Origin of the sequence: Inquilinus ginsengisoli (assembly GCF_031453975.1) — a bacterium.
Lineage (GTDB): Bacteria > Pseudomonadota > Alphaproteobacteria > DSM-16000 > Inquilinaceae > Inquilinus > Inquilinus ginsengisoli_A.
In genome coordinates, this window is sequence record NZ_JAVDPW010000007.1 from 1 (window position 1) to 56,806 (window position 56,806).

At 64.5% G+C, this 56,806-nt stretch carries 51 protein-coding genes and 1 pseudogene (1 of these 52 cut by a window edge); 19 read left to right on the forward strand and 33 right to left on the reverse strand.

Annotation, left to right across the window (positions count from 1 at the left end; translation table 11 throughout):
* Positions 1-591 precede the first annotated feature (591 nt).
* The 6 genes from E9232_RS19615 to E9232_RS19640 form a co-directional block, all read right to left on the reverse strand.
* On the reverse strand, positions 592-1,611 hold the full coding sequence (locus tag E9232_RS19615) for a nitrilase-related carbon-nitrogen hydrolase (protein ID WP_309796618.1): 1,020 nt from the start codon (positions 1,609-1,611) through the stop codon (positions 592-594).
* A 127-nt stretch (positions 1,612-1,738) separates the two neighbouring features.
* A complete protein-coding gene (locus E9232_RS19620; protein WP_309796619.1) occupies positions 1,739-2,077 on the reverse strand; it encodes a carboxymuconolactone decarboxylase family protein in 339 nt (112 codons plus the stop codon).
* 118 nt (positions 2,078-2,195) lie between these two features.
* Positions 2,196-2,807, reverse strand: a complete 612-nt coding sequence (gene gstA, locus E9232_RS19625) for a glutathione transferase GstA (RefSeq protein WP_309796621.1) — start codon at positions 2,805-2,807, stop codon at positions 2,196-2,198.
* Between the two features lie 82 nt (positions 2,808-2,889).
* Positions 2,890-3,768 (reverse strand): glutathione-dependent disulfide-bond oxidoreductase, encoded by an 879-nt coding sequence (gene yghU / locus E9232_RS19630; RefSeq protein WP_309796623.1) that lies wholly within the window; start codon positions 3,766-3,768, stop codon positions 2,890-2,892.
* 115 nt (positions 3,769-3,883) lie between these two features.
* Complete coding sequence (locus E9232_RS19635) at positions 3,884-4,975, reverse strand: alkene reductase (RefSeq protein WP_309796625.1); 1,092 nt, start codon at positions 4,973-4,975, stop codon at positions 3,884-3,886.
* 134 nt (positions 4,976-5,109) lie between these two features.
* Complete coding sequence (locus tag E9232_RS19640; RefSeq protein ID WP_309796627.1) at positions 5,110-6,198, reverse strand: NADH:flavin oxidoreductase; 1,089 nt, start codon at positions 6,196-6,198, stop codon at positions 5,110-5,112.
* A gap of 185 nt (positions 6,199-6,383) precedes the next feature.
* Here E9232_RS19640 and E9232_RS19645 point away from each other — a divergent pair, with 185 nt between their 5' ends.
* Entirely contained in the window at positions 6,384-7,262 is an 879-nt protein-coding gene (locus E9232_RS19645) for a LysR family transcriptional regulator (protein WP_309797443.1), read from the forward strand.
* A 368-nt stretch (positions 7,263-7,630) separates the two neighbouring features.
* Here E9232_RS19645 and E9232_RS19650 read toward each other — a convergent pair whose 3' ends face one another.
* Positions 7,631-8,725, reverse strand: a complete 1,095-nt coding sequence (locus tag E9232_RS19650; RefSeq protein WP_309796629.1) for an alkene reductase — start codon at positions 8,723-8,725, stop codon at positions 7,631-7,633.
* 644 nt (positions 8,726-9,369) lie between these two features.
* On the opposite strand from E9232_RS19650, the gene E9232_RS19655 reads away from it, so the two are divergent.
* Positions 9,370-9,633, forward strand: coding sequence for a hypothetical protein (locus E9232_RS19655; RefSeq protein ID WP_309796631.1), 264 nt, complete (start codon positions 9,370-9,372; stop codon positions 9,631-9,633).
* Between the two features lie 118 nt (positions 9,634-9,751).
* Here the strand turns inward: E9232_RS19655 and E9232_RS19660 are convergent, their stop codons facing one another.
* The 3 genes from E9232_RS19660 to E9232_RS19670 all read right to left on the reverse strand — a co-directional run bounded on the left by E9232_RS19660 (position 9,752) and on the right by E9232_RS19670 (position 11,159).
* A complete protein-coding gene (locus E9232_RS19660; protein WP_309796633.1) occupies positions 9,752-10,117 on the reverse strand; it encodes a hypothetical protein in 366 nt (121 codons plus the stop codon).
* 133 nt (positions 10,118-10,250) lie between these two features.
* Positions 10,251-10,745, reverse strand: coding sequence for a ribonuclease E inhibitor RraB (locus E9232_RS19665; protein ID WP_309796634.1), 495 nt, complete (start codon positions 10,743-10,745; stop codon positions 10,251-10,253).
* 66 nt (positions 10,746-10,811) lie between these two features.
* Positions 10,812-11,159 (reverse strand): hypothetical protein, encoded by a 348-nt coding sequence (locus E9232_RS19670; protein ID WP_309796636.1) that lies wholly within the window; start codon positions 11,157-11,159, stop codon positions 10,812-10,814.
* 388 nt (positions 11,160-11,547) lie between these two features.
* Between E9232_RS19670 and E9232_RS19675 the strand changes: the two genes are divergently transcribed.
* Positions 11,548-12,930, forward strand: a complete 1,383-nt coding sequence (locus E9232_RS19675; RefSeq protein ID WP_309796637.1) for an IS1182 family transposase — start codon at positions 11,548-11,550, stop codon at positions 12,928-12,930.
* 1,294 nt (positions 12,931-14,224) lie between these two features.
* Here E9232_RS19675 and E9232_RS19680 read toward each other — a convergent pair.
* The 3 genes from E9232_RS19680 to E9232_RS19690 form a co-directional block, all read right to left on the reverse strand.
* Positions 14,225-14,716: a hypothetical protein gene (locus E9232_RS19680; RefSeq protein WP_309796639.1), complete on the reverse strand. Its 492-nt coding sequence runs from the start codon at positions 14,714-14,716 to the stop codon at positions 14,225-14,227.
* Between the two features lie 394 nt (positions 14,717-15,110).
* A complete protein-coding gene (locus E9232_RS19685) occupies positions 15,111-16,100 on the reverse strand; it encodes an alpha/beta fold hydrolase (RefSeq protein WP_309796640.1) in 990 nt (329 codons plus the stop codon).
* Between the two features lie 50 nt (positions 16,101-16,150).
* Positions 16,151-16,873, reverse strand: a complete 723-nt coding sequence (locus E9232_RS19690; RefSeq protein ID WP_309796642.1) for an SDR family NAD(P)-dependent oxidoreductase — start codon at positions 16,871-16,873, stop codon at positions 16,151-16,153.
* 121 nt (positions 16,874-16,994) lie between these two features.
* Between E9232_RS19690 and E9232_RS19695 the strand changes: the two genes are divergently transcribed.
* Complete coding sequence (locus tag E9232_RS19695) at positions 16,995-17,621, forward strand: TetR/AcrR family transcriptional regulator (RefSeq protein ID WP_309796644.1); 627 nt, start codon at positions 16,995-16,997, stop codon at positions 17,619-17,621.
* A 383-nt stretch (positions 17,622-18,004) separates the two neighbouring features.
* Here the strand turns inward: E9232_RS19695 and E9232_RS19700 are convergent, their stop codons facing one another.
* Positions 18,005-18,205, reverse strand: coding sequence for a hypothetical protein (locus E9232_RS19700; RefSeq protein ID WP_309796645.1), 201 nt, complete (start codon positions 18,203-18,205; stop codon positions 18,005-18,007).
* 507 nt (positions 18,206-18,712) lie between these two features.
* On the opposite strand from E9232_RS19700, the gene E9232_RS19705 reads away from it, so the two are divergent.
* Entirely contained in the window at positions 18,713-25,363 is a 6,651-nt protein-coding gene (locus E9232_RS19705) for an autotransporter outer membrane beta-barrel domain-containing protein (RefSeq protein ID WP_309796648.1), read from the forward strand.
* 353 nt (positions 25,364-25,716) lie between these two features.
* On the opposite strand, the gene E9232_RS19710 is transcribed toward E9232_RS19705, so the two are convergent.
* From E9232_RS19710 to E9232_RS19740, 7 genes are all read right to left on the reverse strand, one after another.
* A complete protein-coding gene (locus tag E9232_RS19710) occupies positions 25,717-25,980 on the reverse strand; it encodes a hypothetical protein (RefSeq protein WP_309796650.1) in 264 nt (87 codons plus the stop codon).
* A gap of 185 nt (positions 25,981-26,165) precedes the next feature.
* Positions 26,166-26,624 carry a TolC family protein gene (locus E9232_RS19715; protein WP_309796652.1) on the reverse strand — a complete coding sequence of 153 codons (459 nt, stop codon included), beginning with the start codon at positions 26,622-26,624 and terminating at the stop codon, positions 26,166-26,168.
* A gap of 177 nt (positions 26,625-26,801) precedes the next feature.
* Positions 26,802-29,942, reverse strand: coding sequence for an efflux RND transporter permease subunit (locus E9232_RS19720; RefSeq protein WP_309796655.1), 3,141 nt, complete (start codon positions 29,940-29,942; stop codon positions 26,802-26,804).
* Between the two features lie 20 nt (positions 29,943-29,962).
* Entirely contained in the window at positions 29,963-31,189 is a 1,227-nt protein-coding gene (locus E9232_RS19725) for an efflux RND transporter periplasmic adaptor subunit (protein ID WP_309796657.1), read from the reverse strand.
* A gap of 393 nt (positions 31,190-31,582) precedes the next feature.
* Positions 31,583-31,981 carry a heme-binding protein gene (locus E9232_RS19730; protein WP_309796658.1) on the reverse strand — a complete coding sequence of 133 codons (399 nt, stop codon included), beginning with the start codon at positions 31,979-31,981 and terminating at the stop codon, positions 31,583-31,585.
* 115 nt (positions 31,982-32,096) lie between these two features.
* Positions 32,097-33,008, reverse strand: coding sequence for a LysR family transcriptional regulator (locus E9232_RS19735; RefSeq protein WP_309796659.1), 912 nt, complete (start codon positions 33,006-33,008; stop codon positions 32,097-32,099).
* A 758-nt stretch (positions 33,009-33,766) separates the two neighbouring features.
* Entirely contained in the window at positions 33,767-34,705 is a 939-nt protein-coding gene (locus E9232_RS19740; protein WP_309796661.1) for a pyridoxamine 5'-phosphate oxidase family protein, read from the reverse strand.
* A 221-nt stretch (positions 34,706-34,926) separates the two neighbouring features.
* Here E9232_RS19740 and E9232_RS19745 point away from each other — a divergent pair, with 221 nt between their 5' ends.
* The 7 genes from E9232_RS19745 (at position 34,927) to E9232_RS19775 (ending at position 40,881) form a co-directional block, all read left to right on the forward strand.
* Positions 34,927-35,820 (forward strand): LysR family transcriptional regulator, encoded by an 894-nt coding sequence (locus E9232_RS19745; RefSeq protein WP_309796662.1) that lies wholly within the window; start codon positions 34,927-34,929, stop codon positions 35,818-35,820.
* Positions 35,821-36,032: 212 nt separating this feature from the next.
* On the forward strand, positions 36,033-36,482 hold the full coding sequence (locus tag E9232_RS19750; protein WP_445351991.1) for an alpha/beta fold hydrolase: 450 nt from the start codon (positions 36,033-36,035) through the stop codon (positions 36,480-36,482).
* A 238-nt stretch (positions 36,483-36,720) separates the two neighbouring features.
* On the forward strand, positions 36,721-37,410 hold the full coding sequence (locus E9232_RS19755; RefSeq protein ID WP_309796668.1) for a cysteine hydrolase family protein: 690 nt from the start codon (positions 36,721-36,723) through the stop codon (positions 37,408-37,410).
* A 148-nt stretch (positions 37,411-37,558) separates the two neighbouring features.
* A complete protein-coding gene (locus E9232_RS19760) occupies positions 37,559-38,350 on the forward strand; it encodes a type 1 glutamine amidotransferase domain-containing protein (protein WP_309796670.1) in 792 nt (263 codons plus the stop codon).
* A 46-nt stretch (positions 38,351-38,396) separates the two neighbouring features.
* Entirely contained in the window at positions 38,397-38,876 is a 480-nt protein-coding gene (locus E9232_RS19765) for a DUF4437 domain-containing protein (protein ID WP_309796672.1), read from the forward strand.
* A gap of 208 nt (positions 38,877-39,084) precedes the next feature.
* On the forward strand, positions 39,085-39,477 hold the full coding sequence (locus tag E9232_RS19770) for a nuclear transport factor 2 family protein (RefSeq protein WP_309796673.1): 393 nt from the start codon (positions 39,085-39,087) through the stop codon (positions 39,475-39,477).
* Between the two features lie 63 nt (positions 39,478-39,540).
* Positions 39,541-40,881: an MFS transporter gene (locus tag E9232_RS19775; RefSeq protein ID WP_309796674.1), complete on the forward strand. Its 1,341-nt coding sequence runs from the start codon at positions 39,541-39,543 to the stop codon at positions 40,879-40,881.
* A gap of 287 nt (positions 40,882-41,168) precedes the next feature.
* Here the strand turns inward: E9232_RS19775 and E9232_RS19780 are convergent, their stop codons facing one another.
* Together E9232_RS19780 and E9232_RS19785 are read right to left on the reverse strand one after the other, a co-directional pair.
* On the reverse strand, positions 41,169-41,420 hold the full coding sequence (locus E9232_RS19780; RefSeq protein WP_309796676.1) for a DUF1272 domain-containing protein: 252 nt from the start codon (positions 41,418-41,420) through the stop codon (positions 41,169-41,171).
* Positions 41,421-41,445: 25 nt separating this feature from the next.
* Positions 41,446-42,132, reverse strand: coding sequence for an antibiotic biosynthesis monooxygenase family protein (locus E9232_RS19785; protein ID WP_309796678.1), 687 nt, complete (start codon positions 42,130-42,132; stop codon positions 41,446-41,448).
* A 164-nt stretch (positions 42,133-42,296) separates the two neighbouring features.
* Here E9232_RS19785 and E9232_RS19790 point away from each other — a divergent pair, with 164 nt between their 5' ends.
* Positions 42,297-42,824 (forward strand): TetR/AcrR family transcriptional regulator, encoded by a 528-nt coding sequence (locus E9232_RS19790; RefSeq protein WP_309796680.1) that lies wholly within the window; start codon positions 42,297-42,299, stop codon positions 42,822-42,824.
* Here E9232_RS19790 and E9232_RS19795 read toward each other — a convergent pair.
* The 5 genes from E9232_RS19795 to E9232_RS19815 all read right to left on the reverse strand — a co-directional run bounded on the left by E9232_RS19795 (position 42,800) and on the right by E9232_RS19815 (position 46,473).
* Complete coding sequence (locus tag E9232_RS19795) at positions 42,800-43,174, reverse strand: methylated-DNA--[protein]-cysteine S-methyltransferase (protein WP_309796683.1); 375 nt, start codon at positions 43,172-43,174, stop codon at positions 42,800-42,802. The two genes, E9232_RS19790 and E9232_RS19795, sit on opposite strands and share 25 nt — an antisense overlap.
* A 245-nt stretch (positions 43,175-43,419) precedes the next feature.
* Positions 43,420-43,608, reverse strand: coding sequence for a hypothetical protein (locus E9232_RS19800; RefSeq protein ID WP_309796684.1), 189 nt, complete (start codon positions 43,606-43,608; stop codon positions 43,420-43,422).
* 252 nt (positions 43,609-43,860) lie between these two features.
* The gene (locus tag E9232_RS19805; protein ID WP_309796687.1) at positions 43,861-44,370 is read right to left on the reverse strand and encodes a DUF1993 domain-containing protein; all 510 of its coding nucleotides are present in this window, start codon (positions 44,368-44,370) and stop codon (positions 43,861-43,863) included.
* 97 nt (positions 44,371-44,467) lie between these two features.
* Positions 44,468-45,604 (reverse strand): alkene reductase, encoded by a 1,137-nt coding sequence (locus E9232_RS19810; protein ID WP_309796689.1) that lies wholly within the window; start codon positions 45,602-45,604, stop codon positions 44,468-44,470.
* Positions 45,605-45,699: 95 nt separating this feature from the next.
* Positions 45,700-46,473 carry an SDR family NAD(P)-dependent oxidoreductase gene (locus tag E9232_RS19815; RefSeq protein WP_309796691.1) on the reverse strand — a complete coding sequence of 258 codons (774 nt, stop codon included), beginning with the start codon at positions 46,471-46,473 and terminating at the stop codon, positions 45,700-45,702.
* Between the two features lie 155 nt (positions 46,474-46,628).
* On the opposite strand from E9232_RS19815, the gene E9232_RS19820 reads away from it, so the two are divergent.
* The 3 genes from E9232_RS19820 (at position 46,629) to E9232_RS19830 (ending at position 48,687) form a co-directional block, all read left to right on the forward strand.
* A complete protein-coding gene (locus tag E9232_RS19820; protein WP_309796692.1) occupies positions 46,629-47,120 on the forward strand; it encodes a TetR/AcrR family transcriptional regulator in 492 nt (163 codons plus the stop codon).
* Between the two features lie 82 nt (positions 47,121-47,202).
* Entirely contained in the window at positions 47,203-47,478 is a 276-nt protein-coding gene (locus E9232_RS19825; RefSeq protein WP_309796694.1) for a hypothetical protein, read from the forward strand.
* Positions 47,479-47,580: 102 nt separating this feature from the next.
* Positions 47,581-48,687 carry a PA0069 family radical SAM protein gene (locus E9232_RS19830; protein WP_309796695.1) on the forward strand — a complete coding sequence of 369 codons (1,107 nt, stop codon included), beginning with the start codon at positions 47,581-47,583 and terminating at the stop codon, positions 48,685-48,687.
* Between the two features lie 813 nt (positions 48,688-49,500).
* Here the strand turns inward: E9232_RS19830 and E9232_RS19835 are convergent.
* Positions 49,501-50,463: a phosphotransferase family protein gene (locus E9232_RS19835; RefSeq protein WP_309796697.1), complete on the reverse strand. Its 963-nt coding sequence runs from the start codon at positions 50,461-50,463 to the stop codon at positions 49,501-49,503.
* Positions 50,464-51,037: 574 nt separating this feature from the next.
* A complete protein-coding gene (locus tag E9232_RS19840) occupies positions 51,038-52,009 on the reverse strand; it encodes an MBL fold metallo-hydrolase (RefSeq protein WP_309796699.1) in 972 nt (323 codons plus the stop codon).
* Between the two features lie 407 nt (positions 52,010-52,416).
* On the opposite strand from E9232_RS19840, the gene E9232_RS19845 reads away from it, so the two are divergent.
* The 3 genes and pseudogenes from E9232_RS19845 to E9232_RS19855 form a co-directional block, all read left to right on the forward strand.
* Positions 52,417-52,800 carry a DUF302 domain-containing protein gene (locus tag E9232_RS19845; RefSeq protein WP_309796701.1) on the forward strand — a complete coding sequence of 128 codons (384 nt, stop codon included), beginning with the start codon at positions 52,417-52,419 and terminating at the stop codon, positions 52,798-52,800.
* Positions 52,801-52,842: 42 nt separating this feature from the next.
* Positions 52,843-54,111: a sulfite dehydrogenase gene (soxC, locus tag E9232_RS19850; protein ID WP_309796702.1), complete on the forward strand. Its 1,269-nt coding sequence runs from the start codon at positions 52,843-52,845 to the stop codon at positions 54,109-54,111.
* 142 nt (positions 54,112-54,253) lie between these two features.
* Positions 54,254-54,637: pseudogene (locus tag E9232_RS19855) on the forward strand (c-type cytochrome); the annotation flags it as partial.
* Here the strand turns inward: E9232_RS19855 and E9232_RS19860 are convergent.
* The 3 genes from E9232_RS19860 to E9232_RS19870 all read right to left on the reverse strand — a co-directional run.
* The gene (locus tag E9232_RS19860; RefSeq protein WP_309796705.1) at positions 54,629-55,642 is read right to left on the reverse strand and encodes an AraC family transcriptional regulator; all 1,014 of its coding nucleotides are present in this window, start codon (positions 55,640-55,642) and stop codon (positions 54,629-54,631) included. The pseudogene E9232_RS19855 and the gene E9232_RS19860 sit on opposite strands and share 9 nt — an antisense overlap.
* A gap of 2 nt (positions 55,643-55,644) precedes the next feature.
* Positions 55,645-56,496, reverse strand: a complete 852-nt coding sequence (gene tetH / locus E9232_RS19865) for a thiosulfate dehydrogenase (RefSeq protein ID WP_309796707.1) — start codon at positions 56,494-56,496, stop codon at positions 55,645-55,647.
* A gap of 98 nt (positions 56,497-56,594) precedes the next feature.
* Positions 56,595-56,806 carry the 3' end of a serine hydrolase gene (locus E9232_RS19870; protein WP_309796709.1) on the reverse strand. Its footprint extends 1,408 nt past the window's final position, so the window shows 212 of its 1,620 coding nt (coding positions 1,409-1,620); its start codon lies off the right edge, out of view — the gene reads right to left on this strand; it ends in the stop codon at positions 56,595-56,597.

Here is a 56,806-nt window from a genome sequence, read left to right on the forward strand (position 1 = left end):
ATTGTCCTCGCCGACGTAGTCGTCCACGCAGTCCGGCAGTAGCGTGATCTGACGACGGTCCTGACCCTCGACGAAACGCTTCACGCCTACCCCCCCCCGCTCAGCCCTTGGGCAGCGTATCAGACCGCAGTCTTTTCACACGGCCTGTCCCCATTGCTGACGTTCAGAGGCCTTCCGAGCTTCTCCGAACCGGACATCCCTCAATCCCACGCCCAGCCGGAAGCGAACCGCCCTTACCGACGAGATAGCCAAGAGGCGTAGGCCTGCGCATGCGAGTAGCCAGCGTTGACCAGGCTGATCACGTCGGACTCGGACACGCTGTTGCAGCGGTGCCACATGCAGCCGCGGATCACGCAGGTTCTGTCGACGCGGACGTCGTCACAGTTGCCGACCCGAGCACCGTGGGCGGCCGCACGCCTCGATCCTGTGGCGCCGCCGGATCCGGCACCGATGTTGAAGAGGTCGAAGCCGAATTGGTGGGCCATTGCGGGGTCGATTGCGTGAGGGGTGGCAATCGCCCGTCCGTGGTGGCGATTGGGGAGTGATCGCACCACGCCCGACGCTGGGCGTGGTGCTCATGTCCTCCTCGGATCAGGCCTCGATTTGCAGCTGCACCACGTTGTCCGTCTCGCCGGTCTCGAGCGAGCGCGCCATGCCGGAGCGTCCCTGGACCGGGTCCTGCGGGGTGACCGCCGGCGAGGTGGCCGGGTTGGTCATCAGCAGCCGCAACAGTTCGGGGCGCGAGAAGTGGCCGACTGAGTCCATCAGGCGCTTGCGCCGCAGGTTCATCTCCAGATCGAGATCCGCGACGAGGATGCCCTCACCGGAGGTGAGCGGGGCAACGACGTGCTCGCCCTCGGGGTCGATGATCGCGGTGATGCTGCCGCCCCGGATCGCACCGGCGGCGCCGGTTTCCCCGGCGATCTGCGCGATCTGCTCGTCGCTGAGCCAGCCCGTCGCGTTGATGACGAAGCAGGCGCTTTCGAGCGCGTGGTTGCGGATCTGGACCTCAGTCTGATCGGCGAAAGTCTGGCCGAAGAGCGCCCCAGGGAACATCGAGACGTGGATGTCCTCGTGCTGCGCCATCAGCGCGTAGCGGGCGAGGGGATTGTAGTGCTCCCAGCAGATCAGGCCGCCGACACGTCCCACTGCGGTATCGACCACTTTCAGTGTGGAGCCGTCGCCCGTGCCCCAGATCATGCGCTCGTGATAGGCCGGCGAAAGCTTGCGGTGTTTGAGCTGGAGGGTGCCGTCCGCGTCGAAGATCAGCAGGCTGTTGTAGAGCGTCCCGTGATCCCGCTCGTTGATGCCGATCGATATGACGGCGTGGTGCCGGCGGGCGGCGGCGGAAAGCGCCTCTGTCACTGGACCCGGCGCGACGACCGCGTTCTTGTAGAGGCGGATATGCTCCTCGCCGATCAGCGCCGGGCCGTGGCAAATCGAGAAGTAGGGATACCAGGGCAGGAAGGTCTCGGGGAAGACGATGATCTCCGCGCCCTTCGAAGCTGCGTCTGCGACCGCGGCGAGCACGCGATCGAGGGTGCCGGCCAGCGCGTCGAGATCGGGAGCGATCTGGACCGCGGCGGCGCGGATCGTGCGGAACTCTGTCATTGTTGGGCTTCCTTGCGAAGCGGAGAAGGTCGTTCGACGACGATGGGTGCCGGAGGGCGGGATCGCCCGCCCTCCGGTCGTCATCTCGACGGACCGCGTGAACGGTCGTGCGGTGTCGTCAGCGCGCTTACGCGCCCGGGGCGGCGTCGAAGGCCTCGAGGGCTCGCGACGAGTAGACGAGGGCGGCGCCGGCATTCATGGCGACCGCGACGCCGAGTGCCTCGGCCAGCTCTTCGCGGGTCGCGCCAGCTTTCACGGCCTCGTTGCTGTGGATCGAGATGCAGCCGTCGCAACGGGTGGTGACGGCGACGGCGAGCGAGATCAGCTGGCGCGTCTTCTCGTCGAGGCGTCCGGTCTTGCTGCCGGCGCCCGAGGCGGTCATGTAGCCCTTGACGGTGTCGGGCGTCAGCGCCGACAGCTTGCCGACATTGCCCAGCAGATGGGTGCGATTTTCATTCCAGTCCATTTCGAACTCCTTGGATTTTTCGCCGGCTCGGCGGTGGGGACGGGGTGGATTTGCGACCGGGGTGATTGCCGCCGCCGGCGCGGTTTTCGAGGCGGTGATGCGCGGCCTGTCCGCGGATTCAGCGCGGCGGTAGGCCCTCGGCTTCTCGGGCCGCCTGGACGCTGGGCCGCTGGTCCATGCGCTGCATGAACTTCTCGATCGCGACGTATCCGGACATATCGATACCGACGCGAACGGGCCAGCACAGCACGTTGTAGAGATAGGCGTCGGGGGCCGAGAACTCGCTTCCGAGCAGGTAGTCGTTGCGCGAGAGGTGGTCCTCGATGATCGCGAAGCGGCGGGCAAGGAACCCGTCGGCGAAGCGCGATTTCGACGCGTCGTCGACGAACGGAGAGAACATCGTCGCCATGCCCTTGTGCAGATCCGTCGCGACGACGTTGATCCACTCGAGCGCCCGGTACCGCTCCATGGTGCCGAAGGCCGGGAGCAAGCCGTGAGCGGGGTTCTGATCCGCAATCCACTGCAGGATCACCGCGCCTTCGGTGACGACCTCGCCGTTGTCCAGCTGCAGCGCCGGCACGAAGCCCTTCGGCGTCACCTTGAGGTAGTCGCCCTCGGCGGTGGTCTTGGTGGCGAAGTCGACCTTCACCAGGTCGAAGGTCATCCCGGCCTCCCGCAGCACGATCTGCGGGGAGAGCCCGCAGGAACCGAAGGCGTAGTAGAGTTTCATCGTGTTCTCCGTGACTTCAGGCGCGCAGGCGGGTCCGCCGCGGTCGGTTGGCTGGCGTTGGTTCAGGATCGACGGCGAGGATTCAGCTTCCGGCCGACTGCAGAGCTGCATCGATGTCGGTGGCGTCGTGGCGCTCGAGCAGGAACTCGCCCGGATGGCCGGACGTCCGGTTGACGATGCGGCCGCGCTTCACGGCCGGCCGCGCGGCGATCGCCCGGAACCAGCGCATCAGGTGCGTATATTCCTCGACGTTCAGGAACTCGTGGGTGTTGTAGACGCCGAACAGGCTGCCGGGCTGCCACGGCCACACCGCTATGTCGGCGATTGTGTATTCGTCACCGGCGAGGAACTCGTTCTTGGCCAGATGCGTGTCGAGGACGTGCAACTGGCGCTTCGTCTCCATCGCGTAGCGGTCGATCGCGTATTCGATCTTGAGCGGCGCGTAGGCGTAGAAGTGGCCGAGGCCGCCGCCGACGAACGGCGCGGTCCCCATCTGCCACATCAACCAGTTGAACGTCCTGGTCCGCGCGCGCGGCTCGGTCGGCAGGAACGCGCCGAACTTCTCGGCGAGGTAGACGAGGATCGAGCCGCTCTCGAACACGGGCGTGACGGGATCCGTGGAATGGTCCACCAGCGCCGGGATTTTCGAGTTGGGATTGATCTCGGTGAAGCCGCTGCCGAACTGGTCGCCCTTGAAGATGTCGATCAGCCAGGCGTCATACTCGGCACCCGCGTGTCCCACTGCCAGCAACTCCTCTAGCAGGATCGTGACCTTCTGCCCGTTGGGCGTCCCCTGGGAGTAGAGCTGCATCGGGTGGCTGCCGACCGGCAGCTCCTTCTCGAAGGTGGCGCCGGACACCGGCCGGTTGCTGCTGCCGAACGTGCCGCCATAGGCCGTCTTCTGGCTCCAGACCTTGGGTGGCACGTATCCGGCCGGCTGGTTCTCAAGGGTGTCGGTCATGGGTCGCTCCTTGCATCCTGGGTATCGGGGATGCCCGTATTGGGTATTGGCGAAAGGGTTGGTTTGAAGGATGGAGGACGCCGTGGCGGCGAGGGGCAGCCAGGGCGTCCAGCCGTCAGGCGACGGCTATCTCGTCATCCAGCGCCGGATAGTCGGTGTAGCCCTCGGCGCCCTGGGTATAGAGGGTCTCCTCGCGCGTCGGATTCAGCGGCGCACGGTCCTGCAGACGCCGGACCAGGTCCGGGTTCGCCAGGAACGGCCTTCCGAAGCTGATCGCATCGGCGAGCCCGCTGTCGAGGTCTGCCTGGGCGCGAGCGAGGTCATAGTCGCTGTTCAGCACCAGCGCGCCCCTGAAGTAGGGCCGCATCATCGGCGACTGGCGCGGCACGTCGGTAGAGACGAAGGTGCCCTTGGGGCTCGCCTCCTTCAGTTCGAGAAACGCGATCCCGATGGAGTCCAGGGCTGCCGCAACCGCCTCGAAGAGCGGCGTCGGATCGCTGTCGTCGACGCCATAGGTTTCGCCGTTCGGAGACAGGCGGACGGAGGTGCGGTCCGCCCCGATCGCGTCGGCCGTGGCCTGCGTCACTTCCACGAGCAGGCGCAGCCGGTTTGCGATGCTGCCGCCATACGCGTCCGTACGGAAGTTGCTGTTGTCACGCAGGAACTGGTCGATCAGCTGGCCGTTCGCGGCGTGGATCTGGACCCCGTCGAAGCCGACGGAGATCGCCTGATGTGATGCGTGGACGTAGTCCGCGATGATGCCGGGGATCTCCTCGAGTTCCAACGGGCGAGCGATCTCGTAGGGCTTCTTGCCATGATAGGTGTAGGCGTCACCCGGGGTGGCGGTCGCGCTGGACGACACCGGCTGCTCGCCGGTCAGCGCCGAATGGGTCATGCGGCCCATGTGCCAGAGCTGCGCGACGATCCGTCCGCCCTTGTCGTGGACGGCCTTGGTCACCGGCTTCCACGCCTCGACCTGTTCGTCGCTCCAGATCCCCGGCGCGTAGGGCCATCCGAGGCCCTGGCGCGAGAGGCCTATTGCCTCGCTGATGAGCAGGCCGGCCGAGGCGCGCTGCGCATAGTACTCGGCCATCATGGCGGTCGGGACGTGCTCGCGGGTCGCGCGGCCCCGGGTCATCGGCGCCATCATGATGCGGTTGGGGATCGTCAGCGCGCCGAGCGCGAGGGTGTCGAAGAGCGTCGGCATGTGAACTCCTTCACGGCTGGCCCGGATGCCGGGCGTCACCCAAGCAAATAATCGGTGGCCGACGGCGGATAAACGGGCCGTGTTTCCGAATATTGCGGAATGAAATGATTTCATCGAGGTTTGCGGAGCGGCACTTACGGGCTCGCCGGATCCAGGAAGTACGGCCACCCCCGCAGGTGGGTGACGAAGCGCTCGCTCAGGCCGCCCGCGCGCAGGAAGTCCGCCGACACCGGGAACGTCGGACTCCGGTGATCCGGATTGGCCTTCACCCGCATCGGGAAGTCCCGTTCGAGGATACCCGCGCGACCGATCATCACGAGGTCGCAACCCTCGTCGAGCAGTTCCACACAGCGCTGGGCGCTGTAGATCTTGCCGGCGGCTCCGATGCGCACGCCACCTCGCGGGAGTTCGGTGAAGACGCTGAGAATGGACTTGCCCTTGAACGTCCCGTCCTGGACGACTTGGTTGGAGTCCCACAGCGCGAGGTCGAGATAGTCGATCAGCTCGCGGCGAAGGATCTCCCCGGTGATCTCGCGCAGCTCGTCGAGGAGCAGTCCGTAGCGCTCGACTGACAGACGCCAGCCTATCTGGAAGTCCGGTCGACATTCCCGGCGGATCCCCTCGAGGACTTCGATGGTGAGACGGGCGCGGTTCTCGACGCTGCCGCCATACCTGTCGGTCCGGTCGTTCAGCAGGGGCGACATGAACTCGGACAGAATCCATCCGAACGCGCCGTGCGCCGCGACGCCATCGAAACCAGCCACCTCGGCCCGCTTGGCGGCGGCGATGAAGCTGTCGCGTATCCGCTCCACCTCTTCGGTGGTGAGCGCTTGGACTCCGGGCACCGTCCAGCCGGAGGCGGGGGATGGGATGCCACCCAGCGTCGGATTGGCGCGGTGTCCGGCGTGATGCAGCTGCACAGCCGACAGGCCGCCCCCCCGGCGGATCGAGTTGGCCAGTTCGGTCAGCCCCGGCAGGTGGGCATCGTCGTGGATGCCCACCTGCCGGGCGAACGCGATGCCGTCGGCCTCCACGGTTGAGGCGCCAGTGGTGATCAGGGCGTATCCGCCGTGCGCGAGCTGGCGGATCCACTCCCTGTCGAACTCGGAGACGGTGCCGTCGTCCATGCTCTGCTGGTTCGTGAGCGGTGCAAGCATGAAACGGTTGCGCATCGGCGGGCCGTGCAGAAGCGTGAGTGGCTTGAACAGGTCTGAAATGGGCATCGGGAAAGCTCCAGGCGCGGCCAATGGCCATGCTCGGTCGCGGGTTTGATCATTCGCCGCAGCGTCGGTGCGCTCAGCGAGCGTCTCTTGATAACGGAGCTGAATTAGGCGATAAACACGCCGCTTTTCCGAACATTGCGGACTGTTGGTATTTTATGGGTATTCGGATCGAGAGCGTGAGCGCGATGTCTGCCTTCGTACAGGCGGCGGAGCTGCGGAGCTTCAAGCTGGCGGGCCAGCAGTTCGGGCTATCGTCGTCCGCGATAGGGAAGACCATCGCGAAGCTGGAGGATCAGCTCGGGATCAGGCTGTTCCACCGCTCGACCCGGGCGATCCGGCTGACGCCGGAGGGGGAGATGTTCCTCGACCGCTGCCGGCACATCCTGTGCGAGCTGGAGGCCGCGGAGGCCGAACTCGCCCAGGCGACCGCGTTCCCCCGCGGGCGGCTACGCGTCGGCGTGCCGTTCACCGGGGAACTCCTCACGCCGCTGTTCGCGGAGTTCACGGCCAGGTACCCGGAGGTCGAACTCGATCTCGACTACAATGACCGGCTGGTGGACGTGATTGAGGACGGCTTCGACGCGGTCATCCGCTCGGGTGAGGTGAGCGACAGCCGACTGATGCACGTGAAGCTGGGTGACTTCACGTCCCGCATGGTCGCTTCCCCCGGCTATATCGAAAGCGCAGGAGAACCCCGGAAGCCGGCGGATCTGGTGAACCACCGCCTGCTGCATCACCGTTTCTACGAAACGGGAAAGCTCGGTAGCTGGGGCCCGGCCGTCCCCGAGGGCACCATCCTTCCAGTGGTGCTGTCGGCGACCTCGCTCGAGCCGCTGGTCCGGCTGGCAGAGGCGGGGTGTGGAATCGCCTCGCTGCCCTACTTCACGGTCGCGGGTGGTCTTCGGTCAGGCATTCTGCGCGAGGTGCTGCCGGGGTCCGAGAAGATCAGCCGCGCGCTGCGCCTCCTGTGGCCCCGGAGTAAGACCCCGCTGCCGAAGCTCTCGGCATTCGTGAAGTTTATGACGGAGTCGATGAAGAGCGCGCTGGACGAGGGCCGCGATTGAGCTAGCGATCGTCCGGCATCTCTGCATGTTCAGGCGGCCCTGCAGGGGCGGGGCGCCCGGTGTCGGCCAACGGGTTGACCTGCACCCTCTCGAACCATGCGGTCCCGCTGGCCTACATGTCCGTTCAGTGTCGGGTCTGGCGGACCGGATCCTGAGGTAGACGGGTCATCCCGGCGCGGCCGTGGGGTGGGCTTCGATGCATGGGGAGGGTTTGCATCGCGTCGGTCGCGCCGGGATGACGGGCACCCTGGTGCCTCTTTGCTTTGACTTGCCGGGACAGGGACCCGGTCCTCTGCCTCGACGGACGGGTCGGGCCTTGCGGGGGCAGGGCTCAGGCTCGGCTGCATGCCGAGCCGGAATTCGTCGGGTCAGGCGACCGCCTTCATCTCGTCCCGCGTCGGATAGTCGAGGTACCCCTCCTCGCCTTGGGTATAGAAGTGCTCCGTCCGAGGCAGATTCAGCGGCGTGCCGTCGCGCAGCCGCTCGACCAGGTCGGGGTTGGCGATGAACGGCCGCCCGAAGCTGATCGCATCCGCCAGTCCACTGCCGAGGTCGGCCTGGGCCCGCTCCAGGTCATAGTTGTTGTTGAGCACCAGCGGACCTTTGAAGTGCGGACGGATCATGGGCGACTGGCGCGGGACGTCGGTCTCGCCGAATGCGCCGCCGCCGGCACCGGTCTCGCGAAGTTCCAGATAGGCGATGCCGAGTCCGTCGAGCATCTTCGCCGCCGCGACGAACAGCGGCGTCGGGTCGCTGTCGTCCACGCCCCAGGTCTTGCCGTTGGGGGACAGGCGGACGGAAGTCCGATCCGCGCCGGCGACAGCGATCGCGGCACGCGTCACCTCCTTCAGCAGGCGGACGCGATTGTCGATGCTTCCGCCGTAGTCATCCGTCCGAAGGTTGCAGTTGTCGCGCAGGAACTGGTCGAGAAGCATGCCATTGGCGGCGTGGATCTGGACGCCATCGAAGCCCGCCGCAATCGCGTTCCGCGCCGCGCGGCCGAAGTCGGCGACGAGACCCGGGATCTCCTCCGCCTCCAGCGGGCGTGAGCATTCAGAGGGCTTGGGCCCATCGTATGTCCAGGCGTCGACCGGCGCGACGGTCGCGCTGGCCGAGACCGGCTGCTCGCCGATCACTTCGGAATGGCCCGCGCGCCCGTTGTGCGCCAGCTGCGCGATGATCCGTCCGCCGCGGGCATGCACTGCTTTCGTCACGGCCTCCCAGGCTTCCACCTGGTCCACGCGCCAGAGTCCCGGCGTGTAGGTGAAGCCGGCACCTTGCTGCGAGACAGCGGTCGCCTCACTGGTGATGAGCCCCGCCGAGGCACGCTGCGCATAGTACTCGACCATCATGGCCGTCGGCACATGCGCGCGCGTCGAGCGGCTGCGAGTCAGCGCCGCCATGATGGCGCGGTTGGGGATGGTGATCGCGCCAAGCGCGAGGGGTTCGAAAAGCGTCGGCATACAGGCTCCGTCGTCACAGTCGCCACGTTCGGGTCGATGACGTTCCAGATAATGGAGGCTGTCAGTGCGATAAACTGGCCGCTTTTCCGAACATTGCGGACCAATATGACTTCATGGTTATCCCACAGCAGGTGCCGTTGCGAAGGACGAGAGGGTCTGACGTTCAGAGCAAGGTATTTGACCATATGCCCGCCGCACGATTGGCGGCGATGACGCTTTCATCATATGCGATGAGAATGCGGAGATTGCTGCGATCGAATTAGTTCATGTGTCCACCCTCTTTATTGTGCCTCGGACCCAAAATAGAACGGGCATCTCGCGTAGATGCCGCATACTTCGGTAATTCGCTTTGGGGCGCGTCCGGCAATGTCCGCGTCGTAGAGCCTGCTGGGACGGCCGCTTTCAGGTGCGCTCTCCAAGGTCGGGGCCGACCGAGAGGGGCTGGACTCTGTAGTTCGAGCGGTGTCCGGTATCGGGGCGCCAACGCGACTTCCGTTTTTGGCGCGCCTCTGCCTCGCCGCGGCGGCGGCATCGGGCGGAAAGCGGAAATCCGGGATGCTCGAGGACTAGGCGGCCTATCGGCCTCGCATCACGGCAGATCCCGCGCTACTCTCGCGGTAGATTAAGCTCTGAGCGGACGCCCCATGTCAGATCAGGCCGAAAATGCGCGGGCGATACTCTTTGCTCGCATACTCGCACACGAACTGGTCAAGGCTGGCCTCGATCAGCAGCGTCTTAGCGAGAATATCGATCCCCACTACATCGCCGAGCTCGAAAGGATCGTAGCTCAGCTAGACGACGAGATGTCAGCCGCAAGGAACGTCTGGCACCGCCATTCGGGGATTCCGCAGATGATCACAGCTGCGCGGGAGCGGATCGCCAACGACGAGGTCGAACCGACTCCATAGGCCGCGGCTACGCTGAATACAGGTCGAACGCTGGCAACACCTCCGGAGCGGCAGCTACGGGTCTTGGGCGGGTGAAATTGGATGGACACCCGGACCTTCCGACGCATAGGGATCGGAACTATGCCTGTCGAGGGCGCGGGCGGATCGGGCCGAAGTTCAGATGCTCGAAATCTAGTCCACTGGTGCTCTCATCGTAGGAGTAGCCCTCCAGCTGGTGCAACCGGCCGTCCTTGAGCCAGAGAAGGAAGCCCATGCCGTGAGCAAGGCCCTGGACGGCCGCCTCCACGTCTCCGAGCGGCGAGGCTGCTCCTATGATCGGAGGTCCGGATAACACTTCGAAGGTGGCGTAGAAGCCGGCCCCCGTATTCTCTCGCGTCAGGATACGCATGCCATCCTGTTGAAGCGCAATAGCCTCAGCGATCGAGGGCTCCTGCCGGGCAATTGCGCGGAGCACTGCCTGCTCCAGTTCAGATAGCGAGTTCATTTGCGCAAGGCTATCCCGAGCCTCCATGCGCGACAAGGTCCGCTTTAGGGTCGAATCCGGCCCTTCGCGCCTGGGCTGTCGAACGTCCGCGAAGGGCGGCAAGCAAACCTTTTGATCCAACAACTTTCTCCGCCTACTTTGGGATCGCTGTTCCCCAGCCGTCGAACACGCACCCGTTGCCACGCTTGCCGGCAAGGATCATCCAGATTACCCATTGATCAAGGATCTCAAGAGAAATTTTGGTCATCTGAGTCGAACCAAGGACGAGCCAATTCCCGTCCCGGGATGATCCCGCCGGCTGAGATTCGAGGTTATAGTCTGTCTCTTCTTTCAGCAGCGAGATCAACCCGTCGGCTGTTTCCTTATTTGGCGCCACAAAAGTGAAATCTAGTTCGAGATTTATTTGCTCCGTCACTCCTCTCGCAAGCAACAGCTTCCATGTTTGAGCATTCATCGCAAGTTGCTTGGCGGCGATCGCGTCGTAGTCCGGTTTATCCATTTGCGAGTGCACCTCATTCGATTCTCTTGAATATGTTGTTGGTGGATCGGATAGGGAATCGCCCTGGCTGGGGTCCGCGGCGATCAGAATTGCAACGCAAGACCCAAACCAAAATACAACCTTCGTCATGATGACCCCATAACGATGACCACTTAGGGTGGAGAACGGTTATTTCTCACTGCGCCGCGGCGATACCTAAAGAAGATCATGCAACATCTCGCCACGATCATCGTTAAGTATAATATCTTGAGAATCTAGACAGTAGTGAAGCCGGAGAGTGCCTTTCTTTGGACCATTTTCAATTTGTCTAACTCCATCCAGCACACATAAAAAGCCGAAGACTGCCAAATTGGTTGCTAGATCGATGACCTGCTCCAGGTTATTCCGATCTTGAGGAGCGAGCTGATTGAACCAAGCTGATAGGCCAAGCAGATTCTCATCTGGTTTCCGGCCGGGCGGCCGTGCCAGCTGCGAAATAGTGCCTGTCACAGCAGCATCCTTAACTGCCAGCCGGACCGCATCGACAAAACCCTGCCTATCCAAGAATCGTCTCCGAACCTCGTCAGGAAGCTACCCTGGCACGACCAACCTGTCGCATCATAGCCACCGATGTTCGCAGGGTCCGTCCTAAGACCGCTAAGGGTCGAATGCGGTCTTTCGCACCCGGCTTGGCGAATGTCCGCGAAGGGCGGATTCCGTTGAAAAAGTCGGAACGCCTATTCTGCGAGCAACAAAGAGGCCGAGATCGAGCTTCGGATAAACCAAAGGATACCCAGCATCGATCTGATCGGCAGCAATCTTGCTCGAATTTGCACCTCAAGTACTCGTTGGGGACTTTTTCAACGATATCGGCGGATTGCGTTGAAAAAGTCGTCATTGCTGGCGGTGAGAAGTCCTGATTCAGTCCTCCTGGGCAGGGGAGGACGCGGCGATGATGGGCGAGCGGACGGTGATGCAGGAGGCGCTGTTCTACGAGTTCAACCTCGAGCGCCACGTGCCGGCCGATCACCTGCTCCGCTCGATCGACCGGTTCGTCGACCTGTCACGGCTCCGCGCCCATCTGCGACCATTCTGCAGCGAGATCGGGCGGCCTTCGGTCAATCCGGAGCTGATGATCCGGATGCTGCTCATCGGGTACTGCTTGGGCATCCGCTCGGAGCGCCGGCTGTGCGAGGAGGTGCATCTGAACCTCGCCTATCGCTGGTTCTGCCGGCTCGGCCTGGAGGCCGCTGTCCCGGACCATTCGACCTTCTCGAAGAACCGTCACGGCCGCTTCCGCGACAGCGATCTGCTGCGCGAGCTGTTCGAGACGACGGTGCGGCGCTGCATCGAGGCCGGGCTGGTCGGCGGCAACAGCTTCGCCGCCGACGCCAGCCTGATCCGGGCGGACGCCAACAAGCAGCGCTCGGCGGAGGGATCGGAGACGGTCGACTGGGAGGCGATGGCGGCGACCCGCCGCTCGGTCCGGGAATATCTCGACACGCTGGACGAGGCGGCCTGGGGCGCCGCCAGCGAGGTTCAGCCCAAATTCGTCTCGCGGTCGGATCCGGCCGCGCAGTGGACGGGAGCGCTGAAGGGCAACGCCTTCTTCGCCTATGCCACCAACTATCTGATCGACCTCGACCACGCCGTCATCGTCGATGTCGAGGCGAGCCGTGCCATCCGCCAGGCGGAGGTCGGCGCTGCCCGCACCATGATCGACCGCACCCGGGACCGCTTCGGTCTCTACCCCGAGCGACTGGCCGCCGACAGCGCCTATGGTTCGGCTGAGATGCTCAACTGGCTGGTCCATGAGCGCGGGATCGAGCCTCACATCCCGGTCTTCGACAGATCCGAGCGCAGCGACGGCACCTTCGAGAGGGCAGACTTCACCTACGATCACCAGGCCGATGCCTACATCTGTCCGGCCGGGAAGCCACTCAGGCCGCGCCAGGTCGTCTATCGGACGCCGCGCCCGCTCGTCGACGCGAACGGCATGATCCGCTATCGCGCCAGCAAGCTGGACTGCGAAGCCTGCGCGCTGGAGCCGCGCTGCTGTCCGAACACGCCTGCCCGCAAGGTCCCGCGCTCGGTCCACGAAGGCGCTCGCGACATGGCCCGCGACATCGCCGCCACCGACGCCTATGCCACTTCCTGCCGCGAGCGGAAGAAGATCGAGATGCTGTTCGCCCACCTCAAACGCATCCTCAAGCTCGACAGGTTGCGTCTGCGCGGACCGAACGGCGCCCGCGACGAATTCCACCTCGCCGCTGCCGCCCAGAACCTCCGAAAGCTCGCCAAGCTCATCCCGATGCCGACGCCCATGCCGGCCTGAGAGCCCTCAGGCCCCCACGCTTCCTAGTCACCGTCGCACCAACAGCTGTCCGCTGCCGACTTCTTCAACACAATCGGCGGTAAGCGGCCATCCCTCCCAGACCCCGAAGCGGAGAGGGCCGCACGCGACCCAAAGCGGTCAGAGGTGCCACGCCCCCCTGGTCGGTCCAGATTCGGCTCTTCTCGGCCGGCTCGGCCGGCTACCGGGTGCTCGAAACCGACCATCGCGCTTAGCCCCGGTGAGCGGACATGGCCGCATTCGACCCGCAGGCGACAGTCTACAACGTACGCAGACTGATGATGCCATTGGACGGTCTTTAGCTTGGAGAGCATTTTCCGTATTGGGTCCAGGAATTGTTTCCACCAGCAAATGTGCGTACAATAAATGATGACGAAAACACTAAACTGTATGAATTCCATATTTCACCAAATCGCCTGGTGACAAAGCTGAATCTAGGAAAATTATTAACATTAGGATGTTTCGGTCTGTTATCTGCAATCACGATATTTTCTACTGCATGCTCCGGCCACTCCCCGTCAACGTCATATTCTACAGTCATTTTTTTTAGATCTATTATGTATTTGTCAATACTGTTGTTGTGTATGTTCTTATTTATTTTAGTTCCATTGTATTCTGTGTAAAATCCAGCATTCTCCATGCATGTCCAATGACTTTTAGTTCGCCATTCAACGGGAACTGTGCTCCAATTTTCCGCGGTGATCACATTTTGATTTGACGTTGCGCCCGAACAAGCGCCCAGCAGAGAGAAACCTAGAAGCATCCAAAATATTTTTGCCGACATATCAACCTCCTCTATCCAACTTATTGTGCCTGTGCATCGTGGAAACGTCGAGGCAGCACGCGTCAAGCATTCCAACACTTACAAACTTGGCCGCACTTGGCTGACCCTCTCCGCCCATCTCAGTCGGCCTGATCGTACGGAGCGCGCCGGAAGCCGCCGCGGAGCCAGCCTTTCTCTGGCACTCTCGCCCTGGCCGGCGGAACCGGAAGCGATGATGATCCGATTTTTCCGCGGGCCCGTCCGCTTGGGGTCGAATCCGGCCCTTCGCGCTTGGGCGGTCGAACGTCCGCGAAGGGCGGAAAGCGAACAGTCGAACTGTCTTGCAGAAGCGGCAGAATCTCAGGCTAGCCGCTATTCCAATATCGGCATTCACGATTTTGGCTGGATGCGATCCCGCGTTGACCAACGTGGGGCCAGGGGGGCGCCAAAGCTGGATATCACCCCGCGTCGCTCCAACGACCTGCCGATAAACCTCCGCCGCCTCGACCCGCATCAGTTGATTTTGCAGTTTCCCATATCGATAACCTCGTCCAGCCAGGAAACAACCCTCACCGGGATTTCGTATTTTTGCCCATCGACTATCATGGACGTGTAATCAACATTTAGATAAGGCGCTCCAAAATACATTTCGTGAATAATCTTGTTTTTTGAGAAAAAGACGAACCCCCAAAACAGATCTCGATCTTTCGTCGCAAGTTTGTTACGTGACTCCTTTATACGGCCCAGCAGTTGGGAAATCCCAGACGCGGATGCTGATATTTGGCATGACTGATCTGCAATCTCCCGGAGCGCCTCCGGTTCCGCCGGGATAGCTATAGTGGTCCCATAGTCGCGTCTAAATATCGCCAATTGCGCGTCGGATATATTTTTCAGATCTGATTCGATCTTATCTATATTTTGGACAATAACGGCCGTCTCAGTGGGCTTCTGATTTGACATGCAGCCGGCGACCAGGCCAGCCACCAGCCAGATAAAACGCTTCATAGCACCCCCGTTTAATGGTCTCACTATAGCGGAGTTAAACAGGCCGGATAGGGTCGAATCCGGTCATGTCCGCTTTGGAGAATCGCGAGCGATGTCCGGATATGGCGCTATCCAGCCTGGTTGAAAGGCATCGCTCCGCATTACCCGATCCCTGTCGATCGCCCGATTGGCCAAGCGCCTTATGGCCCACACAGGCGTCAGTCTGGAGGAATGTTTGATAGGATTCGGTGATCGCGATTGGATACGACAGGCGCCACAGCCCTGCTATGCCGCCTGGTCGTGATCGTGAGCGGATCCCGTCCGGGAGCGGCTCAGGGGCCGCTGCCCCCTGGAAATGCTGATGTCCACAGGGGGCGACGAGACAGGAATTGGACGGACAGCCACCGCGCCTGGGCTACAGCGCTCGACCGAGGAAATCATGCACCCAGCTGGCGATTTCTTCGCCGTTGTCGGCCAAGGCGCAATGACCGGTGTCGAGCATGTGAATCTCTGCGTTCGGCACCACCTCGCGATACCGCTGCTGATTTTCACCCGCGAATAGAATGTCGTTCTTGCCGCTCACAACCAGCGTCGGCGGCTTACGCGCTTGCAGGTAGTCCTGAGCATTCTCGAGGACTGGACCGTTGGTGCGGATGTCGTAGAGGAGGTCGAGCGAGGCGTCTCCTGCGCCCGGACGTTGCAGCGAGGCGTATTCCGACTGCCATTGTTCCGGGTCGAGCAGCGATGTATCGCGCACACCGGTAACGTACAGGCCGCGGACCACATCGAGGGTGAGATAGTGCTCCCCCGCTTTCCGACGGCTCTCGTCTGTTCCGTCCTTCCAATACGGCACGATCGGCCCGAACCAGGGGCTTTCGGCAAAGAACAGTGGATTGTTTTGCGCGATCAGCGCTTTAAGCCGATTTGGCGACTTCAGCATCACCCGATAACCGACCAGACCGCCGAAATCCGTCGCGTACAAGGCGAATTGTCGGATGCCGACCTTGTCGACGAACCTGCCGATGATCTCGCCCAGGGCGTCGAAAGTATAGGGGGCGTGCGAGCGGTCGGGCGTGTCGCTGTTGCCGAAACCCGGATAGTCCGGGGCAAAGACATGATAGTCCGTCGACAGGTCACGGATGAGATCGCGAAACATCGCCGATGACGACGGCCAGCCGTGGAGCATCAGCACGACCGGGGCGCCGGGTGCCCCGGCTTCGCGGTAGGAGACGGAAAGTCCGTCGATGTCCACGGTCCGGTAGTGGGTCGGAACAGCCGGATGTCCGGAGAGGGACGATTTGCTGTTCGGCAGAGTGGTCTTGGCTTTGGCCGACACTGTGCCGGACGCAATCATGGCGGCAGAGCCGGCGAGGAAACTCGCCGCGAAGGAACGACGGGTGTGCATGGAGGGGTTGTCCTGCAGGTTGGAGTGAGGGAGGCGATGTAGCCAGACCGTCAGCCGCCGAGATGCAGTGCGACGTGTTCCAGCTTCCGGTTGTCGGTCGACCACAGCTGCTCGACCTGCTGCGCCATGGGATCGGGGAAGATGTAGGTCTGCCCCTCGGCAATGGCCCGCACGATGCGGATGGCGGCGTGGTCCGGGGTGACCTTCGGATAGGGCACCGGTTTGGCCAGATCCGTCTCGATCGGCCCGGGATAGATGCCGATGACGGTGATGTTGTCTTTCTCCAGGGTGCCGCGGAGGGATTGCGTGAGGGAATGCACCGCCGCCTTGGAGGCCGAATAGCCGGCCATCAGAGGCACCGCCGACAGGCCGACGACGCTGCTCACATTCGCGATCGTGCCGGATTTGCGGGCGACAAACTGCGGGGTGAAGGCACGCAGGACCCGGAGGGTGCCGAAGTAGTTGGTCCGCATGTCGTCTTCGAAGGTCTCCAGGCGGCTGCTGATGTAATCGCCGAAGGCCAGCGTCCCGGCGTTGTTGACGAGAACATCGATATCCCCCGCCAGCTGGGCTGCCGCAGTCACCGACGCATCGCTGGTGATGTCGAGCTGCAGCGGCACCACCCGCGGGTCCGGCAATGCCTGCAGCGACGTCACATCGCGAGCGGTGGCGTAGATCTTCGCCACGCCGGCCTTCAGCATTTCCCGCACGATGGCTGCGCCGATACCGCGACTGGCGCCCGTCACCAGGACGACTTGGTTTGAAAGGGGCATGGCCTTCTCCCGAAGATCTTGATTCCGGCGCTTTCAGCACAGAGGTAAACGGAGTCGTTTACCTGAGGGGTGTGTAAACGGAGTCGTTTACCTGGTCAATCGGGTTCGCTATGACCAGGGAATGGACAGCGGCGGGGACATGGTGATGGGCCAGGACGGCGAGATCGAAGGCAAGAAGGTCGAAATCGTGAAACACGCCTTCGACCGGTTCTACGCGGGCGGCTTTCAGGCGACGGGAATGGAAGCCGCCTTGGCCGGCAGCGGCATATCCAAACGAACGCTGTATAAGTATTTCCCGTCGAAGGAGGATCTGATCGCGGCCGTGCTGCAGCTCTACAGCAAGGTCGTCGTGGATGAGCTCTTCGGCCCGGTCGCGGACATCGCCGATCCGTGCGATCAGATCGTCGATTTCTTCGACGTCCGAAAGACGACCGGCCGCATGCTGACACGCGGTTGCCTGGGACTGAAGGCGGCGCAGGATTATGTCGGCAAGCATGACGGCATCGTCGAGCTCGGGATCAGCGCGAACTCACGCGGCGAGGCGAAATTCCTCGAACTGTGCCAGCGGGCGGGCTTTGCCGAGCCCGAGCGGCTCGCCAAGCAGCTCAACCTGATTCTTCAGGGGGCCCTGGCGCTTGCGCATGCGTCGGGTGACACGGCGCCGTTCCTGTTGGCGAAGGATGTGGCGTCGACCCTTCTGGAAAAGGCCGTCGGCGCCCGCCGCAAGAAGGCAAGATCAAAGCACTGACCCGCCGGAATTTGCGCCGACAGAAAATATAAAACGTCTGGCGTCTGCATGCTCAGCAAATCATAAACGATTGGCCTGCGGCACCCGCGCCATCAAGGACCCGGCCCGCCGGGCCCAGGCGATCGGCACCATCGGGAAGAGCGGGATTGTTTGCGGGATCTACTGCATCGCCAACCCTCCGGCCCTTCCGGTGCGCCTTGACCCAGGCCCATCCCGCTCCGGCCGTCATTTGTGGGTTCCATCGGCTCTGTGGTCGCCACTCACGCACCGGGGGGACGCGATGAGGATCTAGAGCATACCGTCGTCGCCGGTCTGGCGCTGGTTGCGGCGATCCTAGTCTTCCGACCCGATCTCCGGGGCCGGACTCGGCCGACCCGAACGATTCAGCGGCCATAGTCCAGCCGGTGGATGCAACAGGCACCACCTTCACGGTCGGCCGCTGCGTGCCGGGCGCCGTCGGTTCCCTGAGGAACGCCGACTTCAGAGGAATATTCCGGCAACGCCACCGTCACGGTGCCGACCTGCCCCGGTCGATCGAGCGCCCTTACCATCGGCCTCGCCGCCATCGCCATGGCGGCCGTCAACGCTGATCATCCTCCGCCGCCGCAACAGAAGAGATCGGCGCGAGATCTAGAGCGCCCATCGCCCCGATCTTCTTTGGCACCAAGGAGATCGGCACGTCGGATGGCCATCGACCCGGTCATTGTCCAGAGCCTGATATTTATCATTTGTTAAGTCCTGATTGATTCATTTGATCGGCAGTTCACCGCCGTCGTGGATCTTTATCAGGCAGTTGCACTTCTCTCGGGCGTGTCATCGGATACACATCGTCCGACAAACCGCATCTGGACCCATCGATAAGTCCCATCTGGACCTATGGCATAGCAAAATATGGCGATACGCTTTCTCAAGACGTGCACTAAATCGCAGATTTCCGATGGAGGACATCCGCGCCGGGCCGCGTCGGGAGCATTTGAGTAAAGATTTAGGGGGATGCGATGACACAAGGGTCCGGTTCCCGCGCCAAGGCGGGCTCGCGGTCTGTTTCAAAAGTGAATCTGACCTGGCCCGCCGTAACTGGACGGGGCCTGATGGCCGGGCTGCTGGGCACGACGGCCTGGCTCGCCATGCCGGATACGGCGGCCGCGCAGCCCTGCAACCTGGTCATGATTGGGAACGTTGCCACCTGCACCTATTCCGGCAGTTCTTCCACATCTGGCTTCCAGGGTGGCTCTCCCGATGCGGCGCCGATGTCGGTGACATCGACCGGCAACATCACGATGCCGGTGCAGACCAACGAGGCTGTCGGGCTGAATTTCGGGTCTTCCGGACAGAATGTCACCAGTGGGCGCGGCGGCAATGTCCAGGGGCTGCTGCTGACCAACCAGGGGTCGATCACTCTGAACGGCGCCGCTTCGACGGGCGACTACAGCTTTGGTATCCAGGCGGTCCAGGCCGGCGGAAGTGGCGGGCCTGGTGGGTCGAGCATCGGCGTCAATGGCAGCGGGGTGCCCGCGGGCATCACCATCAACAATTCGGGGGCCATCGCCCTCAATCTGTCCGGCATCGATGTCGGCGGCGGCGCCGGCATCTGGGGCGATGACGCCGGCGGTGACGGCCCCGATGGAAATTCGGGCGGGTCGTCCTCGGGCACGTCGATCACGAGCAGCGGGGCGATCACCGCCAATGTCAACTCCTATGGCGGCTTTCTCGGAATCCTTGCGCAGTCGGCGGGCGGCGGCGGCTCGATCAACGGCAGCAATGTCGGAACCGGCGGCAATGCCGGGCCCGCGTCAATCACGCTGACGCAGGGCGGCGATGTCAGCTTGCAGCTCAATGGCTCGACGTCGGCCGTCCTCGGGTCGGGCGGCGGCGTGGTGGCGTTGGCGTCCGGAGGGACTGGCGGCGGCAACAGCACCGGCGGGCAGAACGCCGGGAACGGCGGCGGCGTCGCCGGAGCCGGCGTCTCGATCACCGACGCGACCGTTTCGACCACGGGCACCAACCTGCCCGGCATCGTGGCCTTCGCCCAGGGCGGTGTCGGAGGCCAGGGCGGGTCCCAGGACAGTGGCGGTTTCAGCAACCATGCCGGCCAAGGCGGGGACGGCGGCGACGTTAATGGAACGGTCACGGTCTCGCTGACCGGCTCGTCCCCCGGTTCCGCTGGGGCGGCGACCAACGGGACCAATTCTCCCGGCATCTATGCGCTGAGCCTGGGCGGCCAGGCCGGCGATGGCGGCTATCTCGACCCGCGCGGCGGCGAAGGCACGACCGGGTATGGCGGCAATGGGGGCGATGCCAATGCGGTCACGGTGAGCCTGGCCTCGGCTTTCATCACCACCACCGGCACGGCCTCTCCCGGCATCATCGCTCAGTCCGAAGGCGGCGGCGGCGGCAACGCCGGCAATCCGACCGGAACCGGCGAGATCTACGGCGGCAATGGTGGCAATGGCGGGACCGCAGGCACCGTGACCGTCACGGTCGACAGCGCCTCGACGATCCAGACCAGTCAGACCGGCTCCATCGGCATCCTGGCGCAGTCCCTGGGCGGCGCCGCCGGTGCAGGTGGCGCGGGGCAGGAGGAACATGGCGGAGCGGGCGGCACCGGCGGCAATTCGGACATCGTGAGCGTGACCAATGGCGGTTCGATCACCACCACCGGCGATACCGCCCATGGCATCGCCGCTCAGTCGCTGGCCGGCGGCGGTGGATCCGGAGGCGGCTCCTGGGCCCTCTTCCACTCCGACGGTGGGGCGGGCGCGACGGGTGGCACGTCGGGCGAAGTCGACGTCGCCAACACCGGCTCGATCACCACGAACGGGCAGAATGCTCATGGCGCCATGCTCCAATCCATCGGTGGGGGCGGCGGCGCCGGCGGCGGTGCCGGGGGGCCGATCTCCAATGTCGGCGGCAGCGGCAGCGCCGGGGCCGCCGGCGGCACTGTGGTTTTCACGTCGAATGGCGGCAGCATCACGACCAACGGCATTTCCTCGATCGGCGTGCTGGGCCAATCGATCGGTGGCGGCGGTGGTGATGGCGGCGGTGGCACTGGCGGCTCCATCACCATCGGCGGCAGCGGCGGAACGGCGTCGGCCGGCGGCCAGGTCAGTGCCTTGCTCAATCAGGGCACGGCCATCCAGACGACGGGCGACAACGGCGTCGGGGTGGTCATGCAATCGATCGGCGGCGGCGGCGGCAATGCCGGCCACGCCTTCAGCGGGTCGATCTTCACATCCTTCGCGGTCGGCGGTACGGGCGGCAAGGGCGGCGGTGGCGGCACCGCCACCATCGACACATCAGGGGCGACGATCGTCACCCAGGGGTCCAAGGCGCCGGGCCTGATCGCGCAATCGATCGGCGGCGGCGGTGGCAACGGCGGCCAGGCCTTCGCGGGGTCCATCGGGGTGGGTCTCGACGTCTCGGTGGGGATCGGCGGCGCGGGCGGCTCCGGCGGCGATGCCGGCACGGCCGCCGTCACGGTGGTGAACAGCGCGATCGCCACGGGGCAGGCCTCGGCGCTTGTCAACGGCGTTGGCAGCGGTGGGTCCTCCAACGCGCTGCCGATCGACAGCATCGGCGTGCTGGTCCAGAGCATCGGCGGCGGCGGCGGGACCGGCGGCACGGCGATCGCAGAGGCCGTCGCAATCGCCCCGCCGACGGGTGACGACAGCGCCGCGATGGCCGTCGCCGTGGGCTTGGGCGGGGCCGGTGGCGTGGCCGGCGCGGGCGGCAACGCGCAATTCTCCCTGTCGAACGGCGGCACCATTACCACCAGCGGCACGGGCTCGACCGGCGTGCAGGTCCAGAGTATCGGCGGCGGCGGCGGCGAGGGAGGCGATTCTTCGGCGATGGCGGCGGTGCTGGGCTATGGGTCGAACGGCGCGCCGAAAGACACGCAGTCGCTCGGCCTGACGCTCAGCTTCACAGTCGGCGGCGCCGGTGGCAATGGCACCGATGGTGGTGACGTGCAGGTCGCGATCGGCGGCACCGTCGCCGGCGGGGCCGACCAGGGCGGCAGTGCCCCGACCTCGATCGTCACCTATGGCGACTATGCCGACGGCATCAAGGCGCAGTCGATCGGCGGCGGCGGCGGCAATGCCGGAGTCGGCAGCGGCAACACCCAGGGCTTCGGCACCTCGGAGACCACGTCGCTCAGCGTCACCCTGGGGTCGAAGGGCGGGACCGGCGGCGATGGCGGGTCGGTGACCGCCGATGTGTATGCCGGCAACGGCATCATGACCTACGGATCGGGCGCCATGGGGGTGCTCGCCCAATCGATCGGCGGCGGCGGCGGCTCCTCCCAGGGCGGGTCGTTCAATGTGGTCCAGAGCTTCTCGGCGGAGGACAAGACCATCAAGCCGGGCGCCAGTTTCAGCCTGGGCGGCAACGGCGTCAGCGGCGGCACCGGCGGCACGGTGAACGTCAACGTCGCAGCACCGATCGTCACCTATGGCGGCGACGCGACCGGCGTGCTGGCGCAGTCGATCGGCGGCGGCGGCGGGGTCGGCGGCTCGGCCGGCTCCGACGGGTCGGCCGACAACCCGATCGTCACGGCCTTGAAGGGCCGTGAGTTCGGCAGTGACATCTCGAGCACCTTCGAAGGCCTGAACAACAGTGGCTCGCAGCCGGCGCTCAACCTGACCATGTCCCTGTCGATCGGCGGCACCGGTGGGTCGGGCGGCACCGGCGGATCCGTCACCACTGGCTTGTCGGCCCCGATCGCCACCTCCGGCGACTGGGCCCAGGGCATCGTCGCCCAATCGATCGGCGGCGGCGGCGGCAAGGGCGGCACCGCGGCCGCGACCGGCACCGGCAACTTCGCCGAGATCTCCGACAATTTCGACCATGCCATCGGCGGCAATGGCGGAAGCGGCGGCGATGCCGGCGCCGTGCAGATCAATTTCGGCCAAGGCTCTACGGTGGCCACGGGCGCACCCAACGCCCAGAACAGCGTCATCGGCGGGTTCGGCGCGTCCGGTGTGGTCGGGCAGAGCATCGGCGGCGGCGGCGGCATCGGCGGTGACGGCACCGATGTCGCCACTGGCACGATCACGGTGGGTGGTGCCTCCAACGGCAATGATGGCGGCGGCGGCGGCAATGGCGGCACCGTGAATTTCACCAGTTCGAACAGCAGCACGGCGAACATCATCACCGCCGGCGCCGCGGCCGATGGCGTGGTGCTGCAGTCGATCGGGGGTGGCGGCGGCATCGGCGGCGCCGGCTCCTCCTTCTGGACCCTGAACGGCGGGCCCCAGATGCCGAACCAGGCCGCGGACGGGTCCCCAAACCAGCCGCTGAATCTCAGTGTCGGCGGCGGCGGCAAGGCCAATGGCGACGGCGACACCGTCACCTTCGATTCCAGCAACGGCCCCGTCGCGATCTCGACATCGGGCTACAACAGCTTCGGCATCCTGGCGCAGAGCATCGGCGGCGGCGGCGGCCTGGTCAGCGCCACGCGCAGCACGACGAGCCAGACCACCAAGCTTGGCGGCCTGGGCACCGGCAACGGCGGCGAGGTCGATGTGACCCTCGGCAATGGCAGCCAGATCGCCACCTCGGGCATCGGCGCCTTCGGCATCGCTGCGCAGTCGATCGGCGGTGGCGGCGGCGCCCTCCGCGTCATCGGGTATCCGGCCGATATCCCCGGGCTGGTGACCGGTTATGACGGCAACACGTACCAGTCCAAGCCCTCTACCGGCAATGGCGGTGCGGTGAACGTCACGATCGATCAGGGCTCTTCCATCTACGTCGCCGGTGCGGGCTCGATTGGGATTTTCGCGCAGAGCGTCGGCGGTGGTGGTGGGCTGATCGCCAATGGCAACGGCATGTATGCCGGCGCCCCCCTCGCCGGTCATGCCAGTGGCTCAGCCACGGGTGGCCCCGTCACGGTGACGGTGAACGACTCGGTCATGGCAGCGCCCACGGCCCAGAGCGCGATCGGGATCTTTGCTCAGGTCGCGGGCTATGGCGCCCCGACCGGGCGGGCGGATGTGGTGATCAACAACTACGACAACCAGGGCACCACCATCTCCGGCGGCACCGGATCGGGCAGTGTGGGTGTCTGGATTGACACGCCGGCGAACGGCCCGGTCGCCTATGTGACGAATGACTGGGCCACGATCACCACGGCCGACGGCACCAACGGCACGGCGATCAAGGTCACCGGCGGCGGACAGGTCGCCGTCGCCAATAATTCCGGCGTCGTCGACAACACCCCGATCAACGGCACCATCACCGGCTCGATCTACACCAATGGCGGCCAGGTCAACGGCAACGGCACCTTCAACGCCGGTCCCATGATCGAAGCCGCAAGTGTCGTGAGCAGTGGCACCTTCAATCTCGGGATACCCGGCGAATTGCGGGCCGTCCGTGTCACCGGGGATTTCACCGAGACCGGCGATGGCCGGCTGGGCGTGACCTTCGACTCCCTCAACAAGGCGGCCGGCCACCTCCAGGTCGGCGGCACGGCCAAGCTCGACGGCAAGATCGTGCCAACGGCGCTGACCCTGCTGCCCGGCGCGCTGCCGGTGGTCAGCGCCGGCCATCTCGTCTCGACGGCGGACGGGCTGGACTCGCTGCTGTTCCATTGGGACACGGCCCAGTCGGGCAACATCCTGACCCTGGCGCCGCGGTCGGACTTCTCGCCCAGCGGCGTGACCTTGAGCAAGAGCGAAGCCTCCCTCGCCCGCTACCATGAGCGGGCCTGGAACAACGGCGACACCGCCTTCGCCACCCGCTTCGCCGAACTGTCGCGGATCAGCGATGCCGGCGACTACAAGGCGGCGCTCGACGCCTATTCGAGCAAGGCCACCCACGCGCAGTCGATCGCGCTGGCCAATTCGGCGGGCACCATCCTGGGTGCGGCGATGAGCTGCCCGGTCTTCGTCGACCAGAACGTGCTGCTGGGCGAGGACAATTGCGTCTGGGCCCGGGTCACCGGCAGCTGGACCGACCAATGGGCCAGCGGCGACACCCAGGGCTACCACGTTTCCGGCACCACCTACCGGATCGGCGCCCAGCACGAGATCCTGCCCGACTGGTATCTCGGCGCCTCCTTCGCTGCGGGGAAGACCTGGGCGACGATGGACCAGGTGTCGTCCGGCGACGGCGATACCTATGACGGGTCGATCACCCTGAAGCACACCATGGGCCCGTGGCAGTTCGCCGGCTCGGTCGCCTTCGCCGGCGGCGAGTTCCACACCGACCGGCAGATCCGCCTGCCGGGGGTGAGCGAGACGGTGAAGAGCGACCCGAGCATGTTCCTTGCGGGCGGTCGGCTGCGCGCCGGCTACGAATTCGCCTTCGACGACTGGTACATCCGGCCGTATGGCGACCTCGACGTGATCTACACCGACCTGCCCGGCTTCGAGGAGAAGGGCAGCGACCTCTACGCGCTGGATGTGCGCGGCAGCAGCAAGACCAGCGTGGCGCTGTCGCCGATGGTGGAGTTCGGCGGGCGGCTGGATGTGGACGAGGCGACGACGCTGCGGGCCTATGCGGCGTTCGGGGTCAGCTACCTCCCGGACAACACGCGGACGATCCATTCCAGCTTCGTCGGCGCGTCCTCAGCCGACGGCACCTTCAGCGACTTCATCGACTCGCCGGAGGTGATGGGCAAGATCGATCTCGGGTTGCAGCTGTTCCGGGCCGGCGGCTTCGAGCTGAAGGGGGAATATACCGCCGATGTCGGCGACACCTTCCTCAGCCAGACCGCCAGTGCCCGGTTCGCCTATCACTTCTGACGGCGGGATATCGGCGACGATCGGGCCGCAGGGTCGATGCCCCCGGCCCGGTTCTCGGCAAGGCGGGATATCAGTAGGTGTGATTTGGGTTGTGGCCGGACCGCTATGCGTCCCTCCCGTCATGTCCGCTTCGCAGAGGCAACTGCGATGACCGCTTTCGGGCAGTCCCTGAGACCCATGTGATCGAGAAAGCGCCGGATTCTTCGGGTCTTGGCGACGTCTGGTCCTGAGGAGCCAACGCAAGGGCCGCTTATAGCGCTCCGCGGCCGAGATACATGGATCGGGAATACGGAGAGCGACAAAGCCGCTTCGCTACGAATTCCGAGCGAGGGGCGATAGCTACCTGGCCGGCGTCACCGACTAAGCCACTTCTGTCGTTGGCTCGACGCCGCGGCACTTGAGATTTTCAGGCGGCGCGCGATCTCCGAGTCCGGCAGACCCTCACGGAACATTTGCCGGATGGCCCGCTGGCCGGCCTCATTGAGGCGGCCCGCAGGCGCCTTCCACCAAGCGCTCTCGTCGACGCCGGCGGCCGCGTGCTGCTCGCGCAGCGCCATCAGAGTCTGGTTCAGGTGCTCCACCTGCCGCACGGCAGCGTCGATCGCCGTGAGCGTCATTGCTCTGGCCATCCGCTAGTGGACCGACTGGGCGGTCGGGTGGCCGAAAGGGGCCCTGCAGTTCGCTCGGTGGTACCTGCATCCGTGATCGATGAAACAGGACGCGAGCCAAGAGCGCCGGGCAGTGACGCGACTTCCAAACTCCCCCATCGAAAGGGAACAGCCCAAATGTCGCGCTCGTGCGGTCAAGCGCAATGCACCAGCTCGACGAGATGTTCGTCGGTGGCGATCTGGTTCTGTGCGACGGCGAGCCGGGCCCGATAGCACCGGATCTGCAGATAGGCGTCGGCCGTGCCGGCAGCGACCGTTATCCGGGTCCCCACCGGTTGGGCTTCCGCCGCTTGGGCTTCGGTATTGGCGGCGGCCGCGTCCCGACGCGATCCGCCGAAGAGGTCAATCTCCCAACTTGCCCAGGGCCCGATGACGTCCTCATGACCGTCGCAGTGGAAGCCGGGCGAACTGTTGGCGACGGAACCGAACGCACCGTTCAGTCTCAGATGCTTATAGGTCCTCGAGGCGTTGAAGTCGACGGTCGGTAGAAGCTGTGCGCCGGCGCTGGCGGCCGTGGCTCTCGCTTGGCGCACCCGTGCATAGGCGGCGTCGAGATCCAGGTTTTCATTCAGCGCCCGTTGAACCCGGTCCACCAGTGATCTAGCGGCAGCGTCGTGGGGCCCAGCGTGGGCGAAGTATCGGTGCCGTCGTGGAACGGCGCGAACTCGACCTTGGGAGGGGTGTAGTCCGGGCCAACTGTGCAGGCTGCCAGGGCGGTGCTGAGCAGCGAGCTGCTCAGCCCCATCTTTCCGGTGGTTCGAAGTTCCGGGTCATGACGCGCGCTTGGAGCCAATCTTGCGGATGAAGGTGTAGAAGGCCGGCGTGAAGAGCAGGCCGAAGATCGTGACCCCGAGCATTCCGAAGAACACGGCGGTCCCCAGCGATTGCCGCATCTCCGCGCCCGCCCCGGTCGCCACGACGAGCGGGAAGACACCGAGGATGAAGGCGAAGGAGGTCATCAGGATCGGGCGGAGGCGGATCCGAGCGGCCGCCGTGGCCGCCTCCTCCGGTGTATCACCGTCCTGGTCCTGTCTTTGCCGGGCGAACTCCACGATAAGGATCGCGTTTTTCGCTGCCAAGCCGACGAGCACCACGAAACCGATCTGCGCCAGGATGTCGATCGGCATGCCCCGGAAGTCGAGGCCGGTCGCCGAGGCCAGGAGGCACATCGGCACGATCAGCACGATCGCCAGAGGGAGCTTCCAACTCTCGTATTGGGCGGCCAGCACGAGAAACACGAAGACGGCGGATGCTGCGAAGATCGCGATGGTCGGGATGCCCTGCTGCTGCTGCTGATGCGAGAGCTCGGTCCATTCAATGGTGAAGCCGGCAGGCAGCACCTGCTTTGCAAGGACCTCCATCCGAGCCATCGCGGTGCCTGACGCGACGCCGGGTGCTGCTGCTCCCAGGACGTCGGCCGCTGGATAGAGGTTGTAGCGTGGGATACGATAGGGAGCGGTTTCGTCGTGGAGGCTGGCGACCGAACCGACCGGCACCATCTCACCGCTAGTGTTACGCACCTTGAGGCGCGCGATCTGCTCCGGAGTCTGCCGGAAAGCTTCATCGCCCTCGACAAGCACCTGGAAAGTGCGGCCCAGATAGTTGAAGTCGTTCACATATTGCGAACCGAGGTAGAGCTGCAGCGTGGAGAAGACGTCGGTTGGCGTCAGCTGGAGCTTCTCGGCCTTCTCGCGGTCGATGTCGGCGTAGATCGACGGCGAACCTGCATTGAAGAGTGTGAACACGCCACCGAAGGCCGGATCCTTGTTGGCCGCCGTGACCAGCGTATTTGTCGCGTCCGCCAGCGCTTGGGGGCCAGAATTGTTGCGGTCCTCGACCATCAGCTTGAACCCGCCCGCGGAACCGAGGCCTTGGACTGGGGGAGGATTGATCACCAGCACGAAGGCATCCTTGACGACAGCCAGGCGCTTGCGCACCTCGGCCAGCATGGTGGAGGCATTCACGCCTGGGATGTGCTTGCCGTAGAGCGAGGGCAAACCGAGGAAGATCGTGGCCGAGTTGGGTGCAACGGTGCTTGTCGTCACATCGAAACCGACGTTCGCGGACGTGTGCTCGATGCCGGGGGTCTTCAGGATGATGTCGTTGACCTCCCGAACCACGGCGTCGGTCCGAGCGAGGCTCGAGCCGGCCGGCAGCTGGATGACCGTGACGAGATATCCGATGTCCTGCTCCGGGATGAAGCCTTCAGGCATCCGTGCGAACTGGAAACCCGTGAGCGAGATCAGCCCGACATAGACGACGAGGATGAGGGCTGTCGCCCGAACGAAGCGCGCAGTTATCCGAGCGTACTTCGACGACATCCACTCGAAGCCGGCATTGAAGCGGCCAAAGGCGCCCTGCAGAATCCGGTTCAGGCCTCTGCGCTCAGCATGGCCGTGGTGCGGCTTCAGCAGCACCGCAGCGAGCGCCGGGCTCAAGGTCAGCGAAACGAAGCAGGAGATCACCGTCGAGGCCGCGATGGTGGTGGCGAACTGCTTGAAGAAGAGGCCCGAGATGCCGGAGATGAACGCAGAAGGGACGAAAACCGCACAAAGAGTCAGCGCAATGGCGATGAGCGCGGTCGAGACTTCGCTCATCGTCTGGTGGGCGGCTTCCCGAGGCGATAAGCCTTGGGCCATGTTGCGTTCGACATTCTCGACCACGACGATCGCGTCGTCGACCACGATGCCCACCGCCAGTACTAAGCCAAACAGCGACAGGTTGTTAATCGAGACACCGAGTAGGGAGAGGAGCGAGAAAGCACCAACGAGCGATACCGGTATGGCGATGACCGGAATGAGGGTCGCCCGCCAGCTTTGCAAGAACAGGTAGACCACGCCGACCACCAGGAGGATCGCGATGGCGATGGTGACCAGAACTTCGTGGATGGACTGGCTGACGAACGTGGTCGGATCATAGATGTTGACGTAATCCATACCCGGCGGGAAGCTCTTCTTGAGCTCGGCCATCTTGTCCCAGACTGCGTGCTCTACCTGGACCACGTCCGCGCCTGGGGTGGCGATGACCCAGAAGGGAGCAGAGTCGGCGCGATCCGCATAGGCTTTGGAGCCATAGTCCGCTGAGCCCAGTTCGACGCGACCAATGTCGCGGATGCGGGTGACGCGACCCTGGGGGTCCGTCTTCACGATGATCGAACCGAATTCCTCGGGCGTGGTAAGGCGACCGAGTGCGCGGACGTTGATTTGGTAGGCCCCACCGGTGTTGCTGAACACGGGCGGCTGGTTAAGAGCGCCAGCCGAAACCTGGGTGTTCTGAGCCCGCAGGACGGTCAGGATGTCGCTGGCGCTGACGTCGCTCGCGGCCGCCTTGTCCGGATCGATCCAGATGCGCATCGCGTACTGCCGTTCGCCCAAGACCCAGAAGTCGGCCACGCCTGGCAAACGCGCGATCTCATCCTTGACATTCAGGATCATGTAATTGGAGATGTATTCCGCGCTCCGGGATCCGTCTGGTGAGTATGGAAAGATGCCAAGCAGTAGAGCCGGGATCGTCTTCTTGACTTGCACGCCTTGGAGCTGAACTTCCTGCGGCAGCCGAGATAGCGTGTCCTGCACTCGATTGTGCGTCAGCATGAGCGCGGTGTTGATGTCGGTGCCGATCTTGAAGATCACCGTAATGTTGAGCTGTCCGTTACCCGTGGACTGACTGCTGATGTAGTCCATGTTCTCGACGCCGTTGATGGCTTGTTCGAGCGGTGTCGCAACGGTGCGGGCGACGACGTCGGCCGCGGCGCCGGGGTAAGAGGCCGTGATCTGGACCGTTGGGGGAACGATGTTCGGATACTGCGCCACCGGCAGGAATGCCGCTGCGGCAAGTCCGAACACCGTGATGAAGATATTGATGACTGCCGCGAAACGGGGGTGATCAATGAAGAAATGTGAGAGTTTCATGATTCGGCTCAGCCCCAGTCCTAGTCGAATGCGACTTTGAGGGTTTCGGCGTGAGGAGCGACGGTGGCGCCCGGGCGGACGGTCGGGATGCCGTCGACGATCACGCGGTCGGAGGGTTCGAGGCCGGAGCGGATGACGCGCAGGCCTTCGCGGAGATCACCGATCTGGACCAGCTTCGGCGTGACCACGTTGCTGTCGCTGACGGTCAGGACGATATGGTTCGACTGGTCGGGCAGGACGGAAGCGTCCGGCACGAGCATGGCCATCGCGGGGGCCGACACGTCGACGCGGACGCGGGCGAAGCCGCCAGGCGTCAGGAGGCCGTCGGTATTGGGGACGGTGGCGCGGGCATGGATGGTGCCGCTCGAGCGGTCGAGGGTATTGTCGATGAAGTCGAGCGTGCCCTCATGGGTGAAGCTCTTCTCGTCGGCGAGCGAGATCTGCACCTTGTCGGCGAGCGGGCCGGCCTGCTTCTGACGATCCCGCAGGAACGTCATGTAGTCGGCCTCGCTCATGTCGAAGTTCAAGTAGATCGAGTCGGTGGAGACGACGGTGGCGAGCAGGGTGGTGGGGCTGGTGCCCGCGCGGCTGCCGGCGATCAGGTTGCCGACCGAGACCTGGTGCGTGCCGATGTGGCCGGTGAAGGGGGCCGTGATGCGGGTGTGGTCGAGATCGAACGTGGCGTCGCGCACAGCGGCCGTGGCGTCGTCGAGGGCCGCCTGGGCCGACCGCTGCTCGGCGGCCTTCTGGTCGGCGTTCTGGACGCTGCCGTTGCCGGTCTGCTTCAGCGAATTGGCGCGGACGAGTTCCTGGTTGGCGAGATCAAGCCGGGCCTGGGCGCTTTGGACCTGGGCGGCGGCTTGGCTCAGCTTGATCTGGTAGGGGGTGGGGTCGATCTCGAACAGGAGATCGCCCTGGTGGACGATGTCGCCGTCCTTGAAGCCGATCTGGGTGAGGGTGCCGCCGACCTGGGCGCGCAGTTCGACGCTCTGGACGGCCGAGAACTGGCCGAGGAACTCGAGGCGGCCGGCGACGTCGCGCTGCACCGGGGCGCTGACGGCGACGCTCGGCAAAGCGGCCGGTGCGACGGACGCGGCCGGCGAGGCCATCAGCTGCGGGCCGGCGATAACCCCGCCCGCGACCAGGCCCAAGACGATCAGGGAAACGCCCCAGGCCTTGAAACCGGGCTTCTTGGAATGCTGGCCGCTGACTGCTCCAGCCTGGCGATGAGTGAGTACGTCCGACATGTTGCCCTCGCTAATTCATCGATCTGGTTGAGTCCGCGATAACTATCTATCGATAGGTTGATGGCGAATAGATAGATGCCGGCGTGAAGGGCTGTCAATATCTATCTATCGATAGAGCGGCATTTATGCTGCGGTCATCCAGAGCGGCTGAGCCGGATCGGCTCACGAGAAAGGAGGACGGGGGCCTGGCTCCAGGACCCCGCGCCCCTAATGCGGCAGCTCGCCTTGGATCCTCGCCACGCCGGCACGGGCACAGACCTCGTCCTTGTCGCCGCCGGGCGAGCCGCCGACGCAGATCCCGGCCACGATTTAGTTGTCTGCCTCGATGGCGGCACCGCCCGGGAGGGCCGTGACGTTCGGGGTCGATGCCAGGGATTGGGCCGCACGCGGCGGTTATTTCGTTAGGACGACCGGGGACTGGCTGGTCGTGGTCACCTGGAAGATCGGTCCCATGGTGACGATCGTGTACGCCTTGCGATAGGCGCAATCGTTGGTATGGATCATCGCATTGTCGCCGCGCAGGACGACTTGCGGGGTGCCGGACACATCGACCACGGTCGCCGTGACGTCATACCCAGTTGCTGCGCAGGTCCGGACAGCCTCCTGGGAAGCCTCGAGCGCCAGATCCATTGGCAAGATGAACCCGCTCTTCGACACCTGTGCCGCCGCCGGCCCGGAAGCGACCGTCGCGCCCAACATAAGAGCGATTGCGGCGACTGCCGCCGGCAGGCGAAAAATCCTGCGGTGCTCAGTATCGGTGACCACACGGGACGTTGCTCTCAAACTTGCCATTGGTGCCCTCGATCGACGAACGACGTCATTGGAGCACGCTACAACCAGCTCGCGTGCGGTCCACGAATGGCATCCTTCGATTAGACAGAAAATCGGGGGATTATGCGTTTCTCTATTACGATTCTTGCAACAATTCGCCGAACTCGGTGCGCAAGCCGGTTCCGATCTCATCGATGAACGCGCGCACCTTCGCGGGAATATATCGCCCTGGCGGCTGTACGATGTTGATCGGCACGCCGTGGACGGTGCATTCCGGCAGGATCTCCACCAGGCGCCCAGCCTTCACGTGCGGCGCGGCCTGATAGGAGACAAGGGAGATGATGCCAAGACCGGCCGCCGCCGCTGCGGCAGCGGACTCGGTCGAGCTGACCACGAGCCGGGGCTTGACGGATATATGGGTCATCCCATCCGGGCCCTTGATCGGCCAGCGCTCGGGAATCGGGTTGAAGGTGCCGCATGAGATCGTGCTGTGCTTCAGCAGTTCGGAGGGCGTCGCCGGCGTGCCGTGTTCGGCCAGGTAGGCTGGGTTGGCGTAGATCGCGAGCTTCACTGCCCCGGCCCACGTCACGCGCAATGATGTATCGCGCGGCTTGCCGAGCCGCACCCCGACATCGAGACCCTCCTCAACCAACGAAACGACCCGATCGAGCAGCATCACCTGCGCGTCGATCTGAGGATGTTTTTCCAAGAAACGATTCAGGAGCGGCATCAGATGCTGCCGGCCGAAATTGATGGGCGCGGTGATACGCAGCAATCCGCTCGGCTCCGTTTCTTCCGGCGCCGCACCTTCGAACTCAGCATGGGCCGCAAGCAGCGTCCGGGCGCGCGTCAGATAGACCATGCCCGCTTCGGTGAGTGCGACCGATCGCGTTGTCCTGTTGAACAACTGTGTCGAGAGACCTTCCTCCAGTTCCGCAATGGCGCGGGTCACCGCGGCCGGAGTGCGTCCGAGCCTGCGCGCTGCCGCTGCGAAACTGCCTTGCTCGGTGACGGCCACGAAAACGGCCACGGCCTCGAGACGGTCCATGGTCGATCTCAGACCGGCGCCGGCCGGCCATCGGGCCGTCGGTGGAGCAGGACGCGGTGCTGCCACCAGCGACTGTGCCCTTGCGGACGAGCAGCGAAGCTAGTGCGGCCATCGGCCGCTCTGCTCCTCGCGCTGCTCGCTCTCGCCTGGTTGATACGCATTTCCTTACCGTGTGCATCTATCGATAGATTGATAGCCGTAAAGCGAGCTCACCTGGGAGTCAATATCTATCTATCGATAGACAGATTTCGGCCGGACGCGCAGGCACCTCTGGGCTCGCGCCAGAACGGGCGGAGCTCAAGGCTGCAGAGATCTTCCCGGACCAGGGCACCTGGATGGGCGCGATCCTCCTTCGCCGCGCAGCGCGCGAGCGAAGCCAACCGAGTTTGGCCTGCAAGGACGTCCGCTCGATGAGCGAGGCGTCCACTGGTGCTTCGCCGTGCGCGGTTTCTCTCCGTGCGGCCCCCGGGCGCCTGACGATTTCGGCTCACACGCAGGGCGCTACTGCCTTGCCGTGGAAGCCCGCTCAGCGGCCATCACGACGACCGCTCATTGCCCTTGGTCGGCGATCGCCGCCACCCGGCCGCGACACAGTTCTCGTCCTTGTCGCCCCCGAGAGAGCAGGCGACGCCAGGGCCTGCGGCGATTTTCGTTCCCACGCTTGATCGCGACCGTGCCGAGGAACGCCACGACATTGCGGCGCTGGCGAGCTATGCGCCGGTCCCGTTGCGTTATTTGGTGACGAGCGATCGCGGAAGTCACTCTGATGGGGGCGGCGGGACAGGTGACCGCAGACGCGCCTCGATCTCCTCCCACGTCCCGGTCCGAGCGAGGAACGGCGAGTAGTCCGGCGGCGAAAAGCGGCCGGGCAATGCCTTCTCGACCCGACGTACCTCGCGCACATGAAAGCGGACGAGACGCTGGGCGCCGTCAAAGGCCTCCAGTTCCGCGCCTTCCCAGATCACCTCCGCCTCGGCACGGACCTGCAAGAAGCCGCCGTGGTCGAAATCCACGAAAAGCAGCCCGACCCGTGGATCGATGGCGATGTTGCCGAGCGTGTTGAAAATGAAATTCCCGACAAAATCCGGCGCGGTCAAAGTCTGGGCGTCGTCTACTCGGATAAAGCCGGGGCGCCCCCCGCGATGGGATACGTCTGGGCCGCCGTGTTGGCGGTCCGTGGCGGACGGATTATTGCTGGCGATGAAAAAGCTGTCGGCACGGCGTATCAGCGACGCCGCGGCGGCGTCCACGGCCTCGCTCCGGACGAGGATCGGCGATGATGTTGGCGGCGTGGCCACGAAGATCGTCTCGCGGGCTTGGATGTACTTCTGGCAGATGCCCATCGTCTGCTGCACCGCCAGGAGGAACCCGTTCGCGGACAGGGCCTCTACGACGCCGATCGCCCGATTGCGCCGGCGGGTCGGAAGCTCGATGCCGAGCAGCGCCAGGGCTGTCCCTACATGGAGGTTCGCCTCGAGCAGATCGCCAAAGAGGGGCAGGGCATTGACGCGGAGATGATGCGTGTCCGGCGCGCTGACGAAGCCGGGATCTCCCATGACGACCGATGCGGCTGGGTCGCCCTGCTCCCCAACCGAGCCGATGAAGGCGATCGGCAGCAGCGGGAAGAACACACGATGCTGGGCCGTCAGGTAGCGCCGAACCGACCGGCGGCCGACGGTGTCGATCTTCGCCTCCATCCCCAGGCGACTTTGAACCTGGAGCTCGCCTTCGTGGAAGGGTGAGCCTGGTAGGTCCCAACCCGGCTCTGGACGGGGAGGCGGTTCCATCGACCCACTCCTTCATCGCAACCGTACCTGGTCGCTAGAGCGGTATACGCTGCCATCAACGGACAAGAGCAACTATGCCGGATTCTCGGAGAGATCATGTTATAGCGTGCAATAATCCCCTGGAGCGCCGAATGGACCGTCTGGACGCTGTGACCATTTTTGTTGCCGTGGCGGAGCAGGGGAGTTTTGCCGCCGCTGCGCGGAAACTGCTGCGCACTCCGTCTGCCGTTACGCGTGCCGTGGCCGAGCTTGAGACGCGGCTGAGTGCCCGGCTACTCAATCGGACGACCCGGTCGGTCGCCCTAACCGAGGCAGGGCAGCTCTATCTCGAGCGCGCCCGCGGTCTACTTGCCGCGAACGCAGAGTTCGAAGGGGCCGCCCCGAGAGACGGCCAGCCGAGCGGTGTCCTCAACATCAGCGCCCCCGCGAATTTCGGCGCCCAGCACCTGATGCCGCTGGTCTGGTCCTTCCTCGAGCGATATCCGCGGGTCGAAGCCAGGGTCTGGCTGCTCGATCGTGTGGTTTCCATGGTGGAGGAAGGAATTGATGTCGCGCTCCGCTATGGGAAGCTACCGGACTCCTCGCTGCGTGCCACGAAGGTCTTCGAGGCGAAGACGACCGTCTATGCCAGCCCTTCTTACATCGCACGCCATGGCGTCCCCGCTACGCCGGCGGAGCTCGTCCGCCATCGAACCATCTCGACCTGGCCCCTCAATCCGGTCCCGGAACGCTGGTCGTTCGGCAATCCCGACAACAGCCAGCAGGTGATGATCAAGCCGCGGCTGGTGGTCAACACGACCGAGGCTGCGGCCGACGCCGCCGCGGCCGGCCTCGGTCTCGCCTATCTCGTCTCTTATCAGGCGGCCCGGCATCTGGCGGCCGGGCATCTAGTCGAAGTGCTGGCCGAATACAGCGTCGAACGCATCCCCTTCCACATCGTCCAGCAGGCCGGCCGCTATACGCCACCGAAAGTGCGCGCCTTCATCGACGAGATCGGCCGAGACCTGCGGCGCCAGTTCGCATAGGGCAGCGGCCCATTATTGCGGAATCTGTAATAGAGAAACGCAAGTTCCTCGAATTCCACGTCATTCATAAAGGGTGTCATCTCCAGGGCCATATCGCTTCGGCTGATGGTCGTATCACCCTGGGGGTGGCTCATGGCAACGTTTCACCGTCATGTCGCGGTCGACGACGTGGTTGTCTTCTACCGTGAAGCGGGCAAAGCCGATGCGCCGCAATTGCTGCTGCTGCACGGGTCCCGTCCTCGTCGCACATGTACCGCAACCTCATTCCGGCCTTGGCGCAGCAGTATCATGTCGTCGCTCCGGACCTGCCCGGCTTCGGCTACACCGAAGGACCGGCGCGGGACCTATTCGCCTATAGGTTCGAGACCATCACGCATGTGGTCGACCGGTTCGTGGAAACACTGGGGCTCGGCCGCTTCGTTCTGGTCGTGTTCGATGCCGGCGCGCCCGTGGGGTTCCGCCTGGAGATCGACGAGCTGCGCTTCCAGCCCATACTGCTGAACACCGATGCCATGGGCGATCTCGAGAAGGCCAAGCATCGCGCCGTCGAGCTGGCAGGACGCCACGGCCGGATCCGGGTGCCGGCCACAGAAAGACACTCTCGCGTCCGACCGAAAGTCGGCCCTGTTGGTCAAATGCGGCAGGTCGGGGGTTCGAGATGAGAAAGAAGCATGACCAATCCAGATCCGCACTTCGGGGCGCCAGCCTACGCGACATCGAGATGGAAGCGATCTGCCGGAGCGTTCTGAATTTATCCTCTCGATCGCGGCCTATCGATAGATAGAGGGTTGACGGCCTCAGTTGGTGGCTTTATCTACCTATCGATAGATCATATCTGCGGACAAAGCTATCAGCTGCTCAGGGCTGACCCGTCAGCCTGGCACATAGAAGGGACCGAAAATGTTGTTCGAACACAAAGTCGATATGGAGATCAGTGGTGATCGCACCGCCCTGGTGCTCGTCGACATCCAGAATGATTTCCTCACTGACGGCGGCAAGTATTACGTCATGATCGAGGGCCTCATGAAAAAGAACAACGTGAATGCCAACCTTGAAGCCTTGCTTCGCGCCGCGAAGGATCACGGCTACCCGGTGTTCATGTCACCCCACTACTTCTTCCCGCACGATCATAAAGGCAAAACCCGCCTCAGCCCCATGGAAGACCTCGCCCTCCACGGCGGCGTCGTTGCGCGCGAGAGTCCTCTTCACACGCATGATGTCCCAGGCGGCGGCGCGGACGTTCCCGATCGATTCCGGCAGTTCATGGAGGACGAGAATACGACGGTCGTGTCGCGCCACGTCACATACGCGCCCACCAATGACCTCGCCTATTTGCTGCGTCGACGGAAGATCGAGACGGTTATCATGGCCGGCCCCGTGGCGAACCTCTGCCTCGAAGATCACATGCGCAACCTCATTCGAGACGGCTTCGAGACCGTGATGGTCCGTGACGCCGTCGCCGCCGCAGCGAACGAGGAAGGCTCTGGCCTGGACGCCGCTATGATCAACTGGCGCTTCATGGCCAACGCGGTGTGGACCACGGAAGAGACGGTGCGCCGGATGGCCGAGGCGGCCAAGGCAGCCGCCTGAAATCGACACGGCCCGCTCGGGCCGTCGACACCGAAGAAACGACAATCGAACACGGCGCACCACCGAGGCTTCGGTGGCTGGCGTTGCGCGTCCAGCCGGCATCACCCGCAAGCAAGCACAAGCAGCTTTTCGACCACAGGAGATTCAAATGAGTAAGGGCACTATCCTCGTCATCGGCTCGAACGCGACCGAGCTTGAGGCACAGGGCGGCGGCACGATCAAGATCGGCCAATTCCTGAACGAGACCGCCGTTCCCCTCATGACGCTCGTGGCCGCCGGCTACGATTTCGTCCTCGCCACTCCGACCGGCGAGAAACCGCATATGGATCAGGACTCCGACGCTCTGATCTACTTCGCCAACGATGACGAAGCGCGCAGCCGCGCCCGAGACTTCTTCAACGGCCATCCGTCTATGAACGATGTCCGCACGATCCGTTCCGTGATCGATGGTGGCCTCGACCGTTTCGTCGGTCTCTTCTTCCCGGGTGGCCACGCGCCCGTCGTCGATGTGATGCAGGACGCGGACGCCGGCGAGGTGCTGCGCTACTTCCATACCAAGAGCAAGCCGACCGCCGCCATCTGCCACGGCCCGACCGGCATCCTGGCGTCGCTGGACAATGCACACGAGTTCCGCGCCGCACTGATCGATGGCGACACGGCGAAGGCGCGCGAGCTGGCCAGGGGCTGGCAGTATGCGGGCTACAGGATGACTGTCTTCTCGCGCGGCGAGGAGGAGTATGCGGAAGACAACGTCTTCCACAAGAAGCTTATCTTCAACATGCCTGATGCGCTGGAAGCCGCCGGCGGCAACGTCGTCAACACCGACCAGAACTTCACCTCCTTCGTCGTCGTCGATCGCGAGCTGGTGACCGCTCAGAACCCGATGTCGGACCACGAACTGGCGGCCAAGTTCATCGAGGTGCTCGGCAAGTCAGCCTGACATCACATCGCCATCATCAGCAGCTGACAAAGTTCAGGAGAAAGCCATGAGATTACGATCACTGGCGGCCGTTGCCTTTGCGGCGCTCGCGGTCACGGCGACCGCGCAAGCGCAAGACAACACTTCCTTTCCCCCGGCCAACGGCGGTACGTCGGTCTCCAACCCAGCCAGCCACTATTCCTTCAGCGACACCGGCGCGAGAGGCGTGAACCCCAAGACCGGCATTCAGGTCGCGAACGTTTGGGGTGACGTGACGAAGGGTGCTCACGGTGCCTTCTTCCGGTTCGATTCGGGGTTCGTGAGCCCGCTCCACACCCATACCTACGACTACTACGCCGTGGTCATCAAAGGCGACCTGGAGAACTACCAGCCCGGCCAGAAGCCCGAGAAACTGGGGCCGGGCTCATACTGGTATCAGCGCGGTAAGGAAGCCCACACGACCGCCTGCGTCTCCAAGGAGGCGTGCGAGATCTACATCGTTCAGCAAAACAAGTTCGACGCGCAGATCCCGCCCAAGGTCGAATAGGCGGCTCGAGCTACTGTCGGACGCCCCCGAGGGAACCGTCGAACCGACGCTCTTCATACAGCGCATTGCAGCGCCCACCGCTGTGCGCCGCATGTCTGGCAGGTGACGGCATGACAACGGCCTGACCGGACCCAGCCGATCGCGGCGCCAGGCCACCTTCACCCCGCATGGCCAACGCCGTCGACAGCACACCCGATTGGAATTCAACATGACGACCGAGACCATCTCCGAACAGAACAAGAAGACCGTCCTGGCCTTTTACAAGGAGGCCCACTTCGACGGTGACGTCGATGGCGCCATCGCTCGCTATGTCGGCGACACGTACATCCAGCATACCCCGGCCGCCAATGACGGCGTCGAGGGCCTGCGCGCCTACATCAACGGCTTCCTGAAAGCCTTTCCCAATGCCAAGGGCGACATTCGCCGCGTCATCGCCGACGGCGATCTCGTTGCTGTCCACGCCCACTGGACTGGCCTCATCAGCCCGAATGGCGACGTTGGCGTCGACATTTTCCGAGTGACGGGCGGCAAGCTCGTCGAGCACTGGGACGTCATCGCGCCGATCCCCGACACCTCGAAGAACAGCAACAAAGTGTTTTGACACCCGGGGGCGAGGGCCGCTCCGACGGCCCTCGAAACAAGGTGCGGACACGGCGGAGATGTCATGGTGACCAACCGAGAAACCAACCTGACAAGCCCGCCGGTGCAGGGGGTAGCCACGCCGGTGAGCACCATGCCCGGCTTCTACGGTTGGCGCGTCGTCGCCGCCGCGTTCACCGTCGCGGTGTTCGGTTGGGGAACCGGTTTTTACGGCCCGCCCGTCTACCTGGAGGTTGTGCGCCAATCGCGGGGCTGGCCAATCGGGCTCATCTCGGGTGCCTTGACCTTGCATTTCCTGGTCGGCCTCGCCCTCATTCCGAACCTGCCCGCCCTCTACCGCCGTTTCGGACTGCCGATCGTCACCATCGTGGGCAGCGTCGTCATGGCGATCGGCCTTCTAGGCTGGGCTCTGGCAAGCGCTCCGTGGCAGCTCTACGCAGCCGCACTCTTGTCGGGCGCGGGATGGTCCGTCCTGGGCGCGGTTGCCGTCAATGCCATCGTTTCCCCTTGGTTCGCTGCCAAGCGCCCTTTGGCGCTCGGCGTCGCGTTCAACGGCGGCAGTGTCGGGGGCGTCATCTTTTCTCCTTTCTGGGTCGCGCTGATCGACAAGATCGGCTTCCCCGCCGCAGCGTTGGTCGTTAGCGTCGCGATGCTCGCGACTCTCGGCGCGTTGGCAGGTCTCGTGCTGACCCGGACACCCGAAAGCCTGAACCAGGCTCCCGATGGCGATGCTTTTGTCCCTTCGGCTCTTGTGGTCGACACGCCAGCAGAAACAACCGCTCCAACCCCAAGGCTCAACCTTTTCCACGATCGCGCCTTCCTGACGCTGTGCATCGGAATGACTTTGGCCTTGTTCGCGCAGACTGGGCTCGTCGCACACCTCGTTTCTGTACTCACGCCTGCGCTCGGAAGGCAAGGCGCTGGGTTGGCGGCCGGCACATCCGGAATTGCGGCCGTCGTCGGGCGTCTTGCTGTCGGTTGGCGCGCAACCGGCACCTCTAACTGGCGCGCCATTGCGTCGTACAGCCTCGTTGCTCAAGCGTTGGGATGTGGCGTGCTGCTCCTCTCTCACGGAAACAGCTCAACCCTCCTGGTGCTTGGGGTTGTGCTCTTCGGTCTTGGAGTCGGCAATGCCATCTCCGTGCCGCCGGTGATCGCCAACTTCGAATTTTCCGAGAAAGACGCCGCTAGAGCCGTCGCGTTGATCGTCGCCATTTCGCAGGGCGCTTACGCCATAGCCCCGACGGTATTCGGCCTGTTCCGCCAGTTTTGGTCCGATCAGACGATCTTCGTCATGGCAATCATCATCCAACTCGCGGCGATCTTCGCCTATCTGCTCGGACACCGCTCTCGCGCTGTCGCCACGCACCTTTGCGCGGTGCGAAGTCGGCCACGACCTGCTTGATCCATCGTCTGCGCCACCCGGGGCCGGCTTCCCGGCGAGTTTGCCGGGATGATGGCCTGGATTCTGCGGAACCCGAGCGGGCTCAACGGGAGCTCCATGCTCGACGCGCTGGTGATGGCCTACGTCGAGCTCCGCGAGGTGGTTCGCGCAAATGGGGGCGAGCCCACGCCGATCGTCTTGTGACATCACCAGATGGGCGGCACCGACAGGCCATAGATCCGGGCGGAAGGCGGCCGCCCGCCATCTCCCCCGGCGTGCCGCCGCGTTCTGGCGGGAATGGTCTCGGCCTACGCTGTGGCAGGCGCGCAGCCATCCTGCCTGACCACGCGCACCGTGGACGCCGGATACTTTTCCAGCTTTTCGACCGGACGAATGGGACGGGCGACGAGGTTTCCGCCGCAGTTCGGGCAACGTCCGCCCAGCGTCGCCTCCGTGCAATCCCGGCAAAACGTGCATTCGAAGCTGCAAATCATGGCATCGGCGGCCTCAGCCGGCAGGTCCTTGTTGCAGCATTCGCAACTGGGTCTGAGCTCCAGCATCTTCATCTCTCCTGACGCGCAGAGGTTAGGAATGGTTCGGCCGCGGGACGGTCCCGTCGCCGATTGCCGGGTAGTATTGGGGGCTCTCGCGCCGGTCGAACATGCCGTAGTCCCGGACCACGCGCACAATACGATGACGCAATTGATCGGCGCCGGCGCCCACGGCCGGCGTGAACTGCTCGGCAGCGGGCCGATCCCGCCACGACGCTAGGAGCACCAGCTTCCCCTTGTTGTAGATGCTGGCAAAAACGTCGTAATCGATCAGGTTCCTCGCTTCCCGATCGAGCCGCAGCCAGTCCGGAAGCGCCGCGGCCGTCACGCCGGGTTGAGGCTGTACCTCGGTCAACGTCACGAATTTGGCCGGACCGATCTCCGTCTCGTCCAACCGCTGCTCGACGAGCGAGGCGCCGGGCGGCGGCGCCGTGTCCGCCACGATCTCGCCCACGCGCAGATGATAGTCTTGGAATACCTCGTCCCGTCCGCGCGCTTGAGTATCGTGATGCTTGGCCAAAGTGCGCCAGCGCACGACCGACTTTTCGTCGCGCCAAGTCGAGTGTGAGAGGATCCATCCGGGGCGACGGGTGCTCTCGAAACGCTCGTTATCGATAAAGCCATCGATCCCTTCCAGGATCGGCTTCAGCTCCTTCGCGAGGTCTAGATAGAGGTCGAATCGCTCCGGCCTGGGATGGACTTCGAAGATCACCGAGAACATCGCCTTCTCCTCCGATTGCCACGATCGCTCGGCGCTCGCGTGCAGGCGCCGGCCCGTTGCAGCCCGTCCGGCTCGACTTTCCTCTATCGATGGATAGAGAGATACCCATTGCGCTTTCTGGAGGCAAGGACTATCTATCGGGAGGTAGTTACAGGAGAGGGTCCATGAGTGACATCAAGACCGCGATCATGAATGCCGCCGAACGGCGCATGCAGGTCGGCGGCTTCGGCGGATTCAGCTTCCGGGAACTTGCCGCCGATGTCGGCGTCAAGAGCTCGAGCGTCCATTACCATTTCCCGACCAAGGAGGCGCTCGCGGCAGCCGTCATTCGTCGCTGGGCCGAGGAAACGTCGAAATTCATCGACGAAGAGCTGGAGAAGGATTCCGATCCAGTTCGAGTGTGGACGAAGGCGTTCCGCGGAACGGCGGTTTCCGAAGGGCATATGTGCCCCTGCACGGTCTTGGGCGCCGCGTCGCAGGACCTGCCGCCTGAGGTCTCGCGGGAGGTCAAGGGCTTCTTTAAGATGTGCCTCGACAAGTTGACTGCCGAAGGGCTTTCGGCGAGCAATGCCGCCGAGTTCTTGTCGACCATCACGGGCGCCTTGGTCGTGGCCAACGCCCTCGGCGACACGACCGCCTATGACCAGGCCACCAGCGACTTGCTGCGTCAACGCGAGGCGGCGCTCGCTTGAGCGCCGGCGACACTGACCTTCCCGCGGAGTGATGGACCCGCTGGGAGGTTAGCAGTTCCAGCCGCGTTCCCGACGAGATGGATCGCTCGGCGCTTGGACGAGCTACTCACGCGATGACAGGGCGCCATGATCGATATCTGGCTGCGGCCATTCGCGGCGCCGACCGCGCTCATCGCGGCTGGATGGCCGATTTGGCGCGCGACGTCGCCGTAGCTGTGGGTCTCGCCGTAGGAGACGGTCAGGAGTGCCTGCCAGACCCTCGCCTGAAAGGGCGTGCCGGCGAAGGCGAGCGGGACATCGATATCTTTGCACTTCCCTTGGAAATATTCGGTCAGCTGCCGCTCGGCCACGCCAAGCGGGCTCTTGTCAGGATTTTCGGTAGAGCGCCGAGGCGAACCCGACGCGGGTTGTCGTGCTCCCACAAGATGTTGGCCAGGCCGTCGTCATGACCCACCAGCTTGAGCGCGCCAACCGGCGAGCCGACCCATTTGAAGACCAGGTTCACCAGCGGAATTCTCGGCAGGCAGCATCCGGATAAGATCGTCACGCAGAGCCGTCCGGACAATTCAGCGGCTTCGCGGCGGAGCAGGTGGTCTCACCTCCGCCGGTCGCCGTCGGGGCGCCCCGCCCAGTGGGAAAGGTCCCAGGCCATCTCGAAGCCGCTCTTCAACTCACGGTTGGTCGGCACAGACCGTTCCTTCCCGCGATCGAGCCCCACAATGACGTGGATCGGATCTTTCGTCTGCAGGTCATTAACCGTGCGCGTGACAGGCTTGTCGTCCATCTCATCTTCTAAGTAGGTAAGCCCATCTGAGCGAGCTATCTATCGATAGATCCTATTGCAACCTATGCGCCGTCCGGAGAGGTTCAAGGGCGCCCGGGCGACGAAGTGGAGCGCGCTCGCGGCCCCAATGAAGGGCTCGGCGGATATGCCGCCGGGCCCAGCATCGCCATGCCCCCGGGCAAGAGCTTGTCCCAGCAACACGGCTCCGCTTCGCCCACCCCGACGCTCGGGGCGGCGAAGGTTGGCGACGCCTCAGGCGTCGACCCAGTCAATGGGCCCGAGGAAGTCCATCTTGCCGACGTCGACGCCGTAGTGCCGGAGCACGGCATATGCCATGGCGACGTGGAAATAGACGTTCGGGATCGTCAGTTGCAGCAAGTAATTCGGGCCGACGAGGACCTTGCCGGCCGGCGCGAAAGACAGGCTGACCCGTTGCTCGGCCGCATCGGCGTACTGCGTCTCCGCCACGCTCTCCACAAAGGCGACGGTTTTCCGGATGCGAGCGCGCACCTCGTCGATCGTCTGCTCGGTATCGTCATGCTTGGGCGGCTTCTGCCCGGAGAGCCAGGCTGCGGCTGCCTTGAGATAGTCGCACGCGCTTTGGACCTGGTAGATGAAGGGCTTCATGTCGGGTGCAAGGCGGCCGCTCATCAGCACACCGACGTCGAGGTGCTTCGCCGCCGCATGCTCCTCTGCCTTATCGAGCCAGGTCTCGACGTTCTCCACAGTCCGTGCGCATTGCGTAATCGCTTGGTAGTACATGGGAATTTCCCCCCATCCGTTCCGTTCGTGGAAGCCTCAAGGCATGGGAGAATCCTAGCCGCGGATGCTGACCAGGCCACGACCTTGTCCAGTTTGCTCAGGCGACCTCGGCCTCACCGGCTTCGACCTCCTCATAAGTCGGGTAGTCCGTGTACCCACGGGCCTCAAACCCATAGAAGCTGCTCCGGTCATAGCAATTGAGCGGCAGGCCGAGCTCGATGCGCTTCGGCAGGTCCGGGTTCGCGATGAAGTGGCGGCCGAACGCGATCAGGCTGGCGACGCCACTCGCGACGGCGGTCTCCGCCGTGTCCGGCTCGAAGCCGCCGGCCGCGATGATCGGCCCTTTGAAGATCTGTCCCAGCTCCTGTGCAGCGACCGGCCCCATGCCTTCGGCGATCAGATCGTCGCCCTTGATCCGGGGCTCGATCAGGTGGAGATAGGCGAGGTTGAGCTCATTGAGGCGCTCAGCGACGTGGTGGAACAGATTCCGTGGGTCACTGTCGGCCATCCCGTTGAACGTGCCGCTCGGCGCGATGCGCACACCCACCCGATCGGCGCCCATGACGGTGATCAGCGCCTCGGCCACCTCCAGGAGCAGCCGCGTCCGGTTCTCGACGGAACCACCGTAGCGATCGGTCCGCTTGTTGCTGTTGTCCTGTAGAAATTGGTCGATCAAATGGCCGTTGGTCGCCATGAGTTCGACGCCGTCGAAACCCGCTCGCTTCGCATTGCCAGCGGCGACACGGTATTGCTCGATGATGCCGGCGATCTCCGCCGTTTCAAGCGCCCGGTGCGGCGACGGCTGCGAAAGGCCGTCCGGCGTCACGACCAGCATTTTTGGGTCGACCCAGTAGGTCGGATCAACCGAGGCCGTGACCGGCTCCTCGCCAGTCGTCGCGATGTGCGTCGTACGGCCGGCATGCCAGAGCTGGACGAACATGCGACCGCCCTTGGCATGAACCGCGTCCGTGACGCGCTTCCAGCCCGCGACCTGTTCGTCGCTATAGATTCCGGGCGCACCCCGGTAGCCGCGGCCGGTCGCCGAGATTGCCGTGGCTTCGGTGAAGATCAGCCCGCCGTCCGAGGCACGCTGGCCATAGTATTCGATGTTCAGATCGCTCGGAGCGCCGCTCGGCCACTGAGCGCGCAGGCGGCTCAACGGGGGCATAACGACGCGATGCTTGAGCGTGATGGCGCCGATCTGAATCGGGGTGAAGAGTGTGTTGCGAGCCATGGTGATTCGCCCTGGGGAAGAAGGGCCGCGCCGCTTTTCAGTCGGTGCGGCCCCATGTTGTTATGTTTGAGATGAGATGACGATGATGCCGACCGTCACTGGCGGCCGGCCATGACGCCGCCGTCGACCGGCAGCACGACGCCGGTGATGAAGCTCGCCTGATCCGAGGCTAAGAACAGCAGCGCCTCGGCCACGTCCGCCACCTGGCCATTGCGGCCCAGCGGATGGAACGTATTGAAGGTCGGTAGCACCTCTTTGACCTGCTCCGGCGTCAGGAAGGTGTCGTAGACCGGCGTCTCGATCACCGCCGGGGCAATTGCATTCACGCGGATCTTGTCGGCCGCCAACTCGATCGCGAGATTCTTGACCAGTGCATGGACGCCGGCCTTCGCCGCGGAATAGGCCGAAGACGGCGTGGCGCCGATCGCCTGCAGAGCCCACATGGACCCGGTCTGCACGATGGCGCCGCCACGGCCGGCCGCCTTCATAGCCTTCGCGGCGGCCTGCGCCGTGAAGAACGTGCCTTTCAGGATGTTGTCGAGGAAATGGTCGTATTCCTGCTCGGTCACCTCGAGAAACGGCTTCGGAGCGAAGATGCCGGCATTATTGAACAGCATATCGAGCCGGCCGAACCGGTCGAGTGCCGTCTTGACGAGCGCCTCGCCGGTTGCCGGTAGCGAGACGTCGCCGGTGTAGACGGCGACGCGCGTCCCGGTGGGGTCGATTTCGCGCGCGGCTGCCTCGGCCTTGAGGCCATTGCGACCGTTGATGACGACCGAGCCACCCTCGGCGACGAACCGGGTGGCGACCTCCTTGCCCATGCCCGAACCACCGCCGGTGACGATCGCAATCTTGTTCTGGAAGCGCATGTCTTTTCTCCGCAGCTAAATCTATCTATCGATAGGTTGATGCGTCACAAATAGCCCTGGCTATTCCGGCCGTCAAGGTCTATCTATCGGTAGAGATATTTCTATCTATCGATAGAAAGAGGAGGTTGGGGGTGAATGAAACTGCCGAGAGACTGATGGACCTGGCGGAGGGCCATATGCGCCACGCGGGATATGGCGGCTTCAGCTTTCGTGATCTTGCGGCCGAGATCGGCATCAAGAGCGCGAGCGTCCATCATCATTTTCCGACGAAAGCCACGATGGCTGCCGCCGTCGCCCGGCGTTACTCCGACCGATTTTTTGCAAAGGTCGCGCGGAGCCCGGACGAGACAGCCGACGAGGTCATTGCCGCCTATCGCTCAGCGTTCAAGGCGGCGCTCGACCAGGATGGCACGATGTGCCTCTTCGGCGTTCTCGGTGCCGAATCGGGTGGACTGTCGCCTGAAGTTGCCAGCGAAATCCTGTCGTTCTTCCGTCGGTGCATTGCGGACTTGTCCCAGCGCATCGGCGGTCCGGACGCAGAGGCACGGGCGTTCCAGGTCATTGCGACCCTCGAGGGCGGCATGATGCTCGCTCGCGCCTACCAGGACACCACGGCATTCGACCACGCCGCCGACGGGCTCCTGTAACCCACTCGACCTCCGCGCGGACGGAAGAGCGCCCGCGCGGAGGCGACGGTCGAGGCGTTTCGACAAAAGCTGAGGCAACGAGATGAGTGGAGAATCGAGGCTGGACGACGAGGCGGCTGCCGAGTTCCATAACCGCCATGCCAAACAGATCGTCGAGCAAATCGTGAAGGAGCCGATCGCGGCCGGTGGCACCATGTCGGACGTGATGGTGCTCTGCGAGAGTGTGCTGGTCGGCGTTGTCCTGGGGTGCTTTCAGCTCGGCAGCGAGGTGAAGGTGCTGGACCTGATCGTCGGCCGGGTGAAGGAACGGCTCGCCAAGGTGCGCCTTGAAGACCTCGAGCCCGAAGGAAACGGGTGACGTCAGTCACGGCCGAGCATGAATAAGCAGTATGCTGCACGTCCGCATCGTCAAGCGTTCGCTGGAACGCCGGGGCGATCCACGGGTTGGCCGGAGCTGTCGATGACGGATAGCAGGAAGCGAGCAGGTGGCGCGGCCGGGAACGACCGGGTACTCGCGCGGGGCCGGTCGTCCCGCTCGAACGCGTCAGGCCGTTTCGAGCCGGTGCAGGCAGAAAAATTCGATGACGGCTGGGGCGAGCACGAGGTCGAAGAGAGTCGCGCAGAAACGACGCTGACGGCCGACCGAGCGAAGACCATCCTGTCACGCAACGACAGTCCCGATATCGGCTTCGATCGCTCCGTCAATCCGTTTCGAGGGTGTGAGCACGGGTGCATCTACTGTTTTGCCCGGCCGACGCACGCGTATCTGGGACTTTCCCCGGGCCTCGACTTCGAGACCAAGCTTTTTTTCAAGCCCGACGCGGCCGCTCTCCTGCGCGAGGAGCTGTCGAAGCCGAGCTATGTTGCGGAGCGTGTGCAGCTCGGCGCAAACACTGACTGCTACCAGCCGATCGAAAAGCGCCTTCAGATCACGCGCGAAGTCATCAAGGTTCTGGCGGAGTTCCAGCACCCGCTCGGAATTACAACGAAGAACCATCTGGTCACGCGGGATATCGACCTACTCGCTCCGATGGCGGAGAAAAAGCTCGCCATCGTGGTGATCTCGATCACGACACTCGATCGCGCGCTCGCCCGCGCCATGGAGCCGCGGGCTTCCACGCCCGGTCGCCGCCTGGAGGCGATCCGCGCGCTTAACCGCGCCGGAATTCCTACGATCGTCAACGTGTCGCCCATTATTCCCGGACTGACCGACCACGAAATCGAGGCGATCCTGGACCAAGCGGCCGAGGCCGGAGCGCGATACGCCCATTATTCGATCCTCCGGCTCTCCCACGAACTCAGGGATCTGTTCAAACAGTGGCTGGCCGCGGAACGGCCGGAGCGCGCCAGCCACGTCATGTCCCTGATCCGCCAAACGAGGGGCGGGAAGGAGAACGACACCCGCTTCGGGTTGCGCATGGTCGGAGAAGGTCCGGTCGCGGAGATGTTGATCGCGCGCTTCCGGCTCGCCCGGCGCCGTCTCGGCCTCGACCAGAAGCTCACGCCCCTGCGCGCGGACCTGTTCCAGGTGCCGTCGCAGCCTGGCGACCAGCTCACCCTTCTCTGATCGCGCGAGGGGTCGTGCCGCCGCACCACGAACGCGGGCCTTCTTGAAACGAAGGTCACACCCGGTCGATTGGTGTGGGCGTCGCTGCGGCGGTCCCAGACGGTGCTGTCCACGATCCTCGGCAACAGGTGGTCCTTGCTCGTTCTCGACGAAGCCTGACGAGGCACGACCGGGAGTTGCGGCTTGAACTCTATGGAAGGACGCAGCTCCGCTGCGCCTATCGCGTTGCCAAACGGAAGTCCGTGAACACCGACACCATCGTATAATTTTGCGGCGGTCATGGTTCGTTTATTGATTCATTCATTGCCGCGTTTCCTCCCCGCTAACCGGCAAAGTGGCCTAAACCCTCGTCCCCCTGAGGCGGCCACGAACTCAAGGCGCTGCGCCTGCCCGGGCAGCGCCTACGGCCCGGCCACACGAGCTGAAGCCTCGCCTGCGGCCGGGCCGCTCTTTTGGGACTCAGACCACCAACCGCTCTGCGGCCGATTTGGGGTGCTCTGGTCCGGCTCGGTCGGCCGAAAGCGCCGGTATTCCGCAGGTTCGGTCAATGTCCGCTGTCGGCGAGACTATTCGATGACCGCATATGGCGCGATAACGCCGCGCCAAGCCGTCAGGCGCTCGAGGCGATCTGCGTCGTGCTCGGGCGCTTAAAGGCACCATGGGCGGCACAGCGGCCACCAGCCGTTCAGGACCAGGCCCCCGCGATCGACCTGCAACTCGACGCCGTAGCCGTGCAGTAGGGCGGGGCATGGAGCCGCTGCATGCGCGGTGCCGCGGAGCGGCGTACGCGGTGCCGCGGGCGGGAGCAGCGGTCTAGCGCGCCATGTTGTGAAGATCGCGAAGCAGGCCACCGGGGCCATCATCGGCAGTTGCGTCATGTCCGAGCTTGGTGAGCCAGCACCACATGCTCGCCCGGTGGAAGAGCGTGTAGAGCCACAACGCTCTTTCCGGCTCCGGGTGATCGATCGGGCCGTACCCGTCGAGCAGTGGCTGACGGCTCAGCGCATCTTCATGCGCGCAGCAGAACAGGGCCTTAGCCAAGTCGAACAGGCGATCCGCAGCGCGGGCGTTGCCGAAGTCGATCAGGCCGCTCAGTCGAAGGTTGCCGCCGAGAGGGCTGAGCGCAAGCAAGTTGCCCTGGTGGAAATCATCGTGGCACAGCACCGGGCCCGGGCTTTCTGCGAGCAGATCGGAACTCGCCTCGACGAACTGTTCCAGACGGCGTACGAGATCGGCGTCTCCGCCGAGATTGCGGAACCGTCGGAAGAGGTCCCCGAACGCCTCTGCCATGTATTCCGCGTTGGTAATCCGTGGAGCTTTGATGCCGTCCCCGATGATGTAGCCATAGGCCTTCATAGGGATGGCATGCAGGCGGCGAAGGAGTTCGCCCGCCTGACGATAGACGCTCTCAATGCCGGGGTCGCGGAGATGGTCGCGCAACGGCCGGCCGGGCAACAAAGTCAGCAGCGCGAAGCGAAGCGGCAAGATCGCACGGGACTCGTCCACCCGCAACCAACGCGGAACAATCGGCGTCAAGTTCGCGAGCCAACCCGCCACCCGCGTCTCCTTCGCCGGCTGCCATATGGGTTCGTCCGGATAGATCTTGAGGACCAGCGACCGGGTGTCCGTGCCGGCCAAATCGATGCGGTAGACTTCCGTGCTGCCGCCCGCCAGGCGGCCGAACCCCTGGACCTCCTTTGTTGGATAGAGGCTTTGAACGATCCGCTGCACTGTCTCCAGATCCAGGTCGAAGGTCAGCCTTCGGTTGGGCGCCATCAGAATTCTCCTGATGCGGCTGTGTCTGATGAATCGACGAGGGCTCGCAGCAGCGCCGGCGCCGACCAGGATAGTACAGGAGCGAACCGGGAATCTCTCACTATGGCTCCAGCCTGGGCGACCACCTGACCGGCGATGACGGTCGCACGGCCTTCGGCGGAGGCGACGGCGCCGACACATTGGTGGATCGGCGGCGGCGATGTCCTCGTCGGTGAGGCCGGCAATGACACTCTCGACGGCAACCGAGGCAACGGCCGGTTCGTCGAGCCGGATTGCGACGGCCGGTTTTGGGGCGCCCAAGTCGCTGTGAACTGGCGGGGAGGGGGCCGGAACCCGCCAATCCGACCGATGTCCGGAAAGGGGCGCCTCAGCTATGGCCGGATGTGGCGCCTCGGGGCCGCCGGGATCAGGTGGCATCCCTTAGGCAAGCGCACCAGACTTTACACACCTCTGGGGCAGGAGGTCGGTTGCTCGCAGGTGGTGCACGACCTCCTGACCGGGATGCAAGCTCCCCGTATCGGACGGGCTCACTGTCATTGGTTTTCGCAGGGAGGAGAGGCCGTAGAGGAGCGGCTCACACGCCCTGGTAGACCAGACGGGTGAAGAAGGCGGGGGAAATCAGGAACTGACCCCACTGCGCATCATGGGCCGCGGTCGGCTTCGCGGCGACGATGTCGTCTACTGGACGACCCTGCCGCTTCAGCGTCGCGACAGTCCCGCGGATATCGGCCAGCATGTCGCGATAGGCGGCGAGCTCGGCCCGGTTGCTCACCGGTTTGCCATGGCCCGGGATGATGATCGTCTTGCTCGTCGCTGCGGCTAAGATGGCCTCCGCCGCCTTGATCGTGCCGTCAATGCTGCCGCCAGTGGAGTAGTCGATGAACGGGTAAATGCCGTTCCAGTAGATGTCGCCGCAATGCAGCACATCGGCCTCGCCGAAGGTCACCGTCAGATCGCCGTCGGTGTGGGCCGGACCGGGATGCAGGAGGGCGATCGTCGCGCCGTTCAGGCTCAACGTCTTCTCCGAGGCTACCAGCTCCGACGGCACGGCCGACAGCGGCGCTGTCGGGAAGTTGTAGTCCCAATCCTCGACCCGCTGGGCCGCCAGCAGGTGCTTGTGCGTGTTCTCATGCGCGATGATGGTCGCCCCGTCCTGGTTCAGCCACTGATTCCCGTCGGTGTGATCGAAGTGCCAATGGGTGTTGATCAGATGCGTGATCGGCTGCCGGCTCAGGCCTTTGACGGCCTCCAGGATTCGTAGGCGCGACACGGTGATGCCGGCGTCGACGAACATGTTGCCGTCCGGGCCGGTCAGGACCGCAATATTGCCGCCCGAGCCTTCGAGGATACTGACGCCACGGCGCAGCGAATGCACCGTGATGCGCCGCTTCGCGGCATCGGCGCGGACCAGATCCACGATGTCGCGCGCCTCGACGAAGGCCTGGGCAGGCGTGAGCCAGCCGCCCAGGGCGGTGGCACCGGCCGCGACGACACAGCAGGTGCAGAAGCCGCGGCGTGACATGACGTGGTGATGCGGCACGGACATGCGAGATCCTTTGGGTGAGGGGACAGCATCGGGATGCGGAACGGACATGGTCGGTCGGGGAGGCCCAATGGGATAATCCCACCAACTCTGCACTTCCGGGGGGCGCCCGTTGATGGCTGGACGGCGCATCGTCATGACCAGGCGGATCAATCCGCTTCCGAGCGAGGCGCCGCAGCTGCTTCCGCGGCGATACCGGAGGGCGTCGTCCGGTATGAGCGCTCGCCCGATCATCACTGTGGATCTTTTTGATGGTCTGTCGGATCGGCAGATTGATCCTGTCGGTCATCGGAAAGCGCTGCCCGGTCATTAACGGGCGGCGTATCAGAGCGCAATCTCGTGGACGCTCAGCAACCGTGCCGGTGGCTGCAGTCGGCCCTTTCCCAGGCCCTCCGTGTCCAGAGGACGCCATGAGACTTGAGAGCGCCTATTCCCATCCCGAGACCCTCCGGCGGCTGCAAGCGGCGCTGGAGGGCAAGGGGTTCCGCATCTTCTCGGAGATCGATCATCGCGCGGCCGCCCTGTCGGTCGGGCTCGACATGCCGGCGACGACCGTCCTCCTCTACGGCAATCCGAAGGGCGGCACCCCGCTCATGCTCGCAGCGCCGGATATCGCCCTGGAGCTTCCCCTGCGGGTGCTGGTGCGCGAGGGGGAGGGCGGGACGGTCTTCGTGACCTACAACCCCTCGGCCACACTCGAAGGCCGGCATGAGTTGCCCGCGGGGATGGCCGACAGGCTGGCCTCGGCCGAAGCGGTGATCGCCGGCGCCGTAGCATCGCCGGCCGCGGGCTGAGCCGTCCTCGCCGTCACCGGCTTTCCGAAACAGGATGAGACAATGACGAACGATCAAGAGGCGGCGGGGCCGTCGCCCGATTCGGTATCGCGTCGAGGCTTCCTTGTTGCATCGGCGGGCGCGGCCGGCGCGGTCGCAGCCGGACAGGCGGCCTTGGCCGACACGCTTGTGGATGTGCCGGCACGGGAGCCGGGCGACGTCCTGGGCGCTTACAGCGAACGCTCGGAGTACGTCCACATCGCGCGCATTCCCGAGGCCGGGCCAGGGGTCCGCAATGTCGATCCGGTCGATGCGATCAATTCGAAAGCGCCGCTCGACCAGTTCGTCGGCACGATCACGCCCTCGGACCTGCACTATGTGCGCAGCCATGCCGGCACGCCGAACATCGATCCGGCCAAGCACCGCGTGCTGGTGCACGGCATGGTGGCCAAGCCGCTGGTGCTGACCATGGCCGACCTCCGGGCCATGCCGTCGATCTCCCGCTTGGCCTTCCTCGAATGCACCGGCAACGGGTGGGAAAACTGGAAGACCGCGCCGGACGACGTCACCGTGCAGAACACGCACGGCTTGGTCAGCACGCATGAATGGACGGGCGTGCCGCTGTCCTTCCTGCTCGACCTCGTGGGCGTCGATCGCGCGTCCAGATGGATGCTGGCGGAGGGGGACGACGGGGCGGCCGTGGCCCGCAGCATCCCGCTGACCGACGAGGTGATCGGCGAGGCGATGCTGGCCTACGGCCAGAACGGCGAGCCGCTGCGGCCCGCCCATGGCTTCCCGCTGCGGCTGTTCATCCCCGGCTTCGAGGGCAATCTCAGCATCAAATGGCTGCGCCGCCTCAAATTCGGGGACCAGCCGTTCATGACGCGGTGGGAGACGGCCCGCTACACCCAGCTTCTGACGAACGGCAAGGCGCGCCAGTTTCAGCTGCGGCAGGAGGTGAACTCGGTCATCACCTCGCCGTCCGGAATGATGCAGATCAGCCCCGGCTACAACCGCGTCACCGGGCTGGCCTGGAGCGGCTACGGCAAGATCGACTGGGTGGAGGTCAGCGCCGACGGCGCGAAGACCTGGAACCGGGCCCGGCTGAACGAGCCAGTGCTGTCGAAGGCCCAGACCCGCTTCGACTTGGACTGGGTGTGGGATGGAAAGCCCACCAAGATCGTCAGCCGCTCCGCCGACGAGAAGGGCAACGTCCAGCCCGGCCGCAAGTCGTTCATCGCGGCCATGGGCGAGAATGCCCTGTTCCACTACAGCGCCCAGCAGACCTGGAGCATCGATGCGGCGGGGAAGGTGCGCAATGTTCTCGATTAGCAAGACGGTGCTGGCGTGCCTGGCGGTCTGCGTGCTCGGCTCGGCCGCGAATGCCTATGAGTTCGGCCGCCCGGCGGCGCCGGACGAGATCAACGCCTGGGACATCGACGTGCGGCCGGACGGGGCCGGGCTGCCCGACGGCAGCGGCACGGTGGCCCGCGGCAAGACGGTCTATGACGAGAACTGCGCGGCCTGCCATGGCGACGCGGGCCAGGGCGGCTACAAGGACCGGCTGGTCGGCGGGCAGGGCACACTGGCGACCAGCCAGCCGGTGAAGACCGTGGGCAGCTACTGGCCCTACGCCACGTCGCTGTTCGACTATGTGCGCCGCGCGATGCCGTATCCGGCTCCGGGATCCCTGAGCGATGACGATACCTATGCGGTGGTCGCGTATCTCCTGAACCTCAATCGGATCGTGCCCGCCGATGTGACGCTGGACAAATCCAGCCTGCCGAAGATCAGGATGCCCAACCGGGACGGCTTCATCCCCGAGCCCGAATTCCGGGCGATCACCAACTCAAGATAATCGCGCATCGTCCCGGATCCGCCGCTCGGCCGAGGCCGCCTCGCCGGCGCGGCGGATCTCACCCGGGCGGACGCCGTGCCGCCGGTGCATCGCCCGGCTCAGCGCGCTTTCGGACTGGTAGCCGACCTCGGTGGCGACCTGCCCCAAAGAGGAGCCGCGCAGTAGTTGGCGCCGGGCCAGGCTGAGCCGCAGATCGGTGAGGAAGGCGAGCGGCGGGCAGTTCACCGCGGCGCGGAACGCCCGGACCAAGGTGGCGCGGGAGGTCGCGGCCCGCGCGGCCAGGTCCGTCAGCGTCCAAGGTCGGGCTGGCTCGCGCAGCATCGCCAGAACGGCCCGTGCCGTGGGGCGGCTCCCGAGCAGGCGCAGCAGGCCGCCGGATGCGCTGCTGGCCGCCAGATAGGCGCGCAGCATCATCACGAGCAGGGCGCTGGCGAGATTGGTCGTGATCGCGGCCGCTCCGGGTCGGTCTGCGTCCAGCTCGTCTCGAATGCGCTCCAGCAGGGGTCTTGTCTCCAGCGCGTCGGGCCATTCCGGGCCGCGCAGCAGGATCAACTGGGGCAGGGCGGCGATCACCAGGCTTTCGGTCGCGGATTCGAATTGGAGCCGGCCGCAGATCACCTGGGTGTCGGGCTCAGCATCCAGGGTGATCTTGCGACGGATGGAGTTGCGATAGGCCTTGGCGACCACGCCGGCCTGGGCGCCGGTCGCGCCCGGAAGGGCACGCAGCACATGCGGATCGCCATGCGGCAGCAGCACCACGTCGCCGGCCTCGAGCCGCAGGGGCGTCTGGCCGACCACCTCGAGCTCGCATTCCCCGCACGTCAGCATGTGGAAATAAGCCCAGCCATGACGGTCGGCCGGATGTGGTGACGCCCAGTGGCCGCCGAAGTCGCAGAGTTCGTCGAGGAAGGGGCGGACCTGCAGGAGCTGCGCCAGGCAGCTCAGCGGATCGTCGGGTGTTTCCGACGGCGCGGACGTGCCCCGAACCGCCTGGCGCTGCGCCATGGTCAGGCGGCTTTGGCGTAGGTGAAGCCCGCGCGCTGCAGCTCGACCATGAAGGCGACCACGCTGGGAACCAGGATGACGCCGGGGATCAGGCCGTTGGTCAGGTCGGCCGCGATGACGTCGGCGGGCGTGGCCGCGAAGTCCGGAATGCCGTGGAGCCTGCGAGCGACGGCATGGATGGAATCGTGGCACGCGATGAACACCGCGCCGCGGCGCTGCAGCGAGAGGATGTTGTTGTTGGCCGGCCCGTAGAAGCCTTCCAGGTCCTGCAGGTCATCCTCGGCTGAGACGCCGGGCTTTTCGAGGATGAAGCTGTTCGCGGCAGGCTTGCCGTCGGTCAGGCCGGCCAGCTTGTACCTGTCCCAGGTCGGCTGGTCGAACAGCGCCAGATGGGCGGTGCCATGGACCGCGGCAACGGGGAGGAACTCCGGATTGCCATGGGCGAAGACCTGACCGTTCATCGCTTCACGGATCAGGTTGAGCCATGGTGTCGACAGCTCGGTCACCTCCCACATCTGGCGCGACCGGTATCGGTAGGTGAGGACATCGCCGGCGGCCTCCTGGTCCCAGCTGTCGGGTGACGTCAGCATGAAGGGCACCGTCTGGAAACCACGCCGGCGCGGTACCGCGGTCAGCCTGACGGCGAGCTCGCTGAGCTCGCCCATCGTCAGGGTGGGGGCCGGAAGCTGCTGAGCCCCGGCCGCGATCGGCCGGGTGGCGCCCGCCACGGCAACGAAGGCAGTGGCCTGGCCCATCAGGCGGAGGGCGGTTCGGCGGCCTGTCGGCGAAACGATGCTGTTCATGAGATCTGTCCTCGGGAGGGAAGTCCGGCACCGGAGGCCGGCGGCATCCATGCCGCCGCATCTGGCATTCGATGCTGTGCGTGAGGTCCGCGGCGACGCCGGCGCCGGCCTGGCGGCGACCGGCATCGCCCGGACATCAAAGGGGAACGTCAGTGGGCGTAGACGTTGGCCGACACGCGGACGAGCTTCTCGACATAGCCGGCGACGGCTTGGAGGGTCTTCTCATCCGTCAGGCCGTAGTCCGCGGCGAGTCTGTCGAAGCTGGGATAGCCGATCCAGACGCGGTTCAACTGGTCCTGCCACACGAGCACGCGCAGCGGCAGGTCGAGACCGGCGCCCTGGTTGTCCTGCATGATCCTGG

What these genes read in the sequence shown, in the direction of transcription:
- E9232_RS19615 (WP_309796618.1), bottom strand. Translation starts at nt 1,611, where the DNA reads ATGACAGAGTTCCGCACGATCCGCGCCGCCGCGGTCCAGATCGCTCCC.
- E9232_RS19620 (WP_309796619.1), bottom strand. Translation starts at nt 2,077, where the DNA reads ATGGACTGGAATGAAAATCGCACCCATCTGCTGGGCAATGTCGGCAAG.
- gstA (WP_309796621.1), bottom strand. Translation starts at nt 2,807, where the DNA reads ATGAAACTCTACTACGCCTTCGGTTCCTGCGGGCTCTCCCCGCAGATC.
- yghU (WP_309796623.1), bottom strand. Translation starts at nt 3,768, where the DNA reads ATGACCGACACCCTTGAGAACCAGCCGGCCGGATACGTGCCACCCAAG.
- E9232_RS19635 (WP_309796625.1), bottom strand. Translation starts at nt 4,975, where the DNA reads ATGCCGACGCTCTTCGACACCCTCGCGCTCGGCGCGCTGACGATCCCC.
- E9232_RS19640 (WP_309796627.1), bottom strand. Translation starts at nt 6,198, where the DNA reads ATGCCCATTTCAGACCTGTTCAAGCCACTCACGCTTCTGCACGGCCCG.
- E9232_RS19645 (WP_309797443.1), top strand. Translation starts at nt 6,384, where the DNA reads ATGTCTGCCTTCGTACAGGCGGCGGAGCTGCGGAGCTTCAAGCTGGCG.
- E9232_RS19650 (WP_309796629.1), bottom strand. Translation starts at nt 8,725, where the DNA reads ATGCCGACGCTTTTCGAACCCCTCGCGCTTGGCGCGATCACCATCCCC.
- E9232_RS19655 (WP_309796631.1), top strand. Translation starts at nt 9,370, where the DNA reads ATGTCAGATCAGGCCGAAAATGCGCGGGCGATACTCTTTGCTCGCATA.
- E9232_RS19660 (WP_309796633.1), bottom strand. Translation starts at nt 10,117, where the DNA reads ATGAACTCGCTATCTGAACTGGAGCAGGCAGTGCTCCGCGCAATTGCC.
- E9232_RS19665 (WP_309796634.1), bottom strand. Translation starts at nt 10,745, where the DNA reads ATGACGAAGGTTGTATTTTGGTTTGGGTCTTGCGTTGCAATTCTGATC.
- E9232_RS19675 (WP_309796637.1), top strand. Translation starts at nt 11,548, where the DNA reads ATGATGGGCGAGCGGACGGTGATGCAGGAGGCGCTGTTCTACGAGTTC.
- E9232_RS19680 (WP_309796639.1), bottom strand. Translation starts at nt 14,716, where the DNA reads ATGAAGCGTTTTATCTGGCTGGTGGCTGGCCTGGTCGCCGGCTGCATG.
- E9232_RS19685 (WP_309796640.1), bottom strand. Translation starts at nt 16,100, where the DNA reads ATGCACACCCGTCGTTCCTTCGCGGCGAGTTTCCTCGCCGGCTCTGCC.
- E9232_RS19690 (WP_309796642.1), bottom strand. Translation starts at nt 16,873, where the DNA reads ATGCCCCTTTCAAACCAAGTCGTCCTGGTGACGGGCGCCAGTCGCGGT.
- E9232_RS19695 (WP_309796644.1), top strand. Translation starts at nt 16,995, where the DNA reads ATGGACAGCGGCGGGGACATGGTGATGGGCCAGGACGGCGAGATCGAA.
- E9232_RS19705 (WP_309796648.1), top strand. Translation starts at nt 18,713, where the DNA reads ATGGCCGGGCTGCTGGGCACGACGGCCTGGCTCGCCATGCCGGATACG.
- E9232_RS19710 (WP_309796650.1), bottom strand. Translation starts at nt 25,980, where the DNA reads ATGACGCTCACGGCGATCGACGCTGCCGTGCGGCAGGTGGAGCACCTG.
- E9232_RS19720 (WP_309796655.1), bottom strand. Translation starts at nt 29,942, where the DNA reads ATGAAACTCTCACATTTCTTCATTGATCACCCCCGTTTCGCGGCAGTC.
- E9232_RS19725 (WP_309796657.1), bottom strand. Translation starts at nt 31,189, where the DNA reads ATGTCGGACGTACTCACTCATCGCCAGGCTGGAGCAGTCAGCGGCCAG.
- E9232_RS19730 (WP_309796658.1), bottom strand. Translation starts at nt 31,981, where the DNA reads ATGGCAAGTTTGAGAGCAACGTCCCGTGTGGTCACCGATACTGAGCAC.
- E9232_RS19735 (WP_309796659.1), bottom strand. Translation starts at nt 33,008, where the DNA reads ATGGACCGTCTCGAGGCCGTGGCCGTTTTCGTGGCCGTCACCGAGCAA.
- E9232_RS19740 (WP_309796661.1), bottom strand. Translation starts at nt 34,705, where the DNA reads ATGGAGGCGAAGATCGACACCGTCGGCCGCCGGTCGGTTCGGCGCTAC.
- E9232_RS19745 (WP_309796662.1), top strand. Translation starts at nt 34,927, where the DNA reads ATGGACCGTCTGGACGCTGTGACCATTTTTGTTGCCGTGGCGGAGCAG.
- E9232_RS19755 (WP_309796668.1), top strand. Translation starts at nt 36,721, where the DNA reads ATGTTGTTCGAACACAAAGTCGATATGGAGATCAGTGGTGATCGCACC.
- E9232_RS19760 (WP_309796670.1), top strand. Translation starts at nt 37,559, where the DNA reads ATGAGTAAGGGCACTATCCTCGTCATCGGCTCGAACGCGACCGAGCTT.
- E9232_RS19765 (WP_309796672.1), top strand. Translation starts at nt 38,397, where the DNA reads ATGAGATTACGATCACTGGCGGCCGTTGCCTTTGCGGCGCTCGCGGTC.
- E9232_RS19770 (WP_309796673.1), top strand. Translation starts at nt 39,085, where the DNA reads ATGACGACCGAGACCATCTCCGAACAGAACAAGAAGACCGTCCTGGCC.
- E9232_RS19775 (WP_309796674.1), top strand. Translation starts at nt 39,541, where the DNA reads ATGGTGACCAACCGAGAAACCAACCTGACAAGCCCGCCGGTGCAGGGG.
- E9232_RS19780 (WP_309796676.1), bottom strand. Translation starts at nt 41,420, where the DNA reads ATGCTGGAGCTCAGACCCAGTTGCGAATGCTGCAACAAGGACCTGCCG.
- E9232_RS19785 (WP_309796678.1), bottom strand. Translation starts at nt 42,132, where the DNA reads ATGTTCTCGGTGATCTTCGAAGTCCATCCCAGGCCGGAGCGATTCGAC.
- E9232_RS19790 (WP_309796680.1), top strand. Translation starts at nt 42,297, where the DNA reads ATGAGTGACATCAAGACCGCGATCATGAATGCCGCCGAACGGCGCATG.
- E9232_RS19800 (WP_309796684.1), bottom strand. Translation starts at nt 43,608, where the DNA reads ATGGACGACAAGCCTGTCACGCGCACGGTTAATGACCTGCAGACGAAA.
- E9232_RS19805 (WP_309796687.1), bottom strand. Translation starts at nt 44,370, where the DNA reads ATGTACTACCAAGCGATTACGCAATGCGCACGGACTGTGGAGAACGTC.
- E9232_RS19810 (WP_309796689.1), bottom strand. Translation starts at nt 45,604, where the DNA reads ATGGCTCGCAACACACTCTTCACCCCGATTCAGATCGGCGCCATCACG.
- E9232_RS19815 (WP_309796691.1), bottom strand. Translation starts at nt 46,473, where the DNA reads ATGCGCTTCCAGAACAAGATTGCGATCGTCACCGGCGGTGGTTCGGGC.
- E9232_RS19820 (WP_309796692.1), top strand. Translation starts at nt 46,629, where the DNA reads ATGGACCTGGCGGAGGGCCATATGCGCCACGCGGGATATGGCGGCTTC.
- E9232_RS19825 (WP_309796694.1), top strand. Translation starts at nt 47,203, where the DNA reads ATGAGTGGAGAATCGAGGCTGGACGACGAGGCGGCTGCCGAGTTCCAT.
- E9232_RS19830 (WP_309796695.1), top strand. Translation starts at nt 47,581, where the DNA reads ATGACGGATAGCAGGAAGCGAGCAGGTGGCGCGGCCGGGAACGACCGG.
- E9232_RS19835 (WP_309796697.1), bottom strand. Translation starts at nt 50,463, where the DNA reads ATGGCGCCCAACCGAAGGCTGACCTTCGACCTGGATCTGGAGACAGTG.
- E9232_RS19840 (WP_309796699.1), bottom strand. Translation starts at nt 52,009, where the DNA reads ATGTCCGTGCCGCATCACCACGTCATGTCACGCCGCGGCTTCTGCACC.
- E9232_RS19845 (WP_309796701.1), top strand. Translation starts at nt 52,417, where the DNA reads ATGAGACTTGAGAGCGCCTATTCCCATCCCGAGACCCTCCGGCGGCTG.
- soxC (WP_309796702.1), top strand. Translation starts at nt 52,843, where the DNA reads ATGACGAACGATCAAGAGGCGGCGGGGCCGTCGCCCGATTCGGTATCG.
- E9232_RS19860 (WP_309796705.1), bottom strand. Translation starts at nt 55,642, where the DNA reads ATGGCGCAGCGCCAGGCGGTTCGGGGCACGTCCGCGCCGTCGGAAACA.
- tetH (WP_309796707.1), bottom strand. Translation starts at nt 56,496, where the DNA reads ATGGATGCCGCCGGCCTCCGGTGCCGGACTTCCCTCCCGAGGACAGAT.